The organism is Bradyrhizobium sp. R2.2-H, assembly GCF_004346455.1.
Taxonomy (GTDB): domain Bacteria; phylum Pseudomonadota; class Alphaproteobacteria; order Rhizobiales; family Xanthobacteraceae; genus Bradyrhizobium; species Bradyrhizobium diversitatis.
The window spans coordinates 172760-224612 of record NZ_SMBR01000008.1 but is presented as its reverse complement, the minus strand read 5'-3'; the positions used below and the strand labels follow the sequence as shown (position 1 = coordinate 224612).

The window sequence follows — 51853 nt, the reverse complement described above, 5'->3', positions numbered from 1 at the left end:
CTGCCGCGCGCCCAGAACGCGTCGAAATCAGGAGCTTCGAGGCCGCGCTTGGCCAGCGACGCGCGAGTCGGCTCGTAGAGATGTTTTAGCCACTGCCGCGATGTGCGTCCTTCGGTGAAAGGTTCGCGCGCTCCGAGACGTTCGGCGAGATCAGCGAAGATGTCGTAGTCGTCGCGCGCGAGCCCGAACGGCTCGGCGATCCGGTGCATGGCGACCATCAGGGGATCGTTGGTGGAATAGCCGATGTCCTCGCGCTCCAGCGTCATCGTCGCGGGCAGCACGATATCGGCGTGACGGGCTGTGGCGGTCCATGCGAGCTCGTGCACGACGAATGTGTCCACTTGCGCGAATGCCTTGCGCAAGCGGTTGATGTCCTGATGGTGATGGAAGGGATTGCCGCCCGCCCAGTAGACCAGACGAATGTCCGGATAGGTGCGCGTCTCGCCGTTGTAGCGATAGGTGCTGCCGGGATTGAGCAGCATGTCGGCGATGCGCGCCACCGGGATGAAATCGGCAACACCGTTGCGGCCCTGACCCAGCGTCGGCCCCGGCACGTCGTTGACGCGGCGGCCGTAATAGCCGATCGCACCCAGCGAATAGGCGTAGCCACCGCCGGGAAGGCCGATCTGGCCGAGGGCTGCCGCCAGCACCATGCCCATCCACACCGGCTGCTCGCCATGCTCGGCGCGCTGAAGCGAATGGGAGACGGTGATGAGCGCCCGCCGTCCGGCAAGACGCCGCGCCAGCCTGCGGATCGCATCCGCCCCGACGCCGCAGATTGCGGCGGCCCATTCGGCATGCTTGGCTTGCCCGTCGCTCTCGCCGGTGAGATAGCGCAGGAAGACCGGCCAGCCCTCGGTGTAGCGATCAAGGAAGGCCTGATCGTGTAAGTCCTCGCTGACCAGCGTGTGCACGATGCCGAGCATCAGCGCCGTATCGGTCCCGGGGATGCAGGTCATCCATTCGGCGCCGGCCTCGACCGGGAGATCGTCGCGCAGCGGACTGACCAGGACGAACTCGCAGCCGCGCGCCCGCGCCGCCGCCATGGCGCCGCGCTCGACATGCTTGCTGATCGAGCCGCCGGCCACCATGGAGTTCTTCAGCGCCATGCCGCCGAATGCCAGCACGATCTCGGTGTTATCAGCGATCTGCTCCCAGGTGACGTTGCGCTTGGTGATATCCTCGTAGCCGGCCAGGATCTGTGGCAGCAGCACCGAGGACGCACCCGATGAATAGGAGTTGACCGAGCGCACGTAACCGCCCATCGCGATGTTGAGGAAGCGATGCACCTGGCTCTGGGCGTGATGGAAGCGGCCGGCGCTCGACCAGCCATAGGAGCCGCCGAACACGGCGCCCGGCCCGCGCGTGTCGCGGATGCGGCTGAGCTCGTCCCCGAGCAGATCGAGCGCCCTTTCCCAGCTGACTGAGACGAACTCGTCGCGGCCGCGCCGATCGTCGGGGCCCGGACCGCGCTCCAGCCAGCCGCGGCGGACCGCCGGCTGGGCGATGCGCGCCTGATGGCGGAGCGCGCCGGGAAAATTGTCAATGATGCCGTTCGGATCGGGATCGCCCGCGTAGGCCCTGACCTCAAGGCCGGCCGCGCCCTGGCGCGCGGAGAACACGCCCCAATGCGAGGTGTGCGGCTTGAAGCCGCCCGATAGGTCGAGACCCGGGTTGGGGAAGCCAATCGTATCGTCCATCATCTGATCCTTGTTCCGGCGGCATCGACAATGGAGCGGTAATATACCGATCCGATCCGGACGTCGTCGAGATCAGGGTTGACGTGAACGCTGACCTGCCCCGCGCAAAGTCAGCCTCAGGGGTCGTCGGACGTCCCAAGCGTCATGGCAAGGACGAGCATCATCCGCGTGCGCAGCAATCGACCAGCAGATCCCAGATTCGCTGCGTCTGTTCTCTCTTGCGAGTCTCCGGCACCTCCGCGCTCGACCGATCGAAGGCGGCAATGGCGCGGGTTTGGCGAGGCACGATCCACCGCTCCGAAATCGGGTCGTACCATTTTCCAATATTTATCTCAGTCACGTCGGTCGACTCACGGATTGACAGGGTCGAGCGGTGCGCCTCGCGCGGTCCTCATCCGAGCCGCGTGAAGCGCTACCCGATTCACCAATCAGGAGCTCGCACGATCGTTCCTGACCCGCTGCATCAGCCTGGCCGGGCCGGATGCAGCGTGCGCGGATGCCGCTCGTGCAGCAACCGCGCGAGCTCCTCACGCTCCGTCGGGCGTCCCTTCATGGCGGCCTCGAACAGCGCTTCCTGGATGTCGCGAGGCATGTCGCCCCACACGTCCATCGCCGCGCGTCCGAGCAGGCTCGCAAGATGATCGACTCCATCGCTCATTTGGCTCTCCCGATCTGCACAGGGAATGGAACAGCGACGGCCGCACGGCGTTCCACTGCCATCATTGTGAACAGGAGACGTCTTTTATGGGATTCTTCACCAAGGACATCAAATCGATGGAAGACCTGCTGCTGCACGGGCTCCAGGACATCTATTACGCGGAACAGCAAATCCTGAAGGCGCTTCCGAAGATGATCGACAAGGCGACCAACAGGGACCTCGTCGCCGGGCTGAAAGCCCACCTGGAAGAGACCAACAAGCAGGTCGAACGCCTCGACAAGGTGTTCGCGAAACTCGGCAAGGAGCCGAGCGGCACTCATTGTCCGGCCATCGACGGCCTCATCAAGGAAGCCGACGAGACCGCCGGGGAGATCGAGGACAAGTCCGTGCTCGACGCCGCGATCGTCGCGAACGCACAGGCCGTGGAGCACTACGAAATGTGCCGCTACGGCACGCTGATCGCGTGGGCCGAAGAACTCGGCCACGACGACATCGTGCGCTTCCTCACCACCAATCTGAACGAAGAGAAGGGCGCCAACACGAAGCTGAACACGGTGGCCCTTCGCAAGGGCGTCAACGCCAAGGCGTCGAACGCCGCGTGATCGAGGCCGACTGTTCGAAAGGATGGCGGCGGCAGCCGCCATCCTCCTTCCGCCGCCGCTCATCTCCACCGCTAGCGGACACGTCCGATCAGATGAACGGCTTGCCGCCGGTGACGGCCAGCGTCGCCCCGGAGGTGTAGCTCGAGAGCGGGTCGGCCAGCATGACATAGGCGGTTGCGAGCTCCGCCGGCTGGCCGGCGCGCTGCATCGGGACCTGCTTGCCGAAATTCTTGACCCTTTCCTCCGACATGGTCGAGGGAATGAGCGGAGTCCAGATCGGACCCGGGGCCACGGCGTTGACCCGAATGCCTTTCTCGGCGAGCATCTGCGCTAGCCCACCCGTGAAATTCTGGATGGCTCCCTTGGTCGTGGCGTAAGCCAGCAGGCTCGGGTTCGGCATGTCGGAGTTCACCGAGGCCGTGTTGATGATCGCGGCTCCCGGCCGCATGTGGGGGACCGCGGCCTTGGCCAGATAGAACATGGCGTGAATGTTGGTCTCGAACGTGCGCTGCCATTCCTCGTCGCTGATGTCCCCGATGTCCTTGAACGTGGCCTGATGCGCCGCGTTGTTGACGAGGATGTCGATGCCGCCGAGTTCCTCCACAGCGCGACGCACGATGGCGCGGCAGTGTTCGGGATTGCTGATATCGCCGGGGATGAGGACGACCTTGCGTCCCTCCCGTTCCACCAGCGTCTTCACCTCCGCGGCATCCTCGTCCTCGTTCAGGTAGGAGATGACGATATCGGCGCCTTCACGCGCATAGGCGATCGCCACCGCGCGGCCGATGCCGCTGTCTCCGCCCGTGATGATGGCTTTCTTTCCCGCAAGCCGCCCGGCGCCTTTGTAACTCTCCTCGCCATGATCCGGCCGGGGCTGCATTGCTCGCGTCGAGCCGGGCATCGGTTGCTGCTGCGCAGGATAAGGCGGCTTTGGATAGTCGGTCATGGAGAACTCCGGACGGTTGCTGCGCTAACGGGGCGGCGCCGGAAGTGTTCCTGGCGTTGGAGCGTGTCCGGCCCGCCGACATGGTCATGCGGAAAGCCGAAGCCGGCAACCGTCAGGATTTCCGCGAGCAGCAGCCGCACGAGTGCGAAGGCGCGGAAAACCAGGCCGCTGACCTCTTTGTCGAGGCGCAAACTCCTCGCTTTTCGCGGCTCGCCCCGATTAGAGTTCAAAGCACCGCTCTGATTCTCGCGAATGGCCGATCACCATGGCGTCATCTTTGATGATCGTGTTGCGAAGAGCATTTGAAACTCACAGGTGCTTTAGGTGCGTGAAGATATCTCAAGCAATCGGACACCGGCTTGACTCCAGCAGCCCAATCGAACGAGCGCATTCTCGGACTCCTGAGCGCAGCCGGCGTATTCTGCATCTGGTCTGGCTTTCTCGTCTTCTCGAGGGCCGGCATGCAATCCGGCCTGACACCCTTCGATTTGACGGCGCTTCGGTTCATGGTCACCGGCGCCCTGGTTCTTCCGTTCGCCAAGGCCTGGTGGCCGCGTCACCTGCCGCTGCAAGCAATTCTGTCGATGTCGATTTTCGGCCCCGGCGCGGTGTACAGCATCTTGATGTACTTCGGGTTGAAGGGGGCGTCGGCAGCGTATGGGGGAGCGTTCGCCAACGGCTCGTTACCGATCTTCACCATTCTGCTGGGATTGCTTTTCGCGGGGCGCGTGCCGTCCTGGCAGCAACTCGTTGCAGTTCTCATCCTGCTCGTGGGCGCAGTGCTCGTTGCCCTTCCGGGCATGCGTGCCGGCGGCAACAGCGTGGCATCGGCCATCGGGTTCTTCCTCGCGGCGTCAGCTGTGCTTTCAATCTACTTTGTGGGCGTGAAGCACTGGCAGATCGAGGCGCGCCAGGCGCTGGTCCTGGTCAGCGTGCCGAACGCGCTGCTTTTCCTGCCGGTCTGGTTTTTCTTTCTTCCTTCCACCATGCAGGATGCACCGTGGCCGACGATACTGCTTCAGGCCGCTTTCCAGGGCTTGGGCCCCGGTTTCCTGGCGGTCATCCTGTTCTCAATTTCCGTGAGGATTCTCGGTCCTACGCCCTCGGCCGGTTTGGCTGCGGCGGTACCGGCCAGTGCAACGCTGCTGGCGATCCCGATACTTTCGGAGATTCCAACAACCATCGAGTGGATCGGCATCGCGATTGTCACTGCCGGGCTCGTTCTGCTCCTCGGAGGAGGCCAACCCGAAACCAGGAGCCTGTCCAAATAGCGGTGGCGACTCGGAGAGAGGTGGCTCCTGCTACGTCGATGCCGGAACGGCTGCATCCTTCCTGAGAATAAGCCGCGCACGTGTGCCGTCGTCGGCTGACGCAATCTCCACCTGCACGTCTCTCGGCTTCGCCAGATAGGGCGAGGACGTGACCAGGACATCGGCGCCAGCTTCCGCATAGGCCGCGGCATTTGCCGCATTGACGCCACCGGCGGCGGCGATGAGCGGACGAGCGCGCGTATAGGCCATCGATGCCATGCGCTTGACCAATGCAGCTATCTCGGCTGGCGAGAACTTCTCGGCTTGAATCACGTCGAAACCGGCGACCGCCGCGGCTAGTGCGGCATCGGCGGTCTTCACCTCGATCACGAGCTTCTTCTCCGGCGCCGCCCGGCGCAATCGCTCGACGGCTTGAAACAGCGGCAGGTCGCCGAGAAAGACGCGGTGCTCTGGAAACACCAGCACGGTTTCGGACAGGCCGAGCCGGTGCATCACGGCGCCGCCCGCCTTGATGGCCGCGACCGCAAAGCGCTTGGTGCCCGGCACGTTCTTACGGGTGCAGGCGACCGGGATATGAGGGGCGACCGCCCTCGCCGCATCGACGATGGCGCGGGTGTCGCTGGCCACGCCCGACCAGATCTCGATCAAGGTTTGCGCCACCTTCCAGCTCCGCAACAGGCCCGCGGCCGGACCGCGCGCCTGAAGGATCGGGGCGCCCTGCTCCAGCACCGCGCCGGATGCAGCGAACAGCTCCACGTCGCAGCCGGCGAGCGCGATGATCGCGGCGGCATCCTCGGCGAGCGCCAGCACCATCGGTGCGCGCGCGGCGAACTGCATCACGCCGATGGCCCCGCCGATCCCGAGCGCCTCGGTGGTGAGATCGCCATAGGGGACATCGTCCTCCAGCAGGCGTTCGAGTTCGGCGCGCGATGCAGCGGTTGCCATGTCGTGCTTCCCTTCATTGGTGTCGGCTTGTCGACGGCCTTGTCGGGAATCCGACACGGATCATCGGTCCCGCCGCTGCGAGAGGCGGGAAGCCCCTCTTTTGACGCCATTCCTGCAAGGCGCGCACCAGAGACTGCGACCGCATATCCGGCACGCCGATTGCTGGGATGCTTCCGGCCGGCACCTTGCAGCAATCGGGCTGCGCTGAAGCAATTACCGGTCGCTGGAGTTCATCATGAAGCTGCTTCGCTCGATCACCATCGTCGCAGGATTGCTGCTCGCATGCGCATCGGCGCAGGCCGCGCAGACCAACGTCGCCGTGGCCGCCAACTTCACCGATGCGGCCAAGGAGATCGCCGCCCTCTTCAAGCAGAAGACCGGGCACGAGGCGGTGCTCAGCTTCGGCGCGAGCGGGCAATTCTATACCCAGATCGCGCAAGGCGCGCCGTTCCAGGTGTTCCTGTCGGCCGACGATTCACGGCCGAAGCAGCTCGTCGAGGAGGGTCTCGCTGTCGCGGGCAACCGCTTCACCTACGCGATCGGCAAGCTCGTGCTGTGGAGCAAGTCGCCGGGCGTCGTGACGGGCGAGGAGACGCTGAAGGCCGCCTCCTTTGCAAAGCTCTCGATCTGCAATCCGGCCGCCGCGCCCTACGGTCTTGCTGCCGTGGAGACCATGAAGTCGCTGAACCTTTACGACGCCCTGAAGCCGAAGCTGGTGGAAGGCGCGACCATCACCCAGGCCTATCAGTTCGTCGAGACGGGGAATGCCGAGGTCGGCTTCGTGGCGCTGTCACAACTGACCGGCAGCGAGGCCGGTTCGCGCTGGGTGGTGCCGCAGGCGCTCTATAACCCGATCCGGCAGGATGCGGTGCTGCTGAAGGCGGGCGCCGGCAACGAGGCCGCAGGCGCGTTCATCACCTTCCTCAGGGGATCCGAGGCGCGCGCCGTCATCGAGAGATACGGCTACGTGCTGGACGGGCAGAGCTGACGCGCATGGAGATCTGGTCGGCGGAGATTCGCCAGTCGGTTCTGCTGACGGTCGAACTGGCCGCGATCTCGACCGCGATTCTGCTGGTGCTGGCTACGCCGCTCGCCTGGTGGCTGGCGCGCGCCAAAGGCTGGTGGACCGAAATCATCGCGAGCGTGGTTGCGCTGCCGCTGGTGCTGCCGCCGACTGTGCTCGGCTTCTATCTACTGGTGCTGCTCGGCCCGGACGGGCCGGGCGGGTGGATCGCAAGCCTGTGGGGCGGGCGCACGCTCGCCTTCACGTTCGAAGGCCTGGTCATCGGCTCGGTGGTGTATTCGATGCCGTTCGTGGTGCAGCCCATCCGCAATGCCTTCGCCGCGATGGGCGAGCGGCCGCTCGAGGTTGCCGCGACCCTGCGCGCGTCACCCCTGCGCACGTTCTGGACCGTCGCAGTGCCGCTGGCACGGTCGGGCTTCCTGACCGGCGCGGTGCTCGGCTTCGCACACACCGTCGGCGAGTTCGGCCTCGTGCTGATGATCGGCGGCAACATTCCCGGGCATACCAAGGTGCTGTCAGTCGCGCTTTTCGACTATGTCGAGACCTCGCGCTGGCGCGAGGCCAGCATGCTCGCGGGGCTCATGGTGATCTTCGCCTTCGCCGTGATCCTCACCATGACGCTCGTCGACAAGCGCGCCGCGAGGGCTGCGGCATGAGAACGGCCGAACCCGCTCGCATCAACGCGGCCTTCCGCGGCAGGCTCGGCAATTTCTGGCTCGACGTCGAGCTGAGCATTCCCGCGAGCGGCGTCACCGCAATCTTCGGTCCTTCGGGTTGCGGCAAGACCAGTGTCGCGCGCTGTATCGCCGGCCTGCAACGCATGGCCGACGGGTTTTGCGCCGTGGGCGAGGACATCTGGCAGGACAGCTCGTCGTTTCGGCCCGCGCACCGGCGGCCGATCGGTTACGTCTTCCAGGAAGCCAGCCTGTTCCCGCATCTTTCGGTACGACGCAATCTGCTGTTCGGCGCTCCGAAGGCGGCGCGCGCGCAGATCGCATTCAGCGAGGTCGTGGAGCTGCTCGGCCTTGCCGCATTGCTCGACCGCTCGCCCTCCCGCCTCTCCGGCGGCGAGCGGCAGCGCGTCGCGATCGGCCGTGCCCTGCTGTCACAGCCAAAACTCCTTCTGATGGACGAGCCGCTGTCCGCGCTCGACCGCGCGACCAAAGACGAGATCTTGCCGTTCCTCGAGCGGCTGCACGAGACGCTGTCGCTCCCGGTGCTTTATATCAGCCACGACATGGCGGAGATCGAGCGCTTTGCCGATCACCTGGTGCTGATGGAGCAAGGCCGCGTCGTCAGCTCCGGTCCGCTGCACGACCCCCATCCGATACCGCTGGCCGGGAGCCGCGATCGGCTTGGAGATTGCTCGCGACGACGGAAGAGCGTAGGAAGCCCGACGAGGATGACTTCCATGCCGATCGACTTTCACGACATCGACCCGAACCGCGTCGCCGCGATCCTCTATCGTCCGCAGGACGACGTCGACGGCCTGCTCGCCGACTTTGCTCAGGATCTCGCGCGATCGGGCGAGCGGATCGGCGGCGTGGTCCAGCGCAACGTCGAGGATGGCGCGGGCTGCCAGATCGGCATGCAGGCGGTCGACCTCATGACCGGCGCGGAGATCTCGATCTGCCAGCCGCTCGGCTCGGGCGCCATGGCATGCAAGCTCGACGCTGCGGGCCTTGCCGAAGCGGCGGTCGCCGTCACCCGCGCGATCGCGGCCGATGTCGATCTCGTCGTCATCAACAAATTCTCCAAGCAGGAGGCCGCCGGCGGCGGTCTGCGCGACGAGCTGGCCGGCGCCATCGCCGCCGGCATCCCGGTGCTCACGGCGGTGCCGGAAAAATGCCTGGACGCCTGGAATGACTTTACCGGCGGGATCGGCACCAGCCTGCTGTGCGAGCGAGGAGCGATCGAGGGATGGTGGCAAGACCTGTCGTCGCGGATAAAGCGGGCCCGCGCCGCGCGCCAGCCCGCCGATGCTCCTGCGTCGCTACTTGCCGATCATCACGTCGGATGACTTGATCACGGCGGAGACGGCATCGCCCACTTTCAAGGCGAGGTCGTCCACCGCTTCGTTGGTGATCGAGGAGAACACCACCAGGCCCGGCGCGAGCTCGATCTTCACATGGGCCGTCGTCGTCCTCTTGGTGACGGCGATCACCCGTCCGGGCAGAACGTTGCGGGCGCTGAGCTTCATGGATCAGCCGAACTTGAACAGCACGCCGTAACCGCCGCGCGGATAGCTCCACTCGATGTCGCCGCTCTCCTCACAGATCACACGGCATGTCCCGCATTCGATGCAGCCGTCGACGGTGATCTCGACCTGGCCCTTGTCATTGAGCTCGTAGCAGCGCGCCGGGCAGGCCTTCAGCATCGTCAGGAGTTCCGGCGACGGCGTGGTGTGCGGGCGCACCTTGATGTGGGCCCGGCCGGCGTCGACCAGATAACGGTTGTAGAACAGCTTGTCCTCGACGCGTACAGATGGCTCGATCGACATGGCTTAATCTCCATCGCCAGTTTTGCGTTTCCTTGAGGTCACCGCCAGGCGCGGGCGAGGCGGAAGGCGTCGCCGAACAACCCGCTCCACGACCGCGCCTTGATGAACGATTTGAACGTCGTCTTTTCCTTCTCGACCTTTGGCGTACCGTCGACGCGCAGGAAGTTCTGCATCGCCTTGGAGACGAGCTCCGGATAGGTCAGGAAGAAATTCTGCGACTGGGTGTGCATCAGCGCAGGCATATCCTTGTACTTCTTCAGGTCCTTGATGACGAAAGATTCGTCCAGCATCGTCTTGTAGAGCGACAGGTTCTCCGCCGTCATCGGATCCTTGCGCGACTTGACCTGGAAGATCGCTTCCGCCGCGATCCGGCCCGAGGTCATTGCGAGATTCGAGCCCTCGCGGTGGATGGCGTTGTTGAGCTGGGCGGCATCGCCGACCACGACCCAGCCCTCGCCGTAGAGCTGCGGGATCGCCTTGAAGCCGCCCTCGGGAATGAGATGCGCGGCATACTCCTTCACTTCCGAGCCCTCGATCAGCGGGGCGACCGAGGGATGCCGCTTGAAGCGGTCGAGCAGGCCGTACGGCGTCTCGCCGGTGCGCTGGAAGTCAGCGACCAGGCAGCCGATGCCGAGCGAGATGCACTCCTTGTTGGCGTAGATGAAGCCCATGCCGGTCATGCCGCGGGAGATGGTGCCGGCGGCCTCGATCACCATGCCTTCGTCGCCCCTGAGATTGAAGCGGGCCTCGATGGTCTCGCGCGGCAGGAAATGCATCTCCTTGACGGCGAGCGCGACCTTGTCGGCCTTGGGCCGTTCGCGCAGGCCGGCGCGGGTGCCGAGCAGGCCATTGACGCCTTCCGCCAGCACCACGACGTCGGCATGGATCTCGCCATCGGCGCGGTCGGTGCGCACGCCGATCACCTTGCCATAGGCGTCCTGCGCGAGCTCGGTCACCGTCGTCTCGCACAGCACGGTGGCTCCGGCCTCGCGAACCTTCTGCGAGAACCATTTGTCGAACTGCGCGCGGATGATGGTGTAGCGGTTCGGCTTCTCCTCGTTGAAGTCGTCGGAGCGGTAGTGCAGGCCGGTGTGCGAGCGGTCGTCCATCATCCAGAAGCGCTGCTCGACCAGATGTCGCTCCAGCGGCGCGTCCTCGCGGAAATCGGGAATCAGCTTCTCCAGCATGTCGGCATAGAGGATCGCGCCCTGCACGTTCTTCGAGCCGGAATACTCGCCGCGCTCGAGCTGGAGCACCTTGAGGCCGCGCTGGGCCAGCGTGAGCGCCGCCGCGTTCCCGGCCATGCCGGCGCCGACGACGATGGCATCGAATTTCTCCTCGATCATGATCTACTCCTCTCAAGGGCTCCCGCTTCGACAGCGGGCGAGGTCCACCTCTCCCCGTCGGGGAGAGGTCGGCGCGAAGCGCCGGGTGAGGGCTTTAGGTCCCTCGATGGAGCGCGCCCCCTCACCCGGATCGCTACGCGATCCGACCTCTCCCTTCGGGAGAGGTGAACGGCGGACGCGGATCGCACCGGGCTCGACATCTACTAGCTCGCGATCCGGTCGCGCGAATGCGGCGACAGCCGGGCGCGGAACGCCGCGGTCAGCGCCGGAAGCAACCTGATGGCGTCGGTGACGATGCCCATATGCGCGAAGTCGAAGATCGGCGCGTTCCTGTCGGTGTTGATGGCGACGATCAGGTCGGCGCCTTCGACGCCGACGCGGTGCTGGATCGCGCCGGAGATGCCGGCTGCGATATAGAGCTTCGGCCGGATGGTCTTGCCGGTCTGGCCGATCTGCCGGTCGGATGTGACCCAGCCTTTCTGCACCAACGGCCTCGAGCAGCCATATTCGGCCCCCAACACCGTGGCGAGCTGGCGCACCAGCTGAAAATTCTCCGGTGACCCCAGCCCCAGGCCGCCGGCGACGACGACGTCTGCATAGGCTAGATTGGATTTCGCGGAATCGCGATCAGGCAGGAACGACAGCACCTTGGTCACGATGTCGTCCTCGACGAGACCGAGCGGATGACTGACGATGCGGCCCACCGGACGCACGACGCGATCCGGCATCGGCATCACGCGCGGACGTACCGTCGCCATCTGCGGCCGGTAGTTCAGCGTGTAGATCGTGCAGAGCAGCGAGCCGCCGAAGGTCGGGCGCGTCGCGGCGAGCGAGCCGTCGGCATCGACGTCGAGCTCGGTGCAATCTGCCGTCAGCCCTGTAAGCAGCGTCGTTGCCACCGAACCTGCGAGGTCGCGGCCGAGCGTGGTGGCGCCAAGCAGCAGGATCTCGGGCTTGTAGGTATTGACGACGTCGGTCAGTGCCTTGGTGTAGGACTCGTTGCGATAGTCGGTGAGCAGATCGTCGGCGACCATGTAGACGAGATCGGCGCCGTAACAGAACGACTCCGCGGCGGCGCTCTGCGTTGCCTCGCCTTCCGGCCCAATCACGACCGCGGCGAGATCGACCTTGAGCTTGTCGGCGAGCTTGCGGCCGGCGCCCATCAGCTCCCAGGACACGGGATGAACCTGGCCGCGCTCCTGCTCGATGAAAACCCAGACGTGCTTGTAGGCCTTGAAATGCTCCGGCAACTCCTTCTTGGTCGCGGCGCGACCGGAGGCTGGAGCTGCGGTTTTCGGTGCGGTGGCCATGGTGCTTGCTTCCTCTCGCCTCAATAACCGCGCGCCAGCGTCGCGAGCTCGGTCTCGAGCGCCGGCTGGCGCTTGAAAATGGCGTCGATCAGTGCCTCGGCCGGCTGCTCGCCACTCTCGATCAGCGCCGCCTTCTCGCTGCGCGCCGCGGGCGCGAACACCCGCTTGACGATGGTGGGCGAGCCGCGCAGCCCGCATTTCGAGATGTCCTCGACACCGGCCTCCTGCGCGCTCCATTTCACGATCGGTGCGCGCGCCGCACGCAGGGCGTCGGCCATCGCACCGCGCCGGATCTGGTTGGTCGCCTCCAGCATGGTGACGAGGCACGGCAGCCTGGTGCGCAGGAGCTGCACGCCGCCCTCGGAGCGCCGTTCCGCGTCGATGGTGCGGGCCTGCAGGTCCAGCGCGCTGATCTTGGCGACATAGGTGAGCTGCAACAGGCCGAGCCGCTTGGCGATGCCGGGACCGACCTGCGCGGTATCGCCGTCGATGGTCTGCTTACCGGTGAAGACGAGATCCGGCGCGCCGAACTCGGTCGAGATCTTGCGGATCGCGGTGGCGAGCGCATAGGTAGTGGCCAACGTATCGGCGCCGGCGAAGAAACGGTCGGTCAGCAGCACGGCGCGGTCGGCGCCGAAGGTCAGCGCCTTGCGAAGGCTGTCCTCGGCCGATGGCGGTCCCATGGTCAGCACCGTGACCTCGCCGCCGAACTGGTCGCGCAGTTCGAGTGCCGCTTCCAGCGCGAAGAGGTCGTAGGGGTTGATGATGGTCGGCACGCCCTGACGCATGATGGTGTTGGTCACGGGATGCACGCGAATCTGCGCGGAGTCCGGAACCTGCTTGATGCAGACGACGATGTGCATGTGCTTCTCCAGGACTCGTCCCCAGAACTTGGTTCAGAGGACAAACAGCAAGTGTCGTACCAACTACGCGAAAGACGAAATTCAAATGCTGATACAGCGACTTAGAAGAGCAACGGTATCGGTTGCATCCGCTTCAGGCAGCAGAGCCGACAACGCTGCCCCGACACGCGTCGCAAATGCGACAGAGCACGGGCTCACTTCAGCGAGCCGATCTGCACCAATGTCGGCGCCTGCTTCGGCTGCGGCGCGACGGCATCCTTCAGGACCTTGAACACGCGCTGGTCGATCGGCGAGGATGCAACAAAGTCAGCATAGGCACGCTCGAGCACGGTCTTGCATCGTTCCGCCACGGTCTCGTCCGCCACTCCGGCAAAGTCCTCTCCGGCGAGGTACTGGCCCATGCGCCGCAGGATATGCAGCCGCGCCACGTTGACGAGTTTCGGATCGTAGTCGACGCCGAGCAGCGTGAAGAACTCTTCGGCGGCGGAGGCCTTGTTGAGTTGCGCCAGTATTCCATCAGCCATGATCGGTCTCCATCGGGCTCTGCGGCACCATGCAGGTCGTGCTTTGCGTTGCGGGTGCGCCGGCATCCCTGGCGCGCCTCTGCATGTGGCTCAGCCGCGCCTCCAGGAACTCGACGCGGTCGAGCAGCACAGCAATGGCGTCGCCGACGGGATCCGGCATCAAATGATGGTCGAGATCGATCCGCCCGACGACGCGGCGATGACCAAGTTGCGGACGCACGACGCGCGCGGGAATGCCGACCACCGTGACGTCGGGTGGCGTGCTGTCGATCACCACCGAATTGGCTCCGACGCGTGAGCCCGCGCCGACCGTGATCGGCCCGAGGATCTTGGCGCCGGCTCCGACCACGACCCGATCTTCCAGCGTCGGATGGCGCTTGCCGGGAAACCACGACGTGCCACCCAGCGTGACGCCGTGATAGAGCGTGACGTCGTCGCCGATCTCCGCGGTCTCACCGATGACGACGCAGGCGCCGTGATCGATGAAGAAGCGTCGGCCGATGCGCGCGCCAGGATGGATGTCGACATTGCTGGCGAAGCGCCCGAACCAGGATAACAGCCGCGCCGGAAAGCGCCAGCCGCCGGCCCACAGCCGGTTCGCGATCCGATACCAGATGACGGCATGGACGCCGGGATAGGTCAGGAGCGTCTCGATCTGGCTGCGCGCGGCGGGATCGCGCTGGCGCACGCAGCCGATGTCCTCGCGGATCAACTTCAGCAGGGAGGGCGTGACCGGTCCGGGAGCGGACGGTTCGGCGAGCGGAATGTCGACGGCACAGGCCATGGCACCCTCACGCGCAATTCAGGAGCGAGCGCTCGCGCACCTCGCGCCAGATCGCCGTCACAGTCTCGCGCGCAACGGCGCCCTTGTGCTCGACGGCATGCTGGCGGACGCGGGCGAGAACGGACTTTGCTTCCTCCGCGCTGACGGACAGCTGGAGCTCGGCCAGCAGCGCGGTGATCGCCGCGAGCCCCGAATGCTTGCCGATCACGATGCGATTGGAGCGGCCGAGCAGCCGCGGATCCAGCGCCTGATAGGTACGCTGATCCTTCAACAGGCCGTCGACGTGAATGCCGGACTCGTGGGTGAAGACGTGCTCGCCGACGATCGCCTTGTTCAGGGGGATGGCTCGCGCGGCCGCGGCTGCGACCACGGCTGCAACATGCTCCAGCTCGGACAGCACCACGCCGGTCTCGCGGCCGTAGAGCTGCCTGAGCGCGACCGCGACCTCCTCCAGTGGCGCGTTGCCCGCCCGCTCGCCGAGGCCGATCACGGTGACGGAGGCATGGGTCGCGCCGGCCTTGATTGCGGCAAGCGTATTGGCGGTCGCCAGGCCCAGGTCGTCGTGACCGTGGAATTCGAGCTCGAGATCGGTGGTCGACCGAAGCGCTGCCAGCAACGCAAAGGCCGCGTCAGGATCGAGCACGCTCAAGGTATCCGCTATGCGAAAGCGCCGCGCGCCCGCGGCCTTTGCGGTGGCAATCAGCTCGACCAGGAAATCGACATCGGCACGCGAGGAATCCTCGCCGCCGACCGCGACGTCGAGGCCCCTGTCGCGGGCGTAGCCGACCACCCGCCTCACCTGCTCCAGCGCCGCCGGCCGTCCGCCGCCGAGCTTGGCGGCGATCTGCACGTCGGAGGCAGGGATCGACACATTCACCATGGAGACGCCGGCCTCGATCGCTGCATCGACGTCAGACGTCCGCATCCGGCACCAGCCGATCGCGGTCGCCGGCAAGCCGGCCTCGACGATGGCCCGGATCGCGCTCACCTCGTCATGGCCCATGGCGGGCGTGCCGGCTTCGATCTCGGTGACGCCGGCCGAGGCCAATGCGCGCGCAATCGAGACTTTTTCCGCGGTGGTGAACGCGACGCCCGGCGCCTGTTCGCCGTCCCGCAGCGTGGTGTCGTTGAGGACGACGAGTGGGAGCTGACCGCCATCCAGTCGTTTCGTCGGGTTGGAAAACACCATCCGCGTACTCCAGTCATTCATTCCGATCAGGAGTTCAGCAACCTGCGTGCCATTGTCGGAATAATCGCCAAGCAATTGAGATTCCTTGACTTCTCGACACCGCCCGCTTTGTCGCAAATGCGACAGGCTCAGACAGGCCTGTCAGGTGTCGGCGGACTTGCGGCGGACGTGGATGATGATGTCGAGCCGCGAGATCTCGTGGCCCGGCAAGGGCTCGGGCATCTGCGCAAGGACGAGCGTCTCGGGCACGTCGATCAGGACATCCTCGCCGTGAAGGTAGAAATGCGGATGCACCGACGTGTTGGTGTCGAAGAACGACCGCGAGCCATCCGGCCCGATCCGGCGCAACAGCCCGGCCTGGGTGAACTGGTTCAGCGTGTTGTAGACGGTCGCCAGCGACAGCTGGATGTTGGCATCCGCCGACTCGGCAAAGAGCATTTCCGCTGTGACATGACGATGTCCCTGGCCGAACAACAAATCTGCCAATAACAGGCGCTGGCGTGTCGGCCGCAGGCCAGCGTCGCGCAACCGCTGGAACGTGGAGCATTCACCGTCCCGGAGCACGTGGCACGCAGATGGCCCTTCGTCCGCCACGTCGACAAAAGACCTTTCGGAATACGCGTCCATGATCACCTCACGCCCGTTCGGGCGGCATCGACCCGATCGCTGTCGCCCCGCAAATAGTCCCGCCGGCGCTCGGCCATGCGGCTCTCGCCGTTCTCCTCGCCAAAACAGAGGTCGAAATCGTTGCACTGCGTGCAGACCGGCGTCGTGCACATCACGAAGCCGTCGTCCTCGCAGAGCATGCGATAGAAGAAGCGCTTCCAGCGCATATTCCCGGTATTGCGGGTCGCCAGTGGCGCGAAATGACGCGTCAGGAGACGCGACAGCTCGGGGCGTTCACGCAGCCCGAGATCTTCCCAGAGATGGTTCGGCTCCATCGCGCGCCGCGCCACCATCGCCGCCAGCCAACGGCCGACCTCGCCGTCGGTCGAGCGACGAGCGAGCAGAAGATCGCGCACCATGGCCGTCTCGTCGTCGACGCTCGCGTCGCCCCCGCCTGTCCAGGCAAACGCCCGGGCCGGCACGGATGGGAAACATTGCGCCAGAAGCGCATCGAGGTCCCGTTCAGGCAGGCCGACCCGCTCCGCGATCGGACCGCCGTCCATGACAGCTGCCGCCAGGACCGAAGCGAGCACGTGTCGATCGAAATCGTCGTCGTCACCAATGTCGGCTTCGGCCGGATCGCTACCGGTCAAGACGCGATAGACTTCTCTTCCAGCATGCGTGCCATCGGCGATGGGGCCCGCTGGCGATGTCGTTGCGATCATCACTTGCGCTTCAATCATGGAGGGGCTCCGCCGGTGATGCCGAAACGTGCCGGCCTCCCCGTTCAGGAAGGCCGGCACGATGGTCAGGCCGACATTGCCGCGAGCTCGGCAGCGGTCTTGCCGACGACGGTCTCGTCGACCGGCTTCATGATGCCGTGCTCCATCAGCATGTCCTCGAGCTCGTCCATCGTGATCGGGGTCGGGATGATACCCTTGCCCGCGTTGTTGTGGATCTTGTGCGCAAGCTTGCGATAGTGCTCGGCCTGCTGAGACTCCGGCGCATATTCCAGCACCGTCATGCGGCGCAGTTCCGCGTGCTGGACGATGTTGTCGCGCGGCACGAAGTAGATCAGCTGGGTGCCGAGCTTCTTGGCCATGGCTTCCGCCAGCTCCAGCTCCTTGTCGGTCTGCCGCTCATTGCAGACCAGGCCGCCGAGACGCACGCCGCCGGAATTGGCGTATTTCAGAATGCCCTTGGAGATGTTGTTGGCGGCGTACATCGCCATCATCTCGCCGGACATCACGATGTAGATCTCCTGCGCCTTGTTCTCGCGGATCGGCATCGCGAAGCCGCCGCAGACGACGTCGCCGAGCACGTCGTAGGACACATAATCGATGTCCTCATAGGCGCCGTTCTCTTCCAGGAAGTTGATCGAGGTGATGACGCCGCGGCCGGCGCAGCCGACGCCGGGCTCCGGCCCGCCGGACTCGACGCAGCGAATGTCCCGGTAGCCGACCTTCATGACGTCCTCGATCTCGAGATCCTCGACGCTGCCCGCGTTGGCCGCGAGACTCAGAATCGTGTCCTGCGCCTTGGCGTGCAGGATCAGGCGGGTCGAGTCCGCCTTGGGGTCGCAGCCGACGATCAGGATCTTGTGACCCATCTCGGCAAGCGCCGCGAGCGTGTTCTGCGACGTCGTCGATTTTCCGATACCACCCTTGCCGTAAAACGCGATTTGTCTCAGTGAAGACATGTTGCTCTCCATCAACCGATTGCCAATGACTCCGCGCTACTCGCGCGAGATTGCTTCTCTCTCAGAAGCGTGGGCCCGCGGGGTTCGGGAAGGAGAACATCGCTCGCCAGCGGCGTCGACGTGTTCTCAGCCCTCACTCGTTGTTGCTGTATCCAAATAGCAACTGGCGTGCCATTCGCGGCGCGTTCACTAAGACGCTGATCGCGCTCGCGAAATATTTCGACCCAGGCAGCCGACAGAAGCTGTGTCGAACCCTACAGAGGTAGGGCCTCTGTCAGAAACCGGACAAGGATCGCGGCGATTGCGGTGCAAACGCACCGCGATTTCCGCGGCGTGCACGCGGAACGGAAATTGCTAATCCACGAGGTGAAACAATTCGAGGAGAATGACGGATGCAGATCGGTGTCGAGACGGCCAAGGCGGTCGACCAGCGGCGCGTGTTCGTGGTCGACGAGGACGAGATCACCCGCGCGGCGCTCCAGTTCATGCTGCATGACGAGATCGAGACGCATGAGCTCGCCACGCCGGAGGAGGCCTATGAGAAGGGCGTGGACTGGCTGAAGCCCGACGTCGTGCTGCTTGGCGTCTCCTTCCTGAAGGCTCGCGGCCCTGCTCTGATCGGCGAGTTCGGCGCGAAGTTTCCGGGCGTGCGCATTCTCGTCGTCACCGACAAATCCGACGAGACCACCGCGGTCGAAGCAATGAAGGCCGGCGCCCATGGCGCCGTGGTGAAACCGCTGACCTTGGAAGGCGTCCGCAAGAAGGTGGACACCATCCTCGGGCGTGGCGGTGCTGCGCCCCTGGTCCAGCTCAGCATGATGAAATAGGAGCGCCGGCGTGGCGACCATCCTGTTCTACCAGAAGCCCGGTTGCGGGACCAACGCTCGGCAGATTCGCGCGCTGGAGGCGGCGGGACATCAGGTGATCGCGAAGAGCCTGCTCACCGAGCCGTGGACGGCAGAGCGTCTGCTCGCCTTCTTCGGTGCGACGCCCGTCACGTCCTGGTTCAACCCGGCCGCGCCGCGGATCAAATCCGGTGAGGTGAAGCCGGCAGAGATCGACGCAGCAGATGCAATCGCCTTGATGCTGGACGATCCCCTGCTGATCCGGCGTCCGCTGATCGACGTTGACGGCGCCAGATGCGCGGGCTTCGACCGTGAGCCGGTCCCATCCCTGCTCGGCGGCGAACGAAGCGACCTCGAGGGCTGCACTCGGCCGGAGGGGATGCCGCGTTGCGCGGAGCCGTGAGGCTCAGCTCCGCGCCAGCACCATCACCAGGCGGTCGACGCGCCGGCCCTGCGCGAGGTGCTGCTCGACAATCTCGTCGATGTCCTCCGGAGTCGTCGGCCGGTACCAGACGCCGTCGGGGTACACGACCATCAGGGGACCGGCGGCGCAGAAGCCGAGACAGCCCGATGCGGTGAAGCCGACATCAGTCAGCCCCTTCGCTTCAATGGCCTTGCCGAGCCGCTCCCACAGCGGCCCGCCGCCGGACGCTCCGCAGCTTCCGCGCGGATGGCTGGGAGGCCGCTGGGTGTGGCAGGCGAAGACGTGATGGCGATAGAGCTGCGGAAGCTCGAACTCCTCGGTCATTCCGTCGCTCATGACGCCGCCACCGCGACGCCCTTGTCGTTCAGCACTGCGGCCAGCTCGCCCAGCTTGAACATCTCGCGCACGATGTCGCAGCCGCCGAGAAACTCGCCCTTGACGTAGAGCTGGGGAATGGTCGGCCAGTTCGAGAACGCCTTGATGCCTTCGCGGATATCAGGGTCGGCGAGCACGTTGATGCCGGTGAAGGGCACGCCGAGGCCGTTCAGGATCTGCACGACGGCGCCTGAGAAGCCGCATTGCGGTGCAGCTGGAACACCCTTCATGAACAGCACGACGTCGCTGCCTGCGATGATGTCCCGGATGCGTTGTTCGGTCGGTTCACCCATGCTTCTATCCTTCCATATTCATTTCGGCACTGCCGTTTCGAGCGCGAGCGCATGCAGCGCCTCGCCCATCTGTCCCTTCAAGGCGGCGTAGACCATCTGGTGCTGCTGGATCCGACTCTTGCCGGCAAACGCCTGCGAGACGACGCGCGCGCCGTAGTGATCGCCGTCGCCGGCGAGATCGGTCACGATCACATGAGCGTCCGGAAACGCCTTCCTGATCAATTGCTCGATCTCCGGTCCTGCCATCGCCATGTTGCACACTCCTGCTCCGCGTCTGGTCCATGCAAGCGGCAAACCAGTTTCGGAACATGTGTGTTCAGAGGGACTTGCGTGCCCGGCGCCGCCGCGATGTCCGACTTGCGACAACGCCGCCTGCGTGCATGTCGATGACGTGACGAACGCCGACGGCTTCGCTCCGGACATTGCGACGATGGCTCGCAGCGGCTCCAAACGATGCGCTTTCGCGGCGTTTCTCACTCGGCCCGGCTTTTGCTTTGCAAGGTTGCATCCGTATTCCGATACGCCAGAAGAGGAACTCGAATTGTCTCGCACAGACTCCAGCAGATCGGGCTCCAGCAGATTGAGCGATCGGCGCCCAATCCCAATGATGGCGAACGTGCTCGTCGACTCCGACGGCATCAATTTCGGCGAGCTCGCACCCGAGATCGACTCGCTGCTCCAGCAGGGCGTGGTGAGCTACCGGCACGACCCTGTCGAGGCCGATCGGATCTTCCGCAAGGCCCTGGATGCGGCCCCGACCGAGCTCGCAGTCTATTTTTGCCTCTACAAAACCCACACCTATCGCGGGCGTCTCGACGAGGCCCAGAGCATCGCCGAGCGCGGGTTGCGCGAGGCCGCTCACCAGGCCGGCTGGAGCCCCGATTGGCGTCGCTGGCAGCCGCAGGCCGAGCTGCCGGACGGCGCCGGCCGCTTCGCGCTCTACACGTTGAAGGCGCTCGCCTTCATCCATCTTCGCAAGGACGAACGACAGCAGGCCCACGAACTGCTGGCTGCGCTGCGCCGGCTCGACCCGACGGGAACGGTCGGCTGGTCGGTCGTTGCGGCACTCGCCGAGGGACTCCAGTGAGGTGGCGATGACGACCACACAGCTTGCCGACAACGAGACGCTGATCGCGGGCATCGTCGCCGCGCTGCGGACGGTTCACGATCCCGAAATCCCCGTGAACATCTATGACCTCGGCCTGATCTACCGGATCGAGCCGAAGCACGACGGCCTCGTCGAGATCGACATGACGCTGACCGCGCCGGGCTGTCCGGTCGCGGGCGAAATGCTCTCGTGGGTGGAGAAGGCCGTCATCGAGATCGGCGGCATCGAGAAAGTCGCGGTGCAGCTGGTGTTCGATCCACCCTGGGACTCATCGCGGATGACCGACGACGTCAAGCTAGAGCTCGGCCTGCTCTAGCTGAACAACCAGAGACCCCATCAGGAGGATACAATGATCGAACTGACCGCCAGCGACGGAGCGAGCTTCTCCGCCTATCGTGCCGATCCCGCCGAAGCGCCCAAGGGCGCCGTGGTCGTCCTTCAGGACGTCTTCGGTGTCACGCCCGAGATCCAGAAGATTGCCGATGCATTCGCCGCCAAGGGCTACGTCGCGATCGCGCCATCCCTGTTCGACCGGGTGAAGCCGGGCGTCAGCCTCGGTCACGACCAGGACGGCAAGGCCGAGGGAGCCGCGATCAGCGCGCAGATCGCCAAGGAGCAGGCGATCTCGGATATCCAGTCGACGGTCGACGCTGTGAAGGACACCGGCAAGGTGGCGCTCGTTGGCTATTGCTGGGGCGGCGACCTCGCCTATTCCGCGGCGAACAAGGTCAACGGTATCGCCTGCGTGATCGGCTATGATGGCAGCAACACGGTCGCCGACTATCGCGAAAAGCGCAGGGTGCCGACCCTCCTGCACTTCTGCGAAAGCGATCCGGAGCTGCCGCTGGAGACCATCACCCAATTCCGCGCCTGGCGCCCCGACGTCAGCGCCTTCACCTATCCGGAGGCAGCCCGGGGCTTCGGCTGCGACGAGCGCGGAAGTTTTCGCGAGGACGCGGCGGCGAAGGCGCTGGAACGGACCCTGTTCTGGATCTCGCAATATGTCGAGGGACAGAAGCCGATCCTGCTGAAGAATGCCGGCGCATACGCCCAGGCCAAGACCGAGAAGAAGAAAAAGAAGAAGGAAAACGACGATCTCGGACCGCCGATGGATTGAAGGAGTCCCGCGCGATGATGCCGACGACAATTCTCATTGACGATGCGCCGCGCTGCGTCGTGCGGCCGACCGATACCAAGGACCTCAATCGTTTCATCCGCAACGGCAAGACCTTCCTGCTGGCCGAGAAACCGGAGGGCAAGATCACACACCGCTTGGCAAATGGTATCGAGATCGGCAAGTGGCAGAGCGGCCTTGCCCTGCACAAGGCGTGGGGCGGCGCCGAGGAGGAGTTCTTTGGACTGCCGCTGTCGGACTGACGCTGCGTCCTCTCAGCCGTGCCCGCCGCCGCGCGCATCATGCGGATTGCCGGCCTGGTTGCGCATCCAGTCGGCGAGCTTGGTAAGCGCGGCATCGAGCTCTGTCCGCGCCACTTCGTCGGCGACCGTTTCCCCCAGCGCGCCGCGCATGCACAGCAGCCAGGCGTCTCGCTCGACGCTACCGATCGGGAAACCCATGTGACGCTGACGCAGCCGCGGGTGGCCCTTCTCCGGCGAATAGAGCTTCGGCCCGCCGGTCCATTCGGTGAGGTATCGCTTCAGTACCTGCTTGGTCGACGTCAGGTCGTCCGCATGCATGGCGCGGATGCCGGCGGCTTCCGGAGCTTCGTCCATCCGGCGATAGAAGCTTTCCACCAGACGGTCGACGACAACCGGCCCGCCGATCCGTTCGAACATTGAAACAGTGACCACCGTATCGCTCATGCCGATGCCTGCTGTTGTACCTACTCATCCATGCTCGGCGACAGGATAACCTCCGCCGGCGCGCCGGGGCCTTGATCGGCGACAAATTCCAGCGTGGCGACGCGCGACAGTCCGTCGCCGCTGTCCATCAGCACCACGGCGTCCCCCGGGAGATCCTTGAGGCGATCGAGCAATTGCGCGACGGTCACGCCCTGCCCTCCTAATCCGGGTGGATCATGATGTCCATGGTCTCGTCATGGTCGTCGAAGGCGCCGAACGGACGGTCGTCCTCGACCAGCCGCTCGCCGCACAGGCAGACCTCGCCATCGACCACGGCAAGCGCGATGGGCTGGAGGCTCTTGCCGTTGCAGGGACCGTCGATGCAGAGCCCGCTATCGATCTCGAACGTGGCGCCGTGGCGACCGCATTTCAGGAACGCGCGGTCCTGCGTGAAGAAGTCACCACTGCCGATGTTGAGCCAGACACCGTCATGCGGACAGGCATTGACGTACCCGACATAGTCGTTGCCATGGGTCCGGATCACGACGATCGGGAACGGCCGGCTTTCGCCGGACACGTCGAAACGCGACAGGCTGAACGCTCTCGCGCCGCCGCGTTCGATCTCGTCGCTGGCGCAGATCACGAAGACGTCGATCTCTCTCGCTCCCATCGTCACTCCTCCAGCTGGTCAGGCCGCCGGCGTGGCCGCCTGCCTCAGCGCCGCCAGCTCTTCCCGTGTCAGCCGGAACACACCCCGACCGCCTGCAAGCGTCTGATAGACGTCGCCGGCCTTGTCGCTGAGAAAGTTGAACCAGGCCTGCGGCGTGAGGCCCTCGGGCCGCTCGCTGATCTCGACCACGGTGCCGTTCGGCGCAAAGCGCGTGTGAAGAATGAGCTTCTGCGTATCCATCATCCTGCTCCCGCGCTCAGATGCCCGACGAGAAGCCGAGCAGCTCGATCTTGACGTCCTCCGTGCCGAGCACGGTGGCCTGGCAGGCGAGGCGCGACTTCGACCCAACGCCGACGATGGTGTCGAGCTTCTCGTTTTCGAGCCGCGCGATCTTCGACAGCCCCTTGCGCCCCTCCTGCACGAAGATGTGGCAGGAGCCACATTTCGCCTGGCCCTCGCATTTGTGCGGGATCGCGATTTCGGCGCCGAGCAGCGCGGCCAAAAGTGTCGTTCCCTCGGAAACCTCGATAGTCTTGCCTGCGGGCAGAACGGTCAGTGTGGTCATGGTCGTCATCCTCTTTCGTTGGTGATCGGCTCTTCAGTAGATCGCCGCGCCCGCGCCCACGTTGATCGAGGCGTCCTTCATGGTCTCGACGATGAATTCGATCTGGCTGTCCGTCAGATGGGTGTGGAACGGCAGCGCGACCGCGCGATCGGCGATCTTCTCGGTCACCAGAAGGTCGCCGCGCCGGTAGCCGAGATCGAAATAATGCCGCTGCAAATGCAGCGGATGGCTGTACGCCGCAGCCTCGACCTGCTCGACCCGGAGATCCTCGGCAATGGCATCCCGGCTAGAGCGGGTGAAGCGCGTGCCCAGATGCACGAGATAGAGGAACCAGTTCACCTCCGTCACGTCGGGGGCGATATAGGGGGGCTTGATGCCCTCGAAGGACTGCACATGCGTCGCATAGAGCTGCTCGACCAGCCGGCGGCGCTCGATGATCTCGTCGATGCGCTTGAGCTGGGCGAGGCCAAGCGCGGCCGCGAGATCGCTGATCCCGGCTTGATAGGCAGCCGCCGAGCTCACCACGACCGAGGAGCGCTCGCTCAGCCGATGCGCGCGGTGACGGCGCAAGGTCACCGCGAGGTCGATGTCGTCGGTGACGACCATGCCGCCCTCGCCGCAGGTCAGCAACGAGGGCTGCGCGAAATCGAACACCGCGACATCGCCAAAACTGCCGACCAGCCTGTTCTTGTAGCGCGAACCGATCGCCTCGGTTGAATCCTCAAGCAGCAGGACGCTGTGCCGATCCGCGATGTCGCGCAGCTCCGACCAGGGCGCGGGATGGCCGTTGGTATTGGCCGCGAGAATGGCGCGCGTTCTGGGCGTGATCCGCTCCTCCACCTTCTGCGCCGCCAGCGTTCCGGACCAATAATCGATATCGGCGAACACGGGTCGTGCGCCGGCGAGGCTGATCGCATGCGCGGTCTCGCGGAAGGAATAGGACGAGGCGATGACCTCGTCGCCCGCGCCGATGCCGTAAGCCTTCAGCGCGAGCATGAGGCCAATGGTTCCGCTCGGCACCGCGATCGCATAGGCCCGACCGACATAGCTCGCAAATGCGGCCTCGAACTCTTCCGCGAGCGGACCGCTGGACAGCCGCGGCGAGCGCAGGACGGCGTCCACCGCCGCGATCTCCGCCAGCGTAACGTCGGGGTCGGAGAGCGGAATGAAGTCGTGGCCAGCTTCGACCGCGAGCTCGTCCGTCTCCGCAACGCCGTCATAGGCGAGAGCAGACTCCGTCATGACACGACTGCCCGCTTCGCCAGCACGATGCCGGTCGCGCGTGCCGGATCGTCGGTGATCGCGGCGCAATGATCGGCGCTGTCGAGCAGATGCAGGTCGAACGCCCCGAAGCTGCGGTATGGCGTCTCCGTCACGTCGGAGGCGTCGCAACGGATACAGGCAAGATGGGGGAATCTTTGCCGCAGCTCGACATAAGCCTGCGGCGCCGCATCCGAGGATGCCAGCACCTGCTCGATTTCAGCCAGTTCGATTGCTGCCAGCGACATCTTTCCAACTCCCGCTATTGCCAGAACACGCGCTCGGGATCGGCGTTCAGGACCTCCGTCGCCGACACGAGCCGCTGATGCACGCCGTGCAGCTTCCAGGACCCGGCCTCGTGATCCTTCCGGAACAGCTTCCAGTTTGCGCCCGCCGCGTCGTAATGCAGGAGCGCGACGTCGATGACACCGCCCTCGGCATCGATGTTCCGCGAGCAGCACGGACTCTCCACGAGATAGCCGCCGGTCACGCCCTTCACCACCGGCGAGACATAGCGATAGCGCTTGCGCGATCCGAGTGCGCGCTCGATCCGCCTGCGATCGAGCTCGTTGGGATGCGGGGGCAAGTGCATGTCCGGCTGTCTGAGTACCGCGGCGTTCATCGTGACATCCCTAGAGCGGACTGATTTCTTCCTCGAGGCAGCCGACCACCAGCCGCTCGCCGAACTCGACGAGATAGATCGGCAGGTTGGCGTCGGTATGCCTGCCGACCTGGACGATTTCCCCGGTACCGCCGACGCGGACGAGGAGACCTTCGGCCGGCGCATCCGGAAACGAGCCGTCATTGTGCAGGTCCACCGCCGCCTTCACGCGCTGGCCCCATTGATACTTCGGCAATCTGGGTTCGATCATCATGACACGGTCTCCGGCAGTGGAATGTCCTCGACCGCGTCGCGCGGGGTCACGGGGTCGAGCTCCTTGCGCTTCATCCCGACGCGGTTGCCGCTTTCGAGGAATTCGACGCCATAGATGTAGAACTGCTGCAGGAAGGTGCCGATCGAGACCACGTAGCCGATCTCGCCCTTCTTGGCGAGAATGTCACCGATCTCCTTGCCGGCATAGGTGCCATCGTTGCGAATGGTGCGTTTGGCGCGCACCTTCTCGCCGAAGCTGAAGAAGGGAGGCGCCGTCAGCTCGACCACGTCGCTGTCGCGGACGATATTGCTCATAGGGAGGCTCCCGTTCCTCGTTCCAGCCGCACCGCGACTCGCGATCGCGCGACTTCGCGCACCAGGCCGTCCTGGTCCTCGACGAGCCCCATGATCTCGCCGGCCGCAGCACGGCTCGCAACCTCGTAGCGGATGCGCCAGTCCGGATCGCGGCGCATCAGTGCCAGCAGCTCCGGCGACAGGCGCTGCGCGACGTCGAGCCGAACGGCGGCGTCGCGGTCGTTGATCATGCCGAGCAGCCATTCGTCCGGAATGCGCCGGGCCACGACGCGGCGAACCTCCGCCTCCTCGTCGCCGATCATCCGGCCGAGCAGCAGCGGCGCGAGCCTGCGCGCAACGACGAGACGGACGTAATAGTCATCGTCGGAGGCCATCGGCAGCAGATCATCGCCGTCGATCAGCGTCGCGACCCGCATCCGGACCTCGCGGTGCGGGTCCTTGCGCAATTGCAGCGCGTAGCGCCTGGGCAGGCGGCGAACGGCGTTCCAGCGTACCGTCTCGTCGACGTCGCCAAGCAACGGCGGAAGCAGGAACAGATTCGCAGACTTTGCGGCGATCGCGCGAACCTCGAAATGCGGATGGCCGAGATAGGCGTCGGCGAGACCCGTATTCCAGTTGAAGAAGCGATCGATGCGCCGCGCGTAGCGATCGTTGACACAGGCATGCTTGATCCGACAGCCGCCGGCATGGTTGAGCGCCAGATGGGCGCAGGCCGTGCAATCGATCTGCTGGCCCTGCCAGTCGAGGGCCTCGTCGATGTCGTCACTCATCGTCGCGCCCCATCCGCTCGAGCACGCCCAGCAGCACCTTGGCGCCGATCTTGTCGGTGGGATCGAGCTCCAGCAGCTTCTGGACCGCGAGCCGTCCCTCGTCGGTCTCGCCGAGGCGCATCTGCAAATAGGCGTAACCCTTCAGCGAGAACAGAAAGAAGCGCGGCAGAATGTTCTCGTAGCGGCCGAACTCGGCATCGCCAGCCCGCACGGCGCGCCAATCGGCGGGAAGATTGTTCTCCTGCGCCGCCTTGAGCAGGCAGCGACGGGCGACAGCGAGCGCCTCGGCGAGACGGCCCTTGTAGAAATAGAATCGATAGAGGCCGATCAGCACAGCGGCGTGGTCGGGCGCGAGCGCTTCGGCTTCACGCAGATGACGTTCCGCGATGTCGTCCAGGTGATAGGAAAGGCCAGCTTCCCACAAATGATGTTCCGCCTCGCTCGGCAGCCCGCGCCCGAGCAAGGCGCCGGTGACGAGCGCCTCGTTGATCTCGACCTGCGGGCTGACGAACGTGTCGGGCATCCTTGTCGCCTGTTCAATGATGTCCGCAGGAGACCTGCTTCGGATCGTGGAACACGAGCCCGGTTTGCGTTGCCGTATCCGCGAAATCGATGGTGACGCCGTCGAGCAGCAGCCGGCTCTCAGCCGGCAGGAACAGCTTGACGCCGTCACGCTCGACCACCGCGTCGCCGGCCTGTGGTTCGGTGCGCACGCTGATATCGGCGGCAAGGCCGGAGCAGCCGCCGGGACTGACCGCAAGACGGAAGCCGCTGCCCGCGCCGCCGTCGACGCGGAGCATCATGCGCATGAACTTCTGCGCCGCCGGTGTGATCGTGAAGTTCATCCCATCCCCCTCAAGCAGGCGCCTGGTAGCGCGGCAGTGACGTATCGATGACGCAGGTGTTGTCGACCGGGCACACCGCCACGCATTGCGGCTCGTCGAAATGGCCGAGGCATTCGGTGCACTTCTTGGGATCGATCACGAACGTCCCGCCCTTCTCGCGGATGGCGACGTTCGGGCATTCCGGCTCGCAGGCCGAGCAGCTCGTGCACTGCGAGGCGATGATCTTGAACGGCATCGGTCTCTCCTCAAGCAGCCGAAATCAGAGCGCCCTGGCGGATGGCGGCATCACCGCGCTCCACATGCTCGATCTCGCCGCTGTTGACCTTGTCGAGATAGGCCTTGAACCAGGCGATTGCGGATTTCTCGATGAACTCGTGGGCGTATTGGTCGACCGGCTCGATGCCGGCCTTGATCAGGTCGCCCTTCGGGCAGCCGCCGATCTTGGCGACAAAGACCGCATGGCAATCGTTGATGGCCCGGATGATGGTCTCCAGGCTGTCCTCCTCGCCGTAGCCGCCCCGGCAGTAGAGATCGACGCGGCGATGACCGACGAACTTCGCGCCCGCCGTGGAGAGCTCGTAGACCTGGAACTCCTTGGCGTGGCCGAAATGCTCGTTGATCAGGCCGGAGCCCTTGGTCGCGACCGCGGCGAGCACCTTGATGTCGCTGGACTTGCCAGCGAGCTCGGCAAGCTCCTCCTGCTTGGCGGCGACCTTGGCGATGCGTTCTTCCTCGACCTTCTCCTGATAGGCCTTGCGGGTGTCGGCGTCGTACTTCACCTCCATCGCCATGATCTTCTCGGTGGTGAACTCGGCGCTGCGGTCCTCGCCGAGCAGACCGACCGCGTCGGCGCGGCACTGCCGGCAATGCCGCATCATGTTCATCTCGCCCTCGCAGGAATCCTGCAGCGCCTTCAACTCCTGCGCGCTCGGGCCGCGCTGGCCGTTCAGTCCGAATACGGTGCCGTGCTCCGGCGCGGAGATCAGCGGCATGATATTGTGCAGGAAGGCGCCGCGTGACTTCACGGCCCTGTTGACCTCGACCAAATGCTGGTCGTTGATGCCGGGGATCATCACCGAGTTGACCTTGCAGAGGATGCCGCGCTCGGTGAGCATCTCCAGGCCCTGGAGCTGCCGGTCGGTCAGGATCTTGGCGGCTTCATAGCCGGTGTAGCGCTTGTGCTTGTAGAAGATCCAGGGATAGATCTTTGCGCCGATCTCGGGATCGACCATGTTGATGGTGATGGTGACGTGGTCGACATTGTATTTCGCGATAGTGTCGACATGATCGGGCAGCATCAGGCCGTTGGTCGACAGGCAGAGCTTGATGTCCGGCGCCGTGTTGTAGATCAGCTCGAAGGTCTTGAACGTCTTTTCGGGGTTCGCCAGGGGATCGCCGGGGCCGGCAATGCCGAGCACGGTCATCTGAGGGATGGTGGAGGCCACCGCCAGCACCTTCTTGGCGGCCTGCTCGGGCGTCAGCTTCTCGCTGACCACGCCGGGGCGCGATTCGTTGGCGCAGTCGTATTTTCGATTGCAGTAGTTGCACTGGATGTTGCAGGCCGGCGCGACCGCGACGTGCATGCGCGCGTAATGATGATGCGCCTCTTCGCTGTAGCAGGGATGGTTCTTCACCTTCTCCCAGATCTCCGTCGGCAGATCGCCCTGCCCGGCCTGCGATCCGCAGCTCGCCTTGCCGCTGCCGCCGCTGGTGCCGCAGCCCTTGTGCTCGGCGATGGCCTGCATGATCTCGCCGACATCGGCACCGTTGCCATTGCTGCTCGCGTCGTGTTGCGCTGAAACGTCCATGTGCTCAGTTCTCCTTGCAGGCCGAACGGATTTTGCGGGACCCGGATTTCGAGAAACGTCCTAAGAGTGGTTCTAGAAAGGTATTAGCAACCCGCATGCCACCGTCGCGTCGACGACTTTCCTGCCTTGCTTCAAGGAGTTAGAGCTCGTGCGAAAGAATGTCGGGTTGCCAACGCATGTTGGAAAGGTGACAGACGCGACATGGTCGACGAGACGCGTCGATCAACGCGCGATCTCCGCGCGAAGACTTCTCGCGCGGAGATCACCAGATCAGCAACTCGATGAAGGGTCAGCCCGCCAGCACGATCTCTATGGCGCGCGGAAGCGGGATGGCGAGCGGGGTCAGACCCTGGCTCACCAGGAAGCGCAGTTCGTTCTTCGACAGCGCGTCCGGCTCGACGACTGCATAGTGCGTGTCCGCGGAGCGCTTCGACACCTGTCGCGCATAGGTGCGCAGGAGCTGATCGTTGAAGCGGCAGCCGAGGAACAGGAAGCTGCGGCCGGTGCGCCGCGCCTTCACCTCGTCCGGAATCGGGGTTTGGATGTCGATCTCGGTCAAGACCTCGACATAGTCGGCGTCGGAGATCAGGAAGTTCTTCGCCGGCGCGACGCTGCCGTGGGGCTTGTAGAGGATCGTGGTCCAGTCCTTGGCCCGGGCGCGGTCGGCTTCCTGGCCGGTGGCATCGTAAAACCGGTACCAGCGGTCCTCGCCGATGCCGGCGCGGGTGATGCCCTGGATCTCGCCCCAGTCGTCCCGAACGGCCAGCGCCGTGCGCATCGCGCCATCGTACCAGCTATCGACGATCAGGGGGAGCGGCAGCGTGGCGAGATGCCGATGCAACGATGTCGGCGCGACCGGCGTCGCAAAGGCCTCCGACATCAGGGCCGTCACGGTGGCGCGATGCCGCGTGCTCTCGATGTGCTGCGCGGCAGCCCAGGCGTTGCCCCTGGCCCGCCGCGGCAGCGCAACCTTGCTACCGAGAAATGCCGCGAGACCTTCCGGATTCATCGGCACCCTTGGCACGGACAGCTCGGTCACGCCAGTTCCAAGATAGGGAATGACGCTGCCACTGCGAAGCCGCCCGACAACCTCGCGAAAAATCGCCTCGGCATCGGCCGGATTGGCGAACTCGATCTGGGGGACCGGCGCGTTCATCACTCGTCTCCCTCGCCGCCACGCTTCTTGGCGTTGATCGTGATCGGCAGGTTGGTATCGGCAGCCATCTGCGGCAGATCGAGCACCCAACCGTTCGCGATCCGGATCCAGCCGCCCCACAGCGTCTCGTGCTCGGCTTCCACGATCGGCTCCTCGAGATCCTTCTTCGGCACGTAGATCGACAGGCCGGTCTCCGGCGAGCGGCGAATCATGACTTTCATAGGCTCATCTCCGCAGGACGAGAGGTGTCGCTCGCGCGCTCTTGCCACGAAGGAGACAATGCTCTCAGTTTCGAAAGGATCTCGGGCAGGGCCAGCAGGACCCGGTCGACCTCTTCGGCCGTGGTCTCGCGGGACAGGGAGAAACGGATCGCTCCGCGCAGCGACGCGGCGGGCACATGCATCGCCCGCAACACGTGTGACGGCTCCATCGAACCGGAGGCGCAGGCCGATCCCAGCGAAGCGGCAATGCCGGCGCGGTTCAGATGATGGATGATCGCTTCGCCTTCGACATGCTCGAAGGCGATGTTCGAGGTGTTCGGCAGCCGGCTCTTGAGGTCGCCCAGAACCATGCAGTCACCGAGCCGCAGGATACCCTGCTCCATCCGGTCTCGCAGAGCGGCGATCTCCGCCCGCTCCCGTTCGAGCTGCGCCGCCGCAAGCTCGGCCGCCTTGCCGAGACCAACGATGCCGGGAACGTTTTCGGTGCCGGCGCGGCGGCGACGCTCCTGCGGACCGCCCAGGATCAGCGGCTTGAAGTTCGTTCCCTTGCGCACATAGAGCGCGCCGATGCCCTTCGGACCGTGCAGCTTGTGGCCGGACAGCGAGAGCATGTCGATCTCGCTCGTCTTGAGATCGATCGGAAGCCGTCCGACCGCTTGCACCGCATCGGTATGAAACAGCGCACCGGCCGAACGCGCCATCTTGGCGAGGAATTCGACTGGGAAGACCGTGCCAGTCTCGTTGTTGGCCCACATTACGGACGCGATCGCGGTGCGTGGTCCCAGCGCGCGCCGAAAGGCCTCGATGTCCAGGCGGCCACGCGTATCCACGGGGATGAGGTGGCTCTTGATACCGCGGCTGCCCAGCTCTTCGACCAGCGACAGCACGGCAGGATGTTCCACGGCGGTGGTGACGATCTCGTCCCGTCCGTCCTGCACGGCAAGCGCCGACAGGATCGCCGCATTGTCCGACTCGGTACCGCCCGAGGTGAAGACGATCTCGTGGTCGAAGGCGGCGCCGATCAGCGCCTGCACGCTGCGCCGCGCCTCCTTCACCGCCCCGGCGACGTCACTGCCGAAGGCGTGAGTTGAAGATGCGTTGCCGAACTGGTCGGAGAAGAACGGTAGCATCGCCGCGACGACGGAAGGATCCGTGCGGGTCGTCGCGTTGTTGTCGAGGTAGATCGGCCGCACGGAACCCCTCTCCTCAATGGCGCGCTTTGGCCGCTCCGGCGACGGGAATCAGGCGGACGAACTCGCCGAGCCGTTCGATCAGCCGGGCCTGAATACCCTCGAGGGTCGCGCTCGCCAGCTTGCAGAACACGCAGGCCCCGGTGAGCCTGACCATGATCTTGTTGCCATCGATCTCGAGCAGCTCGCAATCGCCGCCGTCGCGCTTGAGATTGGGCCGGATCTCGTCGAGCACGGCGCAAACGATGCGTTCACGTTCATTGGGTTCGGCGGCCGGCAACTGCTTATGGTGTTCGGATTCGACGAGCATTTCACATTCTCTTTCTTGCAGATCGACGACGAGCGCCGTTCAGCTGAACGACTTGCCGCAGGAGCAGCTCGATTTGGCGTTGGGGTTGTCGAAGGTGAAGCCGGAGCCCTCGAGCGCCACGACGAAGTCGATCGTGGTGCCGTTGAGATGCTCGTGGCTTTGGTTGTCGACGAAAACCTTGACGCCACCACGTTCAATGACGGTGTCGTCGGGCTTGGCTTCCTCGGCGATGCCCATCATGTATTTGAACCCGGCGCACCCGCCGGTCTCGACCATGATGCGCAGGCCGCTCGCCGGCTGCGCTGCCGAGGAGATCGCGGTCTTCACCGCATTCACCGCGCTGTCCGTCAGGTTGATCATTGCTCGCCCTCGCTGTCTGGGTCTGTTGCAATCAAGGGATCGCAAGTCCCGTGCCAGAACGCACAGGCCTGAAATTGCTGCATTTTCGTTCCGCTACCTGGCTGTTGCCTTTGCGACGCTTGTCGGGTTTGCGACAGACGGCGTTGGCGGCGCGTGGCACGCGGAATGGCAAGGCGATACCGGAGCGGCGCGCTGCGGTCGCGCAGGACCGTCCGGATTGCCGCGGCATCTACACTTTCGGCGCATAAGCAGGCAGGCGGCAAACTCCTTGCATAAGGGCCATTGAAAGCCCTCGCGGCGTCCAGACGGACGCGCGGCAGACGCAACAAGGAGACATTCATGACGTCGATCGACAACACCGCCCTTGGGCGCCTGGACAAGGAGGGCCGGCTCCTGAACGCGGTACTCAAGGGCGACACCACCAAGCCAGGGCGCTTCGGCTTTCGCGGCGACATCGCGCTGAAATTCCAGGCCCAGGTCGCCGACGAGAAGCGTCCGCCGGATTATTCGATCGAGCAGGTGCTGACCGTGGCGCAGGAGGGCGAAGAGACCATCCCGGTGCTCGCCGGCTACCTGCATTCCTATGCCTATCTCGCCGACGTCGCCAAGGTGCTGGACGGCGCGTTGAGCCCGAAGGGCAGCTACTTCATGTTCTGCAACAACATCGACCTGCTCGCGAAGTACCGCACCAGGATCGGGGACATCGAATTCCGCATCCTACCGTGCGACGAATCGACGGTGTGGAAGGAGATGATGGACCTCGCCGGCGTGGACAAGAACGACATCAAGAAGCTCGATACCGCGGGCAAGCTCGACTATCTGCTCGATGTCGCCAGGGAGCTCGACGGCTCCTATACCGAGATCTCCTTCGAGGACGGCGTTGCGAAGATGGAGCCGGTGAAGAACCGCAACGAGAACCGCCCGGTCTGACCCATCGTCGTCAGACCTCTTCCTCGCAGGCCGTCTCGTCGTCCTCCACCAGCGTCACACCGGTCACGCAGATCTCGCCGTCGAGCACGGCGAGCGCGATCGGCGTCAGGCTCTCGCCCTTGCATGGCCCGTTCACGCAAGTACCGGTTCCGAGTTCGAAGGTCGCACCGTGCTTGCCGCACATCAGCCTGGTGCCGTTCCCGTCCAGGAACTGGTTGCGCTCCCAGTCCAGGTTCACCCCATTGTGCGGGCAGCGGTTGAGATAGCCGAACACCTGCTTGCCCCAGCGCACGATCACGATCGGCCACGGCCGCGGCGTTCCGTCTTCGCCGACGATCATGAGATGAAAGCCGATCGCCCGCTGGCTCGGGATGTCGTTGAAGGCGCAGATCGCATAGGCGGTATTTTGGTCCATGCTGTCCTCGTTCGCGGTCGGATCGTCCGAACAGTGCAAGAATCGCGCTAGGCCGGAGACCTGACGTGGATCGCGTCACGTCAGAAATCCGACATGCGACAGCCTTGTCGCCAGCCGGTTCAGCATGGCGAGCCGATTGCACGCCGTTTCCCCCAAATTCTGTGGCGGCGCAGCTCTTGGCGCGCTCGCGCGAGCTGGCATGGAAATTGATGCTGTTCAGCCAGGCCCCCTCGGCATGGAGAAAAAGATGAACGTCGCGTCTGAATTCGCCGCCTGCTCGGAAGACGAGATCAAGGCGTTGCTCGATGGCGGCACGCTGACCGTCTATTCGGTCGCGCGCCCGGTCACAGCCGATCGGCCGGTGGATCGCAGCGCCGTCCTCGCCACGTTCAAGTTCGCGACCCCGGCTTTCAGCGGCGACGCCGGCGTGAACTTCGCGGCCAATCCGGTGCCGGCCAGCAGTGTCGGCACACCCGGCTTTGCGCGAGCCTGCAAGGCCGACGGGACCGTCGTAGCGGACTTTTCCGCCGGCCCCGGCCCGCGCGAGATCAAGTTCGTCGAGGTCTCCTGCTCGCAAGGTGCGCCCGTGAAGATCATCGCGTTCAAATTCATCGCCGAAGGCGGCTGGCCGGAACGGCCCGATTATTACGATGCCCACCCCCGCCCTGGCTTTGCCATGCCGCTGGTGCCGTGATGGCGATCCTGGTCAAGACCACGCAGGACGGCCGCAAGCTCGAGGTCGTCGGACTCGCGATCACGCTCGGCGGCAAGCTCGAAGCGAACGAGCTGATCGAAGTGAAGGATCACCCCTATCGCCGCGCGATCCGTGCCGCCGCGCCGGAGGCGACCCACATGGCTGGCCGCGTGCCCCTGACGCGCGAGGAAGCCGAGATCGTGCTCGCCGCATTCAGGCAGGCGGAAGCCGACATGCTTGCCAATCCCGTCGCCATCCACGAGCGTTTCCGCATCGCCGCGATGATGAAGTCGCGCGAACAGGGGATCGAGTAAGGCGGATCGCGGCTTCGCTCGCGCGTCAGTTCAACGCGTGCCGGCGCCGGCGATAGCCGCCGGCTTCGCCGACCTCGAACATGGCCCCGATCCCGGGATGGCTGACCGGCTCGCCGGAATCATCGGGCTCGAGGTCGCGTTCCGCGATACAGGCGACGTAGGGGATGTCATCGTCCTCGGCGAACAGCCGGTAGACCAGACCCGTCGTCGCCTCGTCGGGCTCCGGTTCGCCATCCGTGCCGGCGAGCGATGTGTCGACATCGAAGATGACGCCCCGCATCGCGTAGAGCCGGTGGCGGATCACCTGACCGATATTGTACCTGGCGAACTGAGTCTTGCTCATCGCTGGGTCCGGCACGGCGTTCAAGCCGCCGCGGGGGCGTGGGTCTGGCAGTTGGTCGGACAGACTCGCGCGCAGGCGCCGCAGCCGATGCAGGCGCCGTCGTCGTTCATCACCATGACCTTCTTCTCGACCTCGTCATCGTCGTCATCGAGGTCGATCATCTCACCGTCCTCGTTGATGCCTTTGAGCGTCATGACCTCGCGGCCGCAGACCTTGTAGCAGCGGCCGCAGCCGATGCACTTCTTGGCATCGATCGACACCAGGTAGTCCGGCTTCCAGTCGCGGCCGTCGCGGGTTGCGTAGGACATGGTCGGGATCCGGTTATGCCTTTTCCAGCGTCTTGAGATCCTCGCGTTTCCGCTCGAGCTCGGCGAAGGCGTCGTGCGCCTTCTGGGCCACGCTCAGAATCGAGGTCCAGTTGATCGGCAGCTCCTCCGACAGGTCGTGGAGATCCATCTTGGCCTGCGTGGCCTTGGCCGACAGCTTCTTGATCTCGGCCTTCAGTGTTTCAAGGTCGCTCATGCTCCAACCTCAGTAATTCGCCACATCGGGAAACTTGCGGATCATCTCGACCCCGCCTGCGACGTACTTGTCGCCCTCGGACGCAAGCTTGGCGAGATTGTCGAAACCAAACCGGTGCACGTCGCGCAGCTGCTTGTTGACGACGATGAGCCGCCCACCGATCAGGACCAAGCGGCCGAAGCCTTCATGGTGCATCTTCAGCATCGGCGAGATCATCACGCCGGTCGCTTTCTCGATCGAGAGCGCGACGGCGTTGAAGAACAGCTCCATGCGCCAGATCGTGTCCGGGTCGGGATCGCCGACGATCGGCAGCGCACGGCGCTTCTCCTTGTCGAGGATGTAGGGCTCGAGCAGGTCGAGATCCTTCTTGCCCTCCCAGGCGCCATGGGTGTCCTGGGCCCGCCAGATCTTGACGAGCTCCTTGACGAACGGCGCCTCGGCCGCGTTGTCGGGTTGGATCAGTTCAGCCGCTTCAGTCATGGCGGTTCCCTTCAGTCCTCGAAATCAAAGCTGCGTTCCTGTCCCTTGGCGAGCACTTTGCGCAGCCACGGCGGCGGCGAGCCCTTCAGCACGTCCTCGAGCTTGACGCAGAGATCGTCGATCGCCTCGGGCTGCGTCACCTTCATCGGGTGGATGTTGTTGGCGACGACCCGCGCCGCGCCCGAGCCGCCGATCGCGGCGACGTAGAGGATCGTACAATCCTTGATCGCCTCGATCTTCGGCGCCAGCTTGTCCTCGTTGCCGTCCTCCTTGAGGTCGCCGTCGAACTGGATGGCCTCGACGAAGCGATGGCCGTCCGGATTGACGTCGTAGATGGCGATGTTCTTGGCCCAGCCGAAATGCGCATCGACGCGCTTGAGATCCTGGGTGGCAAAGGCGACTTTCATCGATCTGGTCTCTCTTGTTGCATCAGTGCAGTTGCGGCGGGACGACCTGGAGGCCGCTGTCCGTGGTCCGCCAGGTATCGGGTGTCGGCTGATGGTTGGCTTCGCGATCGGCGATGACGAGATTGGCAAGATCGAAGATCAGACCGCGCGTGCCGCGGTAGCCCACCGACAGCTGGTGCCCGGCGCCGAGCCGGTCGAACATCGGGAAGCCCGCACGGTAGAACGGGATCTTCAGGCGCGAGGCCGCCTGACGGCCGTGGGAATGGGTGATGAGGAGATCACAGTCGCGCGCCTTGGCAAGCTCTTCCAGGTCTTCGAGATCGCCGATCAGGACCTCCTGCGTCTTGATGCGCTCGAGCACCGGCGAGGCGGTCGTAGTCACCGCGGCCGCGACTTCGGCGCCCATCTCGTGCAGCATGCTGGAGAGATCGAACAGCAGGTCCGGCTCGGCGCCGATCGCGAGCTTGCGCCCGCCGATGTGGAAATGCGTATCCAGCATCGCGTCCGCCAGCTGGCCGCGCTGGCGGCGGTACTTCGCCGGCACCGGCCTTCCGCTGATCTCGCTGAGGAAGGCGATGAACTCGTCGTTTGGGGCAAGGCCGCAGAGCCGCTCGAACAGGCGGAACGGCACGCCCGCCTTCTGCTGCATGGCTTCCGCCGCGCGCCTCATCTGCGCGCCGATCGCGATGGTCCAGGCTGCCTTCCCCATGGTCGCGATCTCGTCGACCCCGATGCCGCCGATCGTGGTGGGCGTGAATTCATCGGGGATATGACCATCGAGCGAGCCGGCAAGGTCCGGCAGGAAGGACGGCTTGAGGCCGAAATCCTCGATGATGGTGCGCAGCTCGTCGAGATCGCCGGGCGTGAGATGGCAGCCCGGCAGGACATTCACGCGCGCCGCATCGCGCGCGGCCCCGGCCTCGACCGGATCGACCAGCACCTCGACCATGCGTGCGACGGTCTTTTCCCAGCCGTCCTGGAATGCGTCCTTGAAATCAGGCGTCGCGACATAGACCAGCGGGAATTTCTCGAGTTGCGGATGCTTCTGCCGGATCAGGCGGATGAAACCCTCGACGTCGTCTCCCTTGGTCTCGGTGACGCCGGTCGAATTGATGCCGATGATCTCCGGCTTGGTGCGGTTGTAGATGTTGAGGATCGCCTGCTCGACGTTCTCATAGCCGCCGAGCACGGTCGCGACCTCGCTCATCGCGGTGGTCTGCATCGGCACGGCTTCCTTGAAATGCCGCACGAACAGCGTCAGCCCGAACGAGGTGCAGCCTTGCGAGCCGTGCAGCAGCGGCATCGCGCCGCGCAGGCCCATGAAGGCAAAGGAGCCGCCGATCGGCTGGCTCATCTTGAGCGGATTGACCGAGCAGGCCTTCTTGGAGGTGGTGACGATGGCCATCGGGACGCCCTACTCCGCCGCCTGCAGCACAGGCGCAGGCTGCGCCGCGAGGATGTCCTCGATCCGTCCCTTGCAGGCGCCGCAGCCGCCCGAGGCGTTGGTGTGCTCCTTGACCGCGTCGACGGTGGAGAGGCCGTGCGCAGCGATGGCATCCTCGATGGTGCCGAGATCGACCGTCTTGCAGTGGCAGATCTTCCTGGCGCGCCGGGTCTCCTCGGCGCGGACCGGATCGGCGGCGATCTCGGCGGCCTGCGCATCCATCTGCGCCATCGCCTTCGTCTGCCAGTTTATGCCCGCTTCGTCCCATGGCGCGGGGCGGCGGAGTTGCGCCCACATCGGGTTGTAGAGCGCCTTCTCGATCTGCTCCATCAGCGTGACCATGCCGATATAGCCCATGTAGGCGTGGCTGCGCTCCTGGTTGATGTCGAGCCAGGGCATCGCCGCCTTCAACGCGACGAACTGCGACTTGCCGCCGGAGAGCATGATGTCGGCCCGCGCGTCCTTCAGCATCTTGTACATTTCGCGCGGCGTCATGTCCTCGATCATGTGGGCGTCCTGCCCCATCAGCTCCTTGATCCGCTCCTTGTCCTCCTTGGTGGACTTCTTCACGGAGGTGCCGACGATCTCGAGGCCCGCCTCCTGGAGTGCCGCAACCACGGACCACGACTTCACGCCGCCGGTGATCAGCAGCACTTTCTTGTCCTTGAAGCGCGGCTTGAAGCGCTCGATGGCGGCCCAGGCCTTGGCCTCCTCCCGCGCGATCACCGCCTCGGTGCGGTCCATCAGCTCGGCCGGGGCGCCGCGCTCGATCAGCAGCCGCGCGATCTCGCGCAGCGAATCGCTGGAATCCTGGATGCCGTAGAAGGAGCCCTCGAAGTACGGGATGCCGTAGCGCTCCTCCATTTTGCGGGCGACGTTGATCATCGCCTTGGAGCACACCATCATCGCGGCCCTGGCCCGATGCGAGTAAGCCAGCTCCCGGTATTTTCCGTCACCGGAGATGCAGGAGAGGATGCGGATGCCGAGCTCGTCCAGCAGCGGCTTGACCTGCCAGAACTCGCCGGACAGGTTGTACTCGCCGATGATGTTGATGTCGTAGGGCGTGGTGTAGTCGGGCTCCTCGGTGCCGATCACATGATCGAGCAGCGCTTCGCCGGCCAGCTTGTTGCCGAGGTTCTTCGGACCGACGAAGCCGGGCGAATTGACGGGGATGACAGGCTTGCCGAACTTCGTGGCCGCCGCCTTGCAGACCGCGTTGATGTCGTCACCGATCATGGCGGGAACGCAGGTCTGGTAGACGAAGATGGCCGGCGGATCGTACTTCTCGATGACCTCCTTGATGGCCTTGTAGAGCCGCTTCTCGCCGCCGAACACGATGTCGGTCTCGTTCATGTCGGTGGTGAAGCTGCGCCGCCAAAGGTCGGAGCCGGATGACGCGCTGCCGCGATTGTCCCAGGAATTGCCCTCGCAGGCGATCGGACCGTGGACGAGATGGGCGACGTCGGTGAACGGCTGCAGCGCGATCTTGGCGCCGTCGAAGGCGCAGCCGCCGGCGGCCCCACCCGGCTGCAGCTGCTTGGTACAGCCCTTCTTGCGCTCGGCCTCCGTCTTGTTGGCATTCTTGCCGCAACCCGGCTCGTTGAAGACGTCCTGGATGGTGGCCGACAGCGAGCTCATGCGTCTCTCCTATCCTCTGACCCGCTGCGCGAGCCTGCCGCCCCGCAGTCTCGATCGCTCTGGCTAGACTAGGGTCTGCCGCCGCCCCATCGGGCGGCGGCAGCTCTCATCGACGTCAGCGGATGATGTCGAAGCTGTAGTCGGTCTTGGCGGGAACGTTGGTGTTCTTGTCGATCTCGTCGAAGATCTTGTCGAGGATCTTGACCAGAACGTTCATACCGCCCTGATACCCCCACACCGGATAGCGGTGGTGGTGGTGGCGATCGAACACCGGGAAGCCGATGCGGATCAGCGGCGTGCCGGTGTCGCGCTCCAGATACTTGCCGTAGGTGTTGCCGATCAGGAAATCGACCGGCTCGGTGAACAGCAGCGAACGCATGTGCCAGAGGTCCTTGCCGGGATAGGCGTGGCAGTTCTTGCCGAACGGCGAGCTGGCGAACAGCGCCTGCATTTTTTCCGCCCAGGCCTTGTTGCCGTTGGTCGAGAGCACATGGGTCGGTTCGGCGCCGAGCTCGAGCAGGAAGGCCGCGAGCCCATAGCAGAGGTCCGGATCGCCGTAGATCGCGAACTTCTTGCCGTGGATATGCGCGCTCGAATCGGCCATGGCGTCGACCAGGCGACCGCGCTCCTGCTCCAGCGCCTTCGCAATCGGCTTGCCCGTGATGCGCGACAACGTCATCAGGAAGTCGTCGGTGGCGCTGACGCCCACGGGATGGTTGAAGGCCGCGACTTCGTGGCCATGTCCCTCGACGAAGGGGAGCGTCTTCTCGGTGCAGTATTGCTGCATGGAGATGGTGGCCTTGGCGTGGATCGCATTCGCGGCGTCCTCCAGCGTCGTACCGCCGTCATACATGCGGAACTCGCCGTCGGTCGGCGTATCGAACACGTCGCTGTTATCGGCGAGTATCGTGTATTCGATCCCCATCAATTCGAAGATGCGCTTGATCTCGCGGATGTTGCCGACGGTGTAGCCGTCGAAACCGCCGATGAAGTTGATCTTGCCATTCTCCTTGCGCTCCAGCTTCGGCGCGGTGCCGGCCTTGCCGTCCCAGAAGTGCTCCAGGATGCCCTTGAGGGCGTTGTCGTAGCCGGTCACGTGGCTGCCGACGAAGGCAGGCGTATGAGCGAAGGGAACGTCGTACTCGTTGGGAACGGATCCCTTTTCCTTCGCCGTCTTGATGAAGGCATTGAGGTCGTCGCCGATCACCTCCGCCATGCAGGTGGTCGAGACGGCGATCATCTTCGGCTTGTACATGTTGTAGGTGTTGGCAAGCCCGTCGATCATGTTGTTCAGGCCGCCGAACACAGCCGCATCTTCCGTCATCGACGAGGAAACGCAGGAACTCGGTTCCTTGAAGTGCCGCGACAGATGGCTGCGGTAATAGGCGACGCAGCCCTGCGAGCCGTGCACGAAGGGCAGCGTGCCTTCGAACCCGACGGCGACGAACACGGCACCCAGCGGCTGGCAGGCCTTGGCCGGGTTCACGGTCAGCGCTTCGCGGGCGAAGTTCTTCTCGCGGTATTCGGGCGTCTTGGCCCACTCCCGGATCCGCTCGACCTCCGCGGGATCGTGCGGATTCTCGAACAGGGCTTTCTTGTTGGCCAGCATCTGCTGGTATTCCGGACCTCGGAACAGCTCGAAGTGATCGAGCACGTGTTCGGCATTCTGTGTCATCGTGGCACCTTGGTTGGATTCGTGTTCGATCGCCTGTCCCGGCTCCTCCCTGAACGGAAGGAGCCGGCGCTTACCGTCATTCCGCTGCCATCAGGCTCGGCCGCGGGGCATCCTTCCAGGGTGCCTTGGTCTTCTTCCAGATCGGAGAGTTGATGGCCATGTCCATGTCGCGCGCGAAGATCGCGAACCCGTCATAGCCGTGATAGGGGCCGGAATAGTCCCAGGAGTGCATCTGCCGGAACGGCACGCCCATCTTCTGGAAGACGTACTTCTCCTTGATGCCGGAGCCGACGAGATCCGGCTGGATCTTCTCGACGAAGCGCTCGAACTCGTAGCCGGTGACGTCATCATAGATCAGCGTACCGTCCTTGACGTAATGCTGTGCCGTGCGCTGGTAGTCGTCATTGTGACCGAACTCGTAGCCGGTGCCGACCACCTCCATGCCGAGGTCCTCATAGGCGCCGATCACGTGCCGGGGACGCAGTCCGCCGACGAACAGCATCACCGTCTTGCCTTCGAGGCGCGGACGATACTTGGCGATCACCGCGTCCATCAGCGGCTGATATTTCGCGATGACGCGCTCGGCGCCCTCCTTGATCTTGTCGTCGAAGAAGCTCGCGATCTTGCGCAGTGATTCCGCGATCTTGGATGGTCCGAAGAAATTGTATTCGCACCAGGGAATGCCGAACTTCTCCTCCATGTGGCGCGAGATGTAGTTCATCGAGCGATAACAGTGCAGGACGTTCAGCTTCGCCTTGGGCGTCGCCTCCAGCTCGGCCAGGCTGCCATCGCCGGACCATTGCGCGATCACGCGCAGGCCCATCTCCTCGAGCAGGATGCGCGAAGACCAGGCGTCGCCACCGATGTTGTAGTCGCCGATGATCGCGACGTCATAGGGAGTGGACTCGAACGCCGGCTTGGCCTCCGGATTGACCTTGTCGAAGATCCAGTCGCGGACGGCGTCATTGGCGATGTGGTGGCCGAGCGACTGCGAGACGCCGCGAAAACCTTCGCAGCGCACCGGGACGATGGTCTTGCCGTCATACTCCTTGGACTTCACCTTCGAGACGGCCTCGATATCGTCGCCGATGAGGCCGATCGGACATTCCGACTGAATGGTGATGCCGTGGTTGAGCGGAAACAGCTCCTGGATCTCGTCGATGATCTTCGCGAGCTTCTTGTCGCCGCCGAACACGATGTCCTTCTCCTGGAAGTCGGAAGTGAACTGCATGGTGACGAAGGTGTCGATGCCGGTCGTTCCGATGTAATAATTGCGCCGCGCCGCCCAGGAGTACTGCCCGCAGCCGACCGGGCCGTGGCTGATGTGGATCATGTCCTTGATCGGACCCCACACGACGCCCTTGGAGCCGGCATAAGCGCAGCCGCGAATGGTCATCACGCCGGGGATGGACTTCAGGTTCGACTTGACGCCGCAATCGGACTTGCCGGCTTCGTGCACATTGAGGTGCTTGGCGCGGCGCTTGGCAGTCTTCTCCGGATAGACCTTCAAGACTTCGTCGATCAGTTGCTTGTTGCGGGCCTTGATCTCGGCGACGCTCTCTGTGGTTGCTAGGCTCATGCGAGTATCCCTCGGTTATCCCTGTGTGACGATCGGACGCCTCAACCGGCGCGCCGCGCTCGCGATCTCTTCCGCGAGGTCGCCTTGCACAAGGACTTTTGCAACGAGTGTGCCAGCGCATACCGAAGACAAAAAGTGAAGCGATTGGAGACAGATAGCTTCGACGCTCGCGTTTGTTGCAAACCCGACATCGCATCATGTCGACATTTGCGTGCGCGGAGGGCTGTTCGAAACAAAACAATGCGTGTCGTCGTCAGACGGCATCGACTATGCATTTTCCTGCAGAGAAGCATCGATCCGCGCTGCGGTATGGGGCTTGCTTGACGCGTCTCACCAATGCATCGAGGCGATCATGCAGCTTGAAACGAACTCTCGGCCAACGCCGATCGACGACATCATCGAGAACTTCTCGCTCCTCGAAGAGTGGGACGACCGCTACCGCTACGTCATCGAACTGGGCCGCATGCTGAGGCCCTTTCCGGAAGAGCAGCGAACCGACGCCAACAACGTGCAGGGCTGCGTCAGCCAGGTCTGGCTTGCGACCACGATCGAGCACCGCGACGGGCGGCCGTTCCTCACCTTTGCCGGCGATAGCGACGCTCACATCGTCCGCGGCCTGGTCGCGATCCTGATCGCGCTTCTGTCGGGACGACCTGCCTCGGAGATCTCAGGCGAGAATCCCCTCGCCTTGTTCGAGCGGCTCGGGCTCGGCGAGCATCTGACACCACAGCGCTCGAACGGATTCCGGTCGATGGTAGCGCGGACGCGTGCAGATGCGGCGGCCGCACTCGCGGAAGCCGTATGACGCCTGGACAACGTCAGGCGACGTCGAACGCGGTTCCCATCCGCATCATCTCGTGGTCCGCCATGATGACGAACACCGACCGGGCCGTGAATTCAACCGTGTAGTAGACCTCGCCAAGGAAGCACCAGCTCTCGCGCACAATGCCGGCATCGCCTGGGTGCACGAGCGGCTCGCCGACATCCTTGTGCGGATACATGCCGTCGTTCCTGATCAGCGCCGCGGCGCGGATCGGTTCACCGACCGAATACTCGCCGGTGAAACGCCGCTCCATGTTCCGCACCGTTCGGCGACGATGGGCATTACAGACGATGCGGGCAACTGGCCGCGGCTTGACGGGACGTGGCCTGGTGGCGATCCGTTCGCTCATGAGAGCAGCTCCTGGGCCCTGGTCAGGGCTGCGGCCAGCGCGTCGACCTCCTCCAACGTGTTGTAGAGCGCGAACGAAGCGCGGCAGGTGGCGGTCACGCCGAAGCGGTCGAGCAGCGGCATCGCGCAATGGGTTCCGGCGCGAACCGCCACACCGGAGCGATTGATCACGGTCGCAAGGTCGTGGGCGTGGGCGCTCTTCATCTCGAACGACACGATCGCGCCCTTGTCGGCGGCAGTTCCGATGATGCGCAGCGAATTGATCCCACGCAGACGTTCCTCGGCATAGGCCAGCAGGCTCCTCTCGTGCCTGCGGATCCGCTCCTTGCCGATCGATTCGATGTAGTCGATGGCGGCACCGAGGCCGATGGCCTGTACGATCGGCGGCGTGCCGGCCTCGAAGCGGTGCGGCGGCTCACCATAGGTGACGGCATCGCACGAGACTTCGCGGATCATCTCGCCGCCGCCGTTGAAGGGCGGCATGGCCGCGAGGTGCTCGTACTTGCCGTAGAGCGCGCCGATGCCGGTCGGCCCGTACAGCTTGTGCCCGGTGATGACGTAGAAGTCGCAGTCGATGTCGCGCACATCGACATCCATGTGGACCGCGCCTTGCGAACCGTCGACCAGGACGGGAATCCCGCGGGCATGCGCCAGTCGTACGACTTCCTTGACCGGAACGACACTGCCCAGCACGTTCGACATCTGGGTGATTGCAACCAGCTTGGTCTTCGTGTTCAAGAGCTTCTCGAACTCGTCGATCAGGAAATTGCCCTCGTCGTCGACCGGCGCCCATCTGATCACCGCACCGTGCCGTTCCCTGAGGAAGTGCCACGGCACGATGTTGGCGTGGTGCTCCATGATCGAGAGCACGATCTCGTCGCCTTCGCCGATCCTTTCGCGACCGAACGTCTGGGCCACCAGGTTGATCGCCTCCGTGGCCCCGCGGGTAAAGATGATCTCCTCGCGCCGCTCTGCATTGAGAAAGCGGGCAATCTTATCGCGCGCGCCTTCATAGGCTTCGGTGGCGGCATTGGCGAGGTAATGCAGGCCACGATGCACGTTGGCGTATTCGCTGGTGTAGGCCTGCGTCAGCCGGTCAAGCACGGCATTTGGCTTCTGGGCCGAGGCGGCATTGTCCAGATAGACCAGCTTCTTGCCATGCACCTGCGTCGACAGGATTGGAAAGTCCTGGCGGACGCGGTTGACGTCGTAACTTCCGTTGGTGACCGCCGGATGCATGGAACTAATCCCGTTCCTCGAGCCAGTTGAGCATCGCCTGCGTCAATGCCTCGCGCAGATCGTCGCGCGCGACGGCATCGATCACCTCTCCGACGAAGGCCTGGATCAGCAGCGCCTCGGCTTCCTTCTCCGGAATGCCGCGCGCCATCAGATAAAACTTCAACTGATCGTCCAGTGCGCCGGTGGTGGTGCCGTGTCCGCATTGAACGTCGTCGGCGAAAATCTCGAGCTCCGGCTTGCAATTGGCGACGGCCTCGTCGGACAGGAGCAGCGCCCTCGCCATCATCCTGGCATCGGTCTGCTGCGCGCCGGGCTGCACCGTGATCCTGCCCTGGAACACGGCCCGAGCCTCATCGTCCACGACCGCCTTGAAGACTTCCCGGCTCTGCGAACCAGCGGCGACATGGTCGACGACGAGCGTGGTGTCTGCATGTTGGCGGCCGGCCAGAAGGCTCCCCTGATGCACATCGGCGATGGCACCCTCGCCCGCCAGCTTCACAAAGAGCTGATTGCGCACCACGGCACCACCGATGGTGAAGCCGAAATCGCGATAGCTCGCGCCCGCCCCGGTCGAGGCCTCGAGCGTTGAGATATGCAGCGCAGCTGCGCCTTCGCCGGTGATCTTGACGTGGTCCAGACGGGCTCTGTCTCCGACATCCACCTGCAAGGCCACATTGACCTGGTAGTCTGACTGGTCCGGACCCTCATGGGTCTCGACGAGCGTGAGGACCGCACCGCTGCCGAGCTCCAGCCGCGACCGCGTGAACGTCGCGGCGGGCGCACCCCCCGTGGTCACGAAGACAAGATGGATTGGCCGCTCCACGACGACACCCGGGGCGACCGTGATCAAGACACCGTCGGCGGCGAGTGCGGTGTTGAGCGCAGCGATCGGATCGCTTCCAGCCATGTCGAGCGGCAAGTCCATTTCGTCCGCTCCCAGCGCCTCGAACGTCGCGCGAACGACGACGCCGGGTTCGAGCCCGGCGAGATCGGAGAGTTCGGGCGCGAAGGCGCCGTCGACGATCAGCAGCCGCCGGAGGCCGAGGCCCGCGAAAACCGCACCCGCCTCGCGAGCGACACTCCTGGCTGCCGCATCGGAGCGCGGAGCCAGCGGCTTGGCATCACGCAGCAGGCGCCGCAGATCAGTATACCTCCAGGCCTCGGTGCGGGAATGCGGCAGGCCTTGCGCCGCGAATCGGTCGAAGGCATCGCGCCGGACCGCCCCGATCTTGTCCCCGCCGGGCAGACTCTCGCGCACCGCCGCGAACAGATCGGCGAATCCGATCTCGGCGGCGGTCTTGACGGAACGGATCTCGGCATTCATGGGATCACGCCGCCTCGCTCTGATACTGCGCGTAGCCCGTCGCCTCCAATTCGAGCGCAAGATCCTTGCCGCCGGTCTTGACGATGCGGCCCGCAGCCAGCACATGCACGACGTCGGGCACGATGTAGTCGAGCAGCCGCTGATAGTGCGTGATCACGATCATGCCGCGATCGGCCGCACGCAGGCGATTGACGCCGTCGGCGACGATGCGTAGCGCATCGATGTCGAGGCCGGAATCGGTCTCGTCCAGTACGCACAATTTGGGCTCCAGCAGCGCCATCTGAAGCGTCTCGTTGCGCTTCTTCTCGCCGCCGGAGAAACCGACATTGAGCGGCCGCTTCAGCATCTCAGGGTCGATGCTGAGCTGTTTGGCGAGCTCGCGCACCCGCTTCAGCACATCGGGCGAGGACAACTCCTCTTCGCCACGCTTCTTGCGCTGGGCATTGAGCGCCGTCCGCAAGAACGTCAGCGTCGCGACACCGGGAATTTCGAGCGGGTATTGGAAGGCCAGGAACAGCCCTTTCGCCGCCCGCTCGTCCGGGTCCATGGCAAGGAGATCCTCGCCGTTGAAGAACACTTCGCCACCGGTGATCTCGTAGCCCGGCTTTCCCGACAGCACATAGGACAGCGTCGACTTGCCGGCGCCGTTCGGACCCATGATGGCGTGGATCTCGCCCTTGTTCACGGCGAGGTCGAGCCCGTTGAGAATCTGGCGGCCGTCGATCTCGGCCTTCAGCCCGCGGATATCGAGGAGCGCAGTCATCACACCTCTCCTTGCCTGGTAGGTCCAAAGACAGTCATCCGACGCTCCCTTCGAGCGAGATCGAGATCAGCTTCTGCGCTTCCACCGCGAATTCCATCGGCAGCTGCTGCAGCACGTCCTTGACGAAGCCGTTGACGACGAGGCCGACGGCCTCTTCCTGGCTGAGGCCGCGCTGGATGCAGTAGAACAGCACGTCCTCGGAGATCTTCGAGGTCGTCGCCTCGTGCTCGAACGTCGCCGACGAGTTCTTGGCCTCGATGTACGGCACGGTATGCGCGCCGCATTTGTCGCCGATCAGCAGCGAATCGCAGGCCGTGAAGTTGCGCGCGCCTGATGCCTTGCGGTGCGCGGTGACGCGGCCGCGATAGGTGTTCTGCGACTTGCCGGCGGCGATGCCCTTGGAGATGATCCGGCTCGTCGTGTTCTTGCCGAGGTGGATCATCTTGGTGCCCGAGTCGACCTGCTGGAAGCCGTTCGAGATCGCGATCGAGTAGAACTCGCCGCGGGAATTGTCGCCGCGCAGGATGCAGCTCGGATATTTCCAGGTGATCGCAGACCCGGTCTCGACCTGGGTCCAGGAGATCTTGGAGTTGTTGCCGCGGCAGTCGCCGCGCTTGGTGACGAAATTGTAGATGCCGCCCTTGCCTTCCGAATTGCCGGGATACCAGTTCTGCACCGTCGAATATTTGATCTCGGCATCGTCGAGCGCGACCAGCTCGACCACGGCGGCGTGCAGCTGGTTCTCGTCGCGCTGCGGCGCGGTGCAGCCTTCGAGATAGGAGACGTAGGCGCCCTTGTCAGCGATGATCAGCGTGCGCTCGAACTGGCCGGTGTTGCGCTCGTTGATGCGGAAATAGGTCGACAGCTCCATCGGGCAGCGCACACCCGGCGGCACGTAGACGAACGAGCCGTCGGAGAACACCGCCGAGTTCAGCGTCGCGTAGAAATTGTCCGAGGTCGGCACCACCGAGCCCAGATATTTCTGCACCAGTTCAGGATGCTCGCGGATCGCCTCCGAGATCGGCATGAAGATCACGCCGGCCTTCTTCAGCTCGGCCTTGAACGTGGTGGCCACCGAGACCGAATCGAACACCGCGTCGACCGCGATCTTGCGCCGGGCCGGGTCTTCCTCGCCGGGCTTCGGCTCGACGCCTTCGAGCATGGCGACTTCCCGCAAGGGGATGCCGAGCTTCTCGTAGGTCTTGAGAATCTCCGGATCGATCTCGTCGAGCGAGGACACCGTCTTCTTCGGTTTCGGCGCCGCGTAATAATAGAGATCCTGGAAGTCGATCTTGGGATAATCGACCCGCGCCCAGGTCGGCTCCGTCATGGTCAGCCAGCGCCGATAGGCTTCCAGCCGCCACTGGAGCATCCAGGCGGGCTCATTCTTCTTCTCGGAGATGAACTTGACGGTTTCTTCCGACAGACCCTTGGGGGCCTTGTCGGACTCGATCAGGGTCTCAAACCCATAACGATACTGGTCGACGTCGATGCCGCGAACCTGTTCGATGGTCTCCTGAACCGCCGCCATCTATCGCTCCGTCCGCGAATGAGATTTCCAGTCCGCCAGCCTCGACCGCATCATGGAGGTGCCTCAGGCCGGAATACAGGTGTCGGGCACCGGACAGACGGCCGCGCATTGCGGCGCGTCGAAACTCCCTTCGCACTCCGTGCACTTCTTGGGATCGATGACATACATGTCGCGCTTGAGGCTGATCGCCGCGTTCGGGCATTCGAACTCACATGCGCCGCAAACCGTGCATTGCGAGGCGACAATCTTGTAAGACATGTGTTCCGACTCCTTGAGCAGACGATGCCGTCGGACACCTTCTTTCAAGCGCCGTGCCAACCCTGAAAGGTCTGAAATTCAAGCGTAATCCTGCGCGAAGCCGGTTGTCGTGGCCCCGACAGCATGTCGCATCTGCGACAGTGGCCGTCAGAGCCGCTTGACCTCGATGCCGTGCTTCTTAAGCGCGTAGCCGATCTGCCGCGGCGTCAGGCCGAGCAGGCGCGCGGCCTTGGCCTGGACCCAGCCGGATTTCTCCATGGCCGCGATGACGCTCTCACGCTCCGCCACACTCCCGGTCGACGACAGGCTTGAAGCGCTCGCCGCCGGCGCCACCGGCTCAACGGCCGACGGAGGGGCGCCGGCGCCCCTCTCGCGCGCAGCGGAGGCCGGAAGGACCGAGAGCGGCACGATGGGCAACGAGCGCTGCGGCACGCCCTCGGATGCACCGTTCCACAACATGGCCGACAGGCACTGGCTGTGACAGCACGCGAAGTCGTTCCTGACGATCTCCGGGCCTGGAGCCAGCGTCGCCGTACGCTGCACGCAATTCTCCAGCTCCCGCACGTTGCCCGGAAAGCCGCAGCTCATCAGAACCTCGATCGCATGCCGATCGAAGGACAGCGCGCGGCCATTCTCGGTGTTGAAGTTCTTCAGGAATTCGTTGGCCAGCAACGGAATATCGCTGCGCCGCTCGCGCAGGGGCGGCAGCATCATCGGGACCACGCTGATGCGGTAATAGAGGTCGGCGCGAAATTCGTTGCGCGCGACGGCTTCCTCCAGGTTGCGGTTGGTCGCTGCGATGACGCGAACATCGACCTTGATGGTCTGATTGCCGCCGACGCGCTCGAACTCCTGCTCCTGGAGCACGCGCAGGAGCTTGGCCTGGAACGAGGCGGATATCTCGCCGATCTCGTCCAGGAACAGGGTGCCCTTGTCGGCCAGCTCGAACCTGCCCTTCCGTGAATTGAGCGCGCCGGTGAAGGCGCCCTTCTCATGGCCGAACAGCTCGGACTCCAGCACCGATTCCGGCAGAGCCGCGCAGTTGATCTTGATGAACGGACGCTTGGCCCGCGGCGAGAGTTCGTGAATGGCCTTCGCGATCAGCTCCTTGCCGGTGCCGGATTCACCCCGCAGCAGGACGGTCGAGTTCGATTTGGCCACGACCGCGATCTTCTCCAGCAGCCCGCGCAGCGCCGGACTGTCGCCGATGATACCTTCGACGTGAACCTTGCGGCGATCGCGCGCCGGCTTGAGCTCGGATAGTTCCTTCTGGAGGCGGTAGCTCTCATGCATCAGCCGTTCGCGATCCTGCGCGACGATCCGATGCAGCTTCACGGTCTGGCCGACGAGATTGGCGACCATCGTCAGCAGACGCACATCGGAATCGAGCCGGTACATCGATCGCTCGTCCCAGACCCTGTCGACCGTCAGGGTGCCCACGACCTTGGCATCGCTGCGGATCGGGACGCCGATGAACGATACGCGGATCGTCTCCGAGGCGCCGAGGGTCTTCACGTCCGCCGGGCTGAAGGCGGGATGGGTGGCAATGTTTTCTGCGACCAGCGGCATCGCGGTCGCGACGATCTGATCAACGGCCTTCTGCGGCAGCCGCCCGCGATAGCGTTCGTCACTGCCTTCGCTCCATCCGGCCCCGACCGTGAGATCGGGAATGCCGTCGTCCGCGAGCAGCGCGACCACTCCATGGCGCATCTGGAGGAAGGATTGCAGGAGATTGACGACGTTCGCAAGCGTCGTCTCCAGCCGCGTCGGTGCCGTCAGTATCTTTGAGATCTCGAAGATGCCGGTCAGCGCGATCTCACTGATCGGTACGATCGGTGCCGTCTGATCGGCCCGGTGTCGTTCAAGCGAGGGTGCAGCATTCAGCATGACGGAATCTCCGTTGCCTGTTAGATCCTCCCGGCCGCGTTCTCTGGAATTTGTCTTATTCTCATTCATGTCTTGTCGAGAGT

71 protein-coding genes and 1 pseudogene (1 of these 72 only partly in view) are annotated in these 51853 nt (G+C 64.4%); 17 read left to right on the top strand and 55 right to left on the bottom strand.

Annotated elements, in window-relative coordinates; genetic code table 11:
- Together EDE08_RS21875 and EDE08_RS21865 are read right to left on the bottom strand one after the other, a co-directional pair.
- Positions 1-1700, bottom strand: the 5' portion of a protein-coding gene (locus EDE08_RS21875) for a molybdopterin guanine dinucleotide-containing S/N-oxide reductase (RefSeq protein ID WP_131870874.1). It extends 622 nt beyond the left edge of the window; 1700 of the gene's 2322 nt are visible here — the first part of the coding sequence; its start codon is at positions 1698-1700; its stop codon lies off the left edge, out of view.
- A gap of 463 nt (positions 1701-2163) precedes the next feature.
- Positions 2164-2358 carry a hypothetical protein gene (locus EDE08_RS21865; RefSeq protein WP_131870872.1) on the bottom strand — a complete coding sequence of 65 codons (195 nt, stop codon included), beginning with the start codon at positions 2356-2358 and terminating at the stop codon, positions 2164-2166.
- An 86-nt stretch (positions 2359-2444) separates the two neighbouring features.
- Here EDE08_RS21865 and EDE08_RS21860 point away from each other — a divergent pair, with 86 nt between their 5' ends.
- Positions 2445-2960: a YciE/YciF ferroxidase family protein gene (locus tag EDE08_RS21860; RefSeq protein ID WP_131870871.1), complete on the top strand. Its 516-nt coding sequence runs from the start codon at positions 2445-2447 to the stop codon at positions 2958-2960.
- Between the two features lie 88 nt (positions 2961-3048).
- Here the strand turns inward: EDE08_RS21860 and EDE08_RS21855 are convergent, their stop codons facing one another.
- Complete coding sequence (locus tag EDE08_RS21855; protein ID WP_131870870.1) at positions 3049-3906, bottom strand: SDR family oxidoreductase; 858 nt, start codon at positions 3904-3906, stop codon at positions 3049-3051.
- 86 nt (positions 3907-3992) lie between these two features.
- On the opposite strand from EDE08_RS21855, the gene EDE08_RS21850 reads away from it, so the two are divergent.
- Together EDE08_RS21850 and EDE08_RS21845 are read left to right on the top strand one after the other, a co-directional pair.
- On the top strand, positions 3993-4187 hold the full coding sequence (locus tag EDE08_RS21850) for a hypothetical protein (RefSeq protein WP_131870869.1): 195 nt from the start codon (positions 3993-3995) through the stop codon (positions 4185-4187).
- Between the two features lie 78 nt (positions 4188-4265).
- A complete protein-coding gene (locus EDE08_RS21845) occupies positions 4266-5177 on the top strand; it encodes a DMT family transporter (RefSeq protein ID WP_131870868.1) in 912 nt (303 codons plus the stop codon).
- A gap of 30 nt (positions 5178-5207) precedes the next feature.
- Here EDE08_RS21845 and modD read toward each other — a convergent pair whose 3' ends face one another.
- Positions 5208-6122, bottom strand: a complete 915-nt coding sequence (gene modD / locus EDE08_RS21840) for a ModD protein (protein WP_165936087.1) — start codon at positions 6120-6122, stop codon at positions 5208-5210.
- Positions 6123-6357: 235 nt separating this feature from the next.
- Here modD and modA point away from each other — a divergent pair, with 235 nt between their 5' ends.
- From modA to EDE08_RS38525, 4 genes and pseudogenes are all read left to right on the top strand, one after another.
- Positions 6358-7110 (top strand): molybdate ABC transporter substrate-binding protein, encoded by a 753-nt coding sequence (modA, locus tag EDE08_RS21835; RefSeq protein WP_131870866.1) that lies wholly within the window; start codon positions 6358-6360, stop codon positions 7108-7110.
- 5 nt (positions 7111-7115) lie between these two features.
- On the top strand, positions 7116-7802 hold the full coding sequence (gene modB / locus EDE08_RS21830; RefSeq protein ID WP_131870865.1) for a molybdate ABC transporter permease subunit: 687 nt from the start codon (positions 7116-7118) through the stop codon (positions 7800-7802).
- A pseudogene (modC, locus tag EDE08_RS38530) lies at positions 7799-8497 on the top strand (molybdenum ABC transporter ATP-binding protein); the annotation flags it as partial. The gene modB and the pseudogene modC, both read left to right, overlap by 4 nt.
- A gap of 51 nt (positions 8498-8548) precedes the next feature.
- The gene (locus tag EDE08_RS38525; RefSeq protein ID WP_349627699.1) at positions 8549-9166 is read left to right on the top strand and encodes a DUF2478 domain-containing protein; all 618 of its coding nucleotides are present in this window, start codon (positions 8549-8551) and stop codon (positions 9164-9166) included.
- Here the strand turns inward: EDE08_RS38525 and EDE08_RS21820 are convergent.
- The 11 genes from EDE08_RS21820 to nifH form a co-directional block, all read right to left on the bottom strand.
- Entirely contained in the window at positions 9140-9346 is a 207-nt protein-coding gene (locus tag EDE08_RS21820; RefSeq protein WP_131870863.1) for a TOBE domain-containing protein, read from the bottom strand. The two genes, EDE08_RS38525 and EDE08_RS21820, sit on opposite strands and share 27 nt — an antisense overlap.
- 3 nt (positions 9347-9349) lie before the next feature.
- Positions 9350-9646 carry a ferredoxin family protein gene (locus EDE08_RS21815; RefSeq protein ID WP_131870862.1) on the bottom strand — a complete coding sequence of 99 codons (297 nt, stop codon included), beginning with the start codon at positions 9644-9646 and terminating at the stop codon, positions 9350-9352.
- Between the two features lie 38 nt (positions 9647-9684).
- Positions 9685-10992: an FAD-dependent oxidoreductase gene (locus EDE08_RS21810; RefSeq protein ID WP_131870861.1), complete on the bottom strand. Its 1308-nt coding sequence runs from the start codon at positions 10990-10992 to the stop codon at positions 9685-9687.
- Between the two features lie 203 nt (positions 10993-11195).
- Positions 11196-12302, bottom strand: coding sequence for an electron transfer flavoprotein subunit alpha/FixB family protein (locus tag EDE08_RS21805; protein WP_131870860.1), 1107 nt, complete (start codon positions 12300-12302; stop codon positions 11196-11198).
- Between the two features lie 20 nt (positions 12303-12322).
- Positions 12323-13165, bottom strand: a complete 843-nt coding sequence (locus EDE08_RS21800; protein WP_131870859.1) for an electron transfer flavoprotein subunit beta/FixA family protein — start codon at positions 13163-13165, stop codon at positions 12323-12325.
- A 194-nt stretch (positions 13166-13359) separates the two neighbouring features.
- Entirely contained in the window at positions 13360-13689 is a 330-nt protein-coding gene (gene nifW, locus EDE08_RS21795) for a nitrogenase stabilizing/protective protein NifW (RefSeq protein WP_131870858.1), read from the bottom strand.
- On the bottom strand, positions 13682-14473 hold the full coding sequence (gene cysE, locus EDE08_RS21790; protein WP_131870857.1) for a serine O-acetyltransferase: 792 nt from the start codon (positions 14471-14473) through the stop codon (positions 13682-13684). The genes nifW and cysE overlap by 8 nt, the downstream gene beginning before the upstream one ends.
- A gap of 7 nt (positions 14474-14480) precedes the next feature.
- Complete coding sequence (gene nifV / locus EDE08_RS21785; RefSeq protein WP_131870856.1) at positions 14481-15662, bottom strand: homocitrate synthase; 1182 nt, start codon at positions 15660-15662, stop codon at positions 14481-14483.
- Between the two features lie 141 nt (positions 15663-15803).
- Positions 15804-16289 carry a Fur family transcriptional regulator Irr gene (gene irr / locus EDE08_RS21780; RefSeq protein WP_131870855.1) on the bottom strand — a complete coding sequence of 162 codons (486 nt, stop codon included), beginning with the start codon at positions 16287-16289 and terminating at the stop codon, positions 15804-15806.
- A gap of 2 nt (positions 16290-16291) precedes the next feature.
- Positions 16292-17011, bottom strand: a complete 720-nt coding sequence (locus EDE08_RS21775; protein WP_131870854.1) for a nitrogen fixation protein NifQ — start codon at positions 17009-17011, stop codon at positions 16292-16294.
- A 65-nt stretch (positions 17012-17076) separates the two neighbouring features.
- Positions 17077-17967 carry a nitrogenase iron protein gene (gene nifH / locus EDE08_RS21770; protein WP_061026969.1) on the bottom strand — a complete coding sequence of 297 codons (891 nt, stop codon included), beginning with the start codon at positions 17965-17967 and terminating at the stop codon, positions 17077-17079.
- A gap of 392 nt (positions 17968-18359) precedes the next feature.
- On the opposite strand from nifH, the gene EDE08_RS21765 reads away from it, so the two are divergent.
- Together EDE08_RS21765 and EDE08_RS21760 are read left to right on the top strand one after the other, a co-directional pair.
- On the top strand, positions 18360-18794 hold the full coding sequence (locus EDE08_RS21765; protein ID WP_131870853.1) for a response regulator: 435 nt from the start codon (positions 18360-18362) through the stop codon (positions 18792-18794).
- A gap of 10 nt (positions 18795-18804) precedes the next feature.
- Positions 18805-19215: an ArsC/Spx/MgsR family protein gene (locus tag EDE08_RS21760; RefSeq protein WP_131870852.1), complete on the top strand. Its 411-nt coding sequence runs from the start codon at positions 18805-18807 to the stop codon at positions 19213-19215.
- Positions 19216-19218: 3 nt separating this feature from the next.
- Here the strand turns inward: EDE08_RS21760 and EDE08_RS21755 are convergent, their stop codons facing one another.
- The 3 genes from EDE08_RS21755 to EDE08_RS21745 are packed head-to-tail and all read right to left on the bottom strand — an operon-like array spanning position 19219 to position 20156.
- Complete coding sequence (locus EDE08_RS21755; RefSeq protein WP_061026941.1) at positions 19219-19572, bottom strand: (2Fe-2S) ferredoxin domain-containing protein; 354 nt, start codon at positions 19570-19572, stop codon at positions 19219-19221.
- Entirely contained in the window at positions 19569-19904 is a 336-nt protein-coding gene (gene grxD / locus EDE08_RS21750; protein ID WP_131870851.1) for a Grx4 family monothiol glutaredoxin, read from the bottom strand. Before grxD ends, EDE08_RS21755 begins: the two co-directional genes overlap by 4 nt.
- Positions 19905-19922: 18 nt before the next feature.
- Entirely contained in the window at positions 19923-20156 is a 234-nt protein-coding gene (locus EDE08_RS21745; RefSeq protein ID WP_131870850.1) for a BolA family protein, read from the bottom strand.
- A gap of 355 nt (positions 20157-20511) precedes the next feature.
- Between EDE08_RS21745 and EDE08_RS21740 the strand changes: the two genes are divergently transcribed.
- From EDE08_RS21740 to EDE08_RS21725, 4 genes are read left to right on the top strand one after another with little or no spacing between them, the layout of a single operon-like run.
- Entirely contained in the window at positions 20512-20991 is a 480-nt protein-coding gene (locus tag EDE08_RS21740; protein WP_131871022.1) for a hypothetical protein, read from the top strand.
- A 7-nt stretch (positions 20992-20998) separates the two neighbouring features.
- On the top strand, positions 20999-21328 hold the full coding sequence (locus EDE08_RS21735) for an iron-sulfur cluster assembly protein (protein WP_131870849.1): 330 nt from the start codon (positions 20999-21001) through the stop codon (positions 21326-21328).
- A 33-nt stretch (positions 21329-21361) separates the two neighbouring features.
- Positions 21362-22129, top strand: a complete 768-nt coding sequence (locus EDE08_RS21730) for a dienelactone hydrolase family protein (RefSeq protein WP_131870848.1) — start codon at positions 21362-21364, stop codon at positions 22127-22129.
- Between the two features lie 14 nt (positions 22130-22143).
- A complete protein-coding gene (locus tag EDE08_RS21725; RefSeq protein ID WP_131870847.1) occupies positions 22144-22389 on the top strand; it encodes a hypothetical protein in 246 nt (81 codons plus the stop codon).
- A gap of 12 nt (positions 22390-22401) precedes the next feature.
- Here the strand turns inward: EDE08_RS21725 and EDE08_RS21720 are convergent, their stop codons facing one another.
- The 20 genes from EDE08_RS21720 to EDE08_RS21630 form a co-directional block, all read right to left on the bottom strand.
- Complete coding sequence (locus EDE08_RS21720; RefSeq protein WP_131870846.1) at positions 22402-22833, bottom strand: group II truncated hemoglobin; 432 nt, start codon at positions 22831-22833, stop codon at positions 22402-22404.
- Positions 22834-22853: 20 nt separating this feature from the next.
- The gene (locus EDE08_RS38520) at positions 22854-23021 is read right to left on the bottom strand and encodes a hypothetical protein (protein WP_165936086.1); all 168 of its coding nucleotides are present in this window, start codon (positions 23019-23021) and stop codon (positions 22854-22856) included.
- 11 nt (positions 23022-23032) lie between these two features.
- Positions 23033-23482, bottom strand: coding sequence for a Rieske (2Fe-2S) protein (locus EDE08_RS21715; protein ID WP_131870845.1), 450 nt, complete (start codon positions 23480-23482; stop codon positions 23033-23035).
- Positions 23483-23500: 18 nt separating this feature from the next.
- Complete coding sequence (locus tag EDE08_RS21710) at positions 23501-23722, bottom strand: hypothetical protein (protein ID WP_207913062.1); 222 nt, start codon at positions 23720-23722, stop codon at positions 23501-23503.
- Positions 23723-23738: 16 nt separating this feature from the next.
- Positions 23739-24047, bottom strand: coding sequence for a 2Fe-2S iron-sulfur cluster-binding protein (locus EDE08_RS21705; protein ID WP_061026965.1), 309 nt, complete (start codon positions 24045-24047; stop codon positions 23739-23741).
- Between the two features lie 33 nt (positions 24048-24080).
- On the bottom strand, positions 24081-25289 hold the full coding sequence (locus EDE08_RS21700) for a DegT/DnrJ/EryC1/StrS family aminotransferase (RefSeq protein WP_131870843.1): 1209 nt from the start codon (positions 25287-25289) through the stop codon (positions 24081-24083).
- The gene (locus EDE08_RS21695) at positions 25286-25555 is read right to left on the bottom strand and encodes a DUF6129 family protein (protein WP_131870842.1); all 270 of its coding nucleotides are present in this window, start codon (positions 25553-25555) and stop codon (positions 25286-25288) included. Before EDE08_RS21695 ends, EDE08_RS21700 begins: the two co-directional genes overlap by 4 nt.
- Before the next feature lie 14 nt (positions 25556-25569).
- Positions 25570-25929 (bottom strand): DUF3024 domain-containing protein, encoded by a 360-nt coding sequence (locus EDE08_RS21690; protein ID WP_131870841.1) that lies wholly within the window; start codon positions 25927-25929, stop codon positions 25570-25572.
- Between the two features lie 10 nt (positions 25930-25939).
- Positions 25940-26179, bottom strand: coding sequence for a nitrogen fixation protein NifZ (locus EDE08_RS21685; protein WP_061026964.1), 240 nt, complete (start codon positions 26177-26179; stop codon positions 25940-25942).
- Positions 26179-26496 carry a nitrogen fixation protein NifZ gene (locus tag EDE08_RS21680; RefSeq protein WP_131870840.1) on the bottom strand — a complete coding sequence of 106 codons (318 nt, stop codon included), beginning with the start codon at positions 26494-26496 and terminating at the stop codon, positions 26179-26181. Before EDE08_RS21680 ends, EDE08_RS21685 begins: the two co-directional genes overlap by 1 nt.
- Positions 26493-27266 (bottom strand): 4Fe4S-binding leucine-rich repeat protein, encoded by a 774-nt coding sequence (locus EDE08_RS21675; RefSeq protein WP_131870839.1) that lies wholly within the window; start codon positions 27264-27266, stop codon positions 26493-26495. Before EDE08_RS21675 ends, EDE08_RS21680 begins: the two co-directional genes overlap by 4 nt.
- The gene (locus EDE08_RS21670; RefSeq protein ID WP_131870838.1) at positions 27259-27789 is read right to left on the bottom strand and encodes a tetratricopeptide repeat protein; all 531 of its coding nucleotides are present in this window, start codon (positions 27787-27789) and stop codon (positions 27259-27261) included. Before EDE08_RS21670 ends, EDE08_RS21675 begins: the two co-directional genes overlap by 8 nt.
- 13 nt (positions 27790-27802) lie before the next feature.
- Positions 27803-28111: a HesB/IscA family protein gene (locus tag EDE08_RS21665; RefSeq protein WP_061026928.1), complete on the bottom strand. Its 309-nt coding sequence runs from the start codon at positions 28109-28111 to the stop codon at positions 27803-27805.
- Positions 28112-28121: 10 nt separating this feature from the next.
- Positions 28122-28346, bottom strand: coding sequence for a 4Fe-4S binding protein (locus EDE08_RS21660; RefSeq protein ID WP_025037807.1), 225 nt, complete (start codon positions 28344-28346; stop codon positions 28122-28124).
- 10 nt (positions 28347-28356) lie between these two features.
- Entirely contained in the window at positions 28357-29919 is a 1563-nt protein-coding gene (nifB, locus tag EDE08_RS21655; RefSeq protein WP_165936085.1) for a nitrogenase cofactor biosynthesis protein NifB, read from the bottom strand.
- 289 nt (positions 29920-30208) lie between these two features.
- Positions 30209-31075 carry an SIR2 family NAD-dependent protein deacylase gene (locus tag EDE08_RS21650; protein ID WP_131870837.1) on the bottom strand — a complete coding sequence of 289 codons (867 nt, stop codon included), beginning with the start codon at positions 31073-31075 and terminating at the stop codon, positions 30209-30211.
- Positions 31075-31296, bottom strand: coding sequence for a putative nitrogen fixation protein NifT (nifT, locus tag EDE08_RS21645; protein WP_061026926.1), 222 nt, complete (start codon positions 31294-31296; stop codon positions 31075-31077). Before nifT ends, EDE08_RS21650 begins: the two co-directional genes overlap by 1 nt.
- Positions 31293-32489 carry a cysteine desulfurase NifS gene (nifS, locus tag EDE08_RS21640; RefSeq protein WP_165936084.1) on the bottom strand — a complete coding sequence of 399 codons (1197 nt, stop codon included), beginning with the start codon at positions 32487-32489 and terminating at the stop codon, positions 31293-31295. The genes nifT and nifS overlap by 4 nt, the downstream gene beginning before the upstream one ends.
- 13 nt (positions 32490-32502) lie before the next feature.
- Positions 32503-32796, bottom strand: coding sequence for a NifU family protein (locus EDE08_RS21635; protein WP_131870835.1), 294 nt, complete (start codon positions 32794-32796; stop codon positions 32503-32505).
- 39 nt (positions 32797-32835) lie between these two features.
- Complete coding sequence (locus EDE08_RS21630) at positions 32836-33156, bottom strand: iron-sulfur cluster assembly accessory protein (protein ID WP_131870834.1); 321 nt, start codon at positions 33154-33156, stop codon at positions 32836-32838.
- A 339-nt stretch (positions 33157-33495) separates the two neighbouring features.
- On the opposite strand from EDE08_RS21630, the gene EDE08_RS21625 reads away from it, so the two are divergent.
- Entirely contained in the window at positions 33496-34086 is a 591-nt protein-coding gene (locus tag EDE08_RS21625; protein ID WP_131870833.1) for a hypothetical protein, read from the top strand.
- A 10-nt stretch (positions 34087-34096) separates the two neighbouring features.
- On the opposite strand, the gene EDE08_RS21620 is transcribed toward EDE08_RS21625, so the two are convergent.
- The gene (locus EDE08_RS21620) at positions 34097-34501 is read right to left on the bottom strand and encodes a Rieske (2Fe-2S) protein (protein WP_131870832.1); all 405 of its coding nucleotides are present in this window, start codon (positions 34499-34501) and stop codon (positions 34097-34099) included.
- Between the two features lie 247 nt (positions 34502-34748).
- Between EDE08_RS21620 and EDE08_RS21615 the strand changes: the two genes are divergently transcribed.
- Positions 34749-35195: a hypothetical protein gene (locus tag EDE08_RS21615; RefSeq protein ID WP_131870831.1), complete on the top strand. Its 447-nt coding sequence runs from the start codon at positions 34749-34751 to the stop codon at positions 35193-35195.
- Positions 35195-35509: a hypothetical protein gene (locus EDE08_RS21610; protein ID WP_061026921.1), complete on the top strand. Its 315-nt coding sequence runs from the start codon at positions 35195-35197 to the stop codon at positions 35507-35509. Before EDE08_RS21615 ends, EDE08_RS21610 begins: the two co-directional genes overlap by 1 nt.
- Before the next feature lie 25 nt (positions 35510-35534).
- Here the strand turns inward: EDE08_RS21610 and hspQ are convergent, their stop codons facing one another.
- The 9 genes from hspQ to nifD form a co-directional block, all read right to left on the bottom strand.
- Positions 35535-35852 carry a heat shock protein HspQ gene (hspQ, locus tag EDE08_RS21605; RefSeq protein ID WP_131870829.1) on the bottom strand — a complete coding sequence of 106 codons (318 nt, stop codon included), beginning with the start codon at positions 35850-35852 and terminating at the stop codon, positions 35535-35537.
- A gap of 20 nt (positions 35853-35872) precedes the next feature.
- The gene (gene fdxB, locus EDE08_RS21600; protein ID WP_131870828.1) at positions 35873-36160 is read right to left on the bottom strand and encodes a ferredoxin III, nif-specific; all 288 of its coding nucleotides are present in this window, start codon (positions 36158-36160) and stop codon (positions 35873-35875) included.
- 13 nt (positions 36161-36173) lie between these two features.
- Positions 36174-36374, bottom strand: coding sequence for a CCE_0567 family metalloprotein (locus EDE08_RS21595; RefSeq protein WP_028137114.1), 201 nt, complete (start codon positions 36372-36374; stop codon positions 36174-36176).
- A gap of 9 nt (positions 36375-36383) precedes the next feature.
- The gene (locus EDE08_RS21590; protein ID WP_131870827.1) at positions 36384-36854 is read right to left on the bottom strand and encodes a NifX-associated nitrogen fixation protein; all 471 of its coding nucleotides are present in this window, start codon (positions 36852-36854) and stop codon (positions 36384-36386) included.
- Between the two features lie 11 nt (positions 36855-36865).
- Positions 36866-37261, bottom strand: coding sequence for a nitrogen fixation protein NifX (gene nifX, locus EDE08_RS21585; RefSeq protein ID WP_131870826.1), 396 nt, complete (start codon positions 37259-37261; stop codon positions 36866-36868).
- Positions 37262-37283: 22 nt separating this feature from the next.
- The gene (gene nifN, locus EDE08_RS21580; protein ID WP_131870825.1) at positions 37284-38666 is read right to left on the bottom strand and encodes a nitrogenase iron-molybdenum cofactor biosynthesis protein NifN; all 1383 of its coding nucleotides are present in this window, start codon (positions 38664-38666) and stop codon (positions 37284-37286) included.
- 9 nt (positions 38667-38675) lie between these two features.
- A complete protein-coding gene (gene nifE, locus EDE08_RS21575; protein ID WP_131870824.1) occupies positions 38676-40343 on the bottom strand; it encodes a nitrogenase iron-molybdenum cofactor biosynthesis protein NifE in 1668 nt (555 codons plus the stop codon).
- A 115-nt stretch (positions 40344-40458) separates the two neighbouring features.
- Positions 40459-42018: a nitrogenase molybdenum-iron protein subunit beta gene (nifK, locus tag EDE08_RS21570; RefSeq protein ID WP_131870823.1), complete on the bottom strand. Its 1560-nt coding sequence runs from the start codon at positions 42016-42018 to the stop codon at positions 40459-40461.
- Positions 42019-42094: 76 nt separating this feature from the next.
- The gene (gene nifD, locus EDE08_RS21565; RefSeq protein WP_131870822.1) at positions 42095-43597 is read right to left on the bottom strand and encodes a nitrogenase molybdenum-iron protein alpha chain; all 1503 of its coding nucleotides are present in this window, start codon (positions 43595-43597) and stop codon (positions 42095-42097) included.
- 352 nt (positions 43598-43949) lie between these two features.
- On the opposite strand from nifD, the gene EDE08_RS21560 reads away from it, so the two are divergent.
- On the top strand, positions 43950-44402 hold the full coding sequence (locus EDE08_RS21560) for a SufE family protein (RefSeq protein ID WP_131870821.1): 453 nt from the start codon (positions 43950-43952) through the stop codon (positions 44400-44402).
- A gap of 13 nt (positions 44403-44415) precedes the next feature.
- Here the strand turns inward: EDE08_RS21560 and EDE08_RS21555 are convergent, their stop codons facing one another.
- The 7 genes from EDE08_RS21555 to nifA form a co-directional block, all read right to left on the bottom strand.
- Complete coding sequence (locus EDE08_RS21555; protein WP_131870820.1) at positions 44416-44769, bottom strand: nitrogen fixation protein NifZ; 354 nt, start codon at positions 44767-44769, stop codon at positions 44416-44418.
- Positions 44766-46007: a cysteine desulfurase gene (locus EDE08_RS21550; RefSeq protein ID WP_131870819.1), complete on the bottom strand. Its 1242-nt coding sequence runs from the start codon at positions 46005-46007 to the stop codon at positions 44766-44768. Before EDE08_RS21550 ends, EDE08_RS21555 begins: the two co-directional genes overlap by 4 nt.
- A gap of 4 nt (positions 46008-46011) precedes the next feature.
- Positions 46012-47331 (bottom strand): Fe-S cluster assembly protein SufD, encoded by a 1320-nt coding sequence (gene sufD, locus EDE08_RS21545; protein ID WP_131870818.1) that lies wholly within the window; start codon positions 47329-47331, stop codon positions 46012-46014.
- Between the two features lie 4 nt (positions 47332-47335).
- Positions 47336-48094 carry a Fe-S cluster assembly ATPase SufC gene (sufC, locus tag EDE08_RS21540; RefSeq protein WP_131870817.1) on the bottom strand — a complete coding sequence of 253 codons (759 nt, stop codon included), beginning with the start codon at positions 48092-48094 and terminating at the stop codon, positions 47336-47338.
- 34 nt (positions 48095-48128) lie between these two features.
- A complete protein-coding gene (sufB, locus tag EDE08_RS21535; protein ID WP_131870816.1) occupies positions 48129-49625 on the bottom strand; it encodes a Fe-S cluster assembly protein SufB in 1497 nt (498 codons plus the stop codon).
- Between the two features lie 63 nt (positions 49626-49688).
- Entirely contained in the window at positions 49689-49904 is a 216-nt protein-coding gene (locus EDE08_RS21530; RefSeq protein ID WP_502700630.1) for a 4Fe-4S dicluster domain-containing protein, read from the bottom strand.
- 126 nt (positions 49905-50030) lie between these two features.
- Positions 50031-51770 (bottom strand): nif-specific transcriptional activator NifA, encoded by a 1740-nt coding sequence (gene nifA, locus EDE08_RS21525; RefSeq protein ID WP_131870815.1) that lies wholly within the window; start codon positions 51768-51770, stop codon positions 50031-50033.
- Positions 51771-51853: the final 83 nt, after the last annotated feature.

What these genes read in the sequence shown, in the direction of transcription:
- EDE08_RS21865 (WP_131870872.1), bottom strand. Translation starts at nt 2,358, where the DNA reads ATGAGCGATGGAGTCGATCATCTTGCGAGCCTGCTCGGACGCGCGGCG.
- EDE08_RS21860 (WP_131870871.1), top strand. Translation starts at nt 2,445, where the DNA reads ATGGGATTCTTCACCAAGGACATCAAATCGATGGAAGACCTGCTGCTG.
- EDE08_RS21855 (WP_131870870.1), bottom strand. Translation starts at nt 3,906, where the DNA reads ATGACCGACTATCCAAAGCCGCCTTATCCTGCGCAGCAGCAACCGATG.
- EDE08_RS21850 (WP_131870869.1), top strand. Translation starts at nt 3,993, where the DNA reads ATGCGGAAAGCCGAAGCCGGCAACCGTCAGGATTTCCGCGAGCAGCAG.
- modD (WP_165936087.1), bottom strand. Translation starts at nt 6,122, where the DNA reads ATGGCAACCGCTGCATCGCGCGCCGAACTCGAACGCCTGCTGGAGGAC.
- modA (WP_131870866.1), top strand. Translation starts at nt 6,358, where the DNA reads ATGAAGCTGCTTCGCTCGATCACCATCGTCGCAGGATTGCTGCTCGCA.
- modB (WP_131870865.1), top strand. Translation starts at nt 7,116, where the DNA reads ATGGAGATCTGGTCGGCGGAGATTCGCCAGTCGGTTCTGCTGACGGTC.
- EDE08_RS38525 (WP_349627699.1), top strand. Translation starts at nt 8,549, where the DNA reads ATGACTTCCATGCCGATCGACTTTCACGACATCGACCCGAACCGCGTC.
- EDE08_RS21820 (WP_131870863.1), bottom strand. Translation starts at nt 9,346, where the DNA reads ATGAAGCTCAGCGCCCGCAACGTTCTGCCCGGACGGGTGATCGCCGTC.
- EDE08_RS21815 (WP_131870862.1), bottom strand. Translation starts at nt 9,646, where the DNA reads ATGTCGATCGAGCCATCTGTACGCGTCGAGGACAAGCTGTTCTACAAC.
- EDE08_RS21810 (WP_131870861.1), bottom strand. Translation starts at nt 10,992, where the DNA reads ATGATCGAGGAGAAATTCGATGCCATCGTCGTCGGCGCCGGCATGGCC.
- EDE08_RS21805 (WP_131870860.1), bottom strand. Translation starts at nt 12,302, where the DNA reads ATGGCCACCGCACCGAAAACCGCAGCTCCAGCCTCCGGTCGCGCCGCG.
- EDE08_RS21800 (WP_131870859.1), bottom strand. Translation starts at nt 13,165, where the DNA reads ATGCACATCGTCGTCTGCATCAAGCAGGTTCCGGACTCCGCGCAGATT.
- nifW (WP_131870858.1), bottom strand. Translation starts at nt 13,689, where the DNA reads ATGGCTGATGGAATACTGGCGCAACTCAACAAGGCCTCCGCCGCCGAA.
- cysE (WP_131870857.1), bottom strand. Translation starts at nt 14,473, where the DNA reads ATGGCCTGTGCCGTCGACATTCCGCTCGCCGAACCGTCCGCTCCCGGA.
- nifV (WP_131870856.1), bottom strand. Translation starts at nt 15,662, where the DNA reads ATGGTGTTTTCCAACCCGACGAAACGACTGGATGGCGGTCAGCTCCCA.
- irr (WP_131870855.1), bottom strand. Translation starts at nt 16,289, where the DNA reads ATGGACGCGTATTCCGAAAGGTCTTTTGTCGACGTGGCGGACGAAGGG.
- EDE08_RS21775 (WP_131870854.1), bottom strand. Translation starts at nt 17,011, where the DNA reads ATGATTGAAGCGCAAGTGATGATCGCAACGACATCGCCAGCGGGCCCC.
- nifH (WP_061026969.1), bottom strand. Translation starts at nt 17,967, where the DNA reads ATGTCTTCACTGAGACAAATCGCGTTTTACGGCAAGGGTGGTATCGGA.
- EDE08_RS21765 (WP_131870853.1), top strand. Translation starts at nt 18,360, where the DNA reads ATGCAGATCGGTGTCGAGACGGCCAAGGCGGTCGACCAGCGGCGCGTG.
- EDE08_RS21755 (WP_061026941.1), bottom strand. Translation starts at nt 19,572, where the DNA reads ATGAGCGACGGAATGACCGAGGAGTTCGAGCTTCCGCAGCTCTATCGC.
- grxD (WP_131870851.1), bottom strand. Translation starts at nt 19,904, where the DNA reads ATGGGTGAACCGACCGAACAACGCATCCGGGACATCATCGCAGGCAGC.
- EDE08_RS21745 (WP_131870850.1), bottom strand. Translation starts at nt 20,156, where the DNA reads ATGGCGATGGCAGGACCGGAGATCGAGCAATTGATCAGGAAGGCGTTT.
- EDE08_RS21740 (WP_131871022.1), top strand. Translation starts at nt 20,512, where the DNA reads ATGGCGAACGTGCTCGTCGACTCCGACGGCATCAATTTCGGCGAGCTC.
- EDE08_RS21735 (WP_131870849.1), top strand. Translation starts at nt 20,999, where the DNA reads ATGACGACCACACAGCTTGCCGACAACGAGACGCTGATCGCGGGCATC.
- EDE08_RS21730 (WP_131870848.1), top strand. Translation starts at nt 21,362, where the DNA reads ATGATCGAACTGACCGCCAGCGACGGAGCGAGCTTCTCCGCCTATCGT.
- EDE08_RS21725 (WP_131870847.1), top strand. Translation starts at nt 22,144, where the DNA reads ATGATGCCGACGACAATTCTCATTGACGATGCGCCGCGCTGCGTCGTG.
- EDE08_RS21720 (WP_131870846.1), bottom strand. Translation starts at nt 22,833, where the DNA reads ATGAGCGATACGGTGGTCACTGTTTCAATGTTCGAACGGATCGGCGGG.
- EDE08_RS21715 (WP_131870845.1), bottom strand. Translation starts at nt 23,482, where the DNA reads ATGGGAGCGAGAGAGATCGACGTCTTCGTGATCTGCGCCAGCGACGAG.
- EDE08_RS21710 (WP_207913062.1), bottom strand. Translation starts at nt 23,722, where the DNA reads ATGGATACGCAGAAGCTCATTCTTCACACGCGCTTTGCGCCGAACGGC.
- EDE08_RS21705 (WP_061026965.1), bottom strand. Translation starts at nt 24,047, where the DNA reads ATGACCACACTGACCGTTCTGCCCGCAGGCAAGACTATCGAGGTTTCC.
- EDE08_RS21700 (WP_131870843.1), bottom strand. Translation starts at nt 25,289, where the DNA reads ATGACGGAGTCTGCTCTCGCCTATGACGGCGTTGCGGAGACGGACGAG.
- EDE08_RS21695 (WP_131870842.1), bottom strand. Translation starts at nt 25,555, where the DNA reads ATGTCGCTGGCAGCAATCGAACTGGCTGAAATCGAGCAGGTGCTGGCA.
- EDE08_RS21690 (WP_131870841.1), bottom strand. Translation starts at nt 25,929, where the DNA reads ATGAACGCCGCGGTACTCAGACAGCCGGACATGCACTTGCCCCCGCAT.
- EDE08_RS21685 (WP_061026964.1), bottom strand. Translation starts at nt 26,179, where the DNA reads ATGATCGAACCCAGATTGCCGAAGTATCAATGGGGCCAGCGCGTGAAG.
- EDE08_RS21680 (WP_131870840.1), bottom strand. Translation starts at nt 26,496, where the DNA reads ATGAGCAATATCGTCCGCGACAGCGACGTGGTCGAGCTGACGGCGCCT.
- EDE08_RS21675 (WP_131870839.1), bottom strand. Translation starts at nt 27,266, where the DNA reads ATGAGTGACGACATCGACGAGGCCCTCGACTGGCAGGGCCAGCAGATC.
- EDE08_RS21670 (WP_131870838.1), bottom strand. Translation starts at nt 27,789, where the DNA reads ATGCCCGACACGTTCGTCAGCCCGCAGGTCGAGATCAACGAGGCGCTC.
- EDE08_RS21665 (WP_061026928.1), bottom strand. Translation starts at nt 28,111, where the DNA reads ATGAACTTCACGATCACACCGGCGGCGCAGAAGTTCATGCGCATGATG.
- EDE08_RS21660 (WP_025037807.1), bottom strand. Translation starts at nt 28,346, where the DNA reads ATGCCGTTCAAGATCATCGCCTCGCAGTGCACGAGCTGCTCGGCCTGC.
- nifB (WP_165936085.1), bottom strand. Translation starts at nt 29,919, where the DNA reads ATGGACGTTTCAGCGCAACACGACGCGAGCAGCAATGGCAACGGTGCC.
- EDE08_RS21650 (WP_131870837.1), bottom strand. Translation starts at nt 31,075, where the DNA reads ATGAACGCGCCGGTCCCCCAGATCGAGTTCGCCAATCCGGCCGATGCC.
- nifT (WP_061026926.1), bottom strand. Translation starts at nt 31,296, where the DNA reads ATGAAAGTCATGATTCGCCGCTCGCCGGAGACCGGCCTGTCGATCTAC.
- EDE08_RS21635 (WP_131870835.1), bottom strand. Translation starts at nt 32,796, where the DNA reads ATGCTCGTCGAATCCGAACACCATAAGCAGTTGCCGGCCGCCGAACCC.
- EDE08_RS21630 (WP_131870834.1), bottom strand. Translation starts at nt 33,156, where the DNA reads ATGATCAACCTGACGGACAGCGCGGTGAATGCGGTGAAGACCGCGATC.
- EDE08_RS21625 (WP_131870833.1), top strand. Translation starts at nt 33,496, where the DNA reads ATGACGTCGATCGACAACACCGCCCTTGGGCGCCTGGACAAGGAGGGC.
- EDE08_RS21620 (WP_131870832.1), bottom strand. Translation starts at nt 34,501, where the DNA reads ATGGACCAAAATACCGCCTATGCGATCTGCGCCTTCAACGACATCCCG.
- EDE08_RS21615 (WP_131870831.1), top strand. Translation starts at nt 34,749, where the DNA reads ATGAACGTCGCGTCTGAATTCGCCGCCTGCTCGGAAGACGAGATCAAG.
- EDE08_RS21610 (WP_061026921.1), top strand. Translation starts at nt 35,195, where the DNA reads ATGGCGATCCTGGTCAAGACCACGCAGGACGGCCGCAAGCTCGAGGTC.
- hspQ (WP_131870829.1), bottom strand. Translation starts at nt 35,852, where the DNA reads ATGAGCAAGACTCAGTTCGCCAGGTACAATATCGGTCAGGTGATCCGC.
- fdxB (WP_131870828.1), bottom strand. Translation starts at nt 36,160, where the DNA reads ATGTCCTACGCAACCCGCGACGGCCGCGACTGGAAGCCGGACTACCTG.
- EDE08_RS21595 (WP_028137114.1), bottom strand. Translation starts at nt 36,374, where the DNA reads ATGAGCGACCTTGAAACACTGAAGGCCGAGATCAAGAAGCTGTCGGCC.
- EDE08_RS21590 (WP_131870827.1), bottom strand. Translation starts at nt 36,854, where the DNA reads ATGACTGAAGCGGCTGAACTGATCCAACCCGACAACGCGGCCGAGGCG.
- nifX (WP_131870826.1), bottom strand. Translation starts at nt 37,261, where the DNA reads ATGAAAGTCGCCTTTGCCACCCAGGATCTCAAGCGCGTCGATGCGCAT.
- nifN (WP_131870825.1), bottom strand. Translation starts at nt 38,666, where the DNA reads ATGGCCATCGTCACCACCTCCAAGAAGGCCTGCTCGGTCAATCCGCTC.
- nifE (WP_131870824.1), bottom strand. Translation starts at nt 40,343, where the DNA reads ATGAGCTCGCTGTCGGCCACCATCCAGGACGTCTTCAACGAGCCGGGT.
- nifK (WP_131870823.1), bottom strand. Translation starts at nt 42,018, where the DNA reads ATGACACAGAATGCCGAACACGTGCTCGATCACTTCGAGCTGTTCCGA.
- nifD (WP_131870822.1), bottom strand. Translation starts at nt 43,597, where the DNA reads ATGAGCCTAGCAACCACAGAGAGCGTCGCCGAGATCAAGGCCCGCAAC.
- EDE08_RS21560 (WP_131870821.1), top strand. Translation starts at nt 43,950, where the DNA reads ATGCAGCTTGAAACGAACTCTCGGCCAACGCCGATCGACGACATCATC.
- EDE08_RS21555 (WP_131870820.1), bottom strand. Translation starts at nt 44,769, where the DNA reads ATGAGCGAACGGATCGCCACCAGGCCACGTCCCGTCAAGCCGCGGCCA.
- EDE08_RS21550 (WP_131870819.1), bottom strand. Translation starts at nt 46,007, where the DNA reads ATGCATCCGGCGGTCACCAACGGAAGTTACGACGTCAACCGCGTCCGC.
- sufD (WP_131870818.1), bottom strand. Translation starts at nt 47,331, where the DNA reads ATGAATGCCGAGATCCGTTCCGTCAAGACCGCCGCCGAGATCGGATTC.
- sufC (WP_131870817.1), bottom strand. Translation starts at nt 48,094, where the DNA reads ATGACTGCGCTCCTCGATATCCGCGGGCTGAAGGCCGAGATCGACGGC.
- sufB (WP_131870816.1), bottom strand. Translation starts at nt 49,625, where the DNA reads ATGGCGGCGGTTCAGGAGACCATCGAACAGGTTCGCGGCATCGACGTC.
- nifA (WP_131870815.1), bottom strand. Translation starts at nt 51,770, where the DNA reads ATGCTGAATGCTGCACCCTCGCTTGAACGACACCGGGCCGATCAGACG.